Origin of the sequence: Bacteroides sp. AF39-11AC, assembly GCF_003474285.1 — a bacterium.
Taxonomy (GTDB): Bacteria; Bacteroidota; Bacteroidia; order Bacteroidales; family Bacteroidaceae; genus Bacteroides.
In genome coordinates this window covers 1-57,671 of sequence record NZ_QROH01000005.1, presented here as the reverse complement: position 1 = coordinate 57,671, position 57,671 = coordinate 1, and the positions used below count along the sequence as shown (strand labels likewise).

Below are 57,671 nucleotides of genomic sequence, written 5' to 3'. Positions count from 1 at the left end.
TGGAACCATAAGCCGTATAACCAGCAAAATTCTCTAAGCCAGCAATAGATCCCATATTAATGATACACCCCTTCTTCTCCTTCAACATTATCCGAGAAACCAGTTGAGTTATTAAAACATGAGAGAAAAAATTAATTTGAAACACCTCTCTTAATTGTTTCATAGAGGTCATCTGCAAAAAAGCACCAGTCGCAATCCCGGCATTATTCACCAGAATATCAATCTTAACTTTTTTCTGTACCAAACTTTTCATTGCAGCCTTTATTTCTTCTTCATTCGAAATATCAAAAACCAACAATTCAATACTAACAGCATACTTCAGAGACAGTTCTGAAATGAAAGAGATAAAATCGGGAGTTTCCTTTCTTACACAAGCAATAATTGATGCTCCCTCACTTACGAAAAGAGATAATATCTCCTTTCCAATTCCTCGATTACAACCTGTGATTAAGGCTGTTTTTCTTTCTAAAGAATTAGAATTGCACATTATATTTTGTCTCTAATATATTTTTCCCTTTCTCATAAGAGGAGAAATCAATTATATCATCTGTCTCCATCATAATATCAAATGCTTCTTCAATATTAGCCACTAATGACATATGACCAACTGAATCCCAAAGCTCCGTTCCCTGATAAGCTAAACCAGTCAATTGGTCTTCACTAATTTCTAACGACTCACAAAACACCTCATTGTACTTTTTCAAATTATCCATATTCATTTTATTTTAATGTCAAACCTCCATCAATAATTAAATTCGTACCAGTTATCCAGCTAGACGCATCGGATAACAGGTAAATTATAGCAAATGCAACATCACAAGGATCCCCATAACGCCCAAGAGGATAGTTTTTTATATCTTCTTCCAACTGTTCTTTTGTTACAATCTCAGAATTAAGTATTTCCGTACTAATCATAGCCGGGCAAACAGCATTAACCCGAATTTTTTTAACAGACAAATCCAACGCAGCATTCTTTACAAATGCACTAATAGCACCTTTCGTAGCAGCATACATCGAATTGCCCACAGAAACGGTTCCCAAACCTGCTAAAGAACTAGTAAATACAACAGAAGAATGAGTCCTTAATTTCTTTTGCTTCAATAGTTTTTGTAAAAGCATAATCGGGGCTATCGTATTAACTTGCATGATTGATTTTAGAGTATCCTCCTTTACAAATTGCAAAGGGAGTAACTTTGTAAAACCAGCATTATTAATTAGGCCTTGTATTTCAGATATGCGAGAAACCATATCACCAATTGCATCAGAATCAGATAAGTCACAGAAATACATTTCATGACCATTACCCTCAAGAGAGTCAAAAGTCTTCTGTAAACGTTCTCTATTACGAGCTGTAATTATCACTTTCGCACCAAGTTTAGAACACTCTATAGCAGTTGCGCGACCAATACCTGAAGAAGCTCCAGTTATCAGTATCGTCTTATTCTCTAATGAAAAGGGATTATACATCTATTAATGCTCTATTAATTCTGGACAAATAATACAGTTCGTTTCAAAATGTACGCTCCCCCAAGCTAAACCTACGCCAAAGGCACAAGCTATATTATTTAGCTTACGCGTACTAAAAGCTTCCTGACATTGTGTCACTATAGTAAGAGGAATAGAAGCACCAGACGTATTACCAAAGTTTTTCAAACTATAAGGTACTTTTGAAAGATCAATCTTCAATTTTTTGCGGATCTTTTCATTCATATATTGATTCGCTTGATGAAAAAAATAATAATCTATACTCTCCCTATCTATATCATAATATTCGCACAACGATTGTACGCTTTTAGGAGCAACAGACAATCCAAAGCTGAATACATTCATGCCATCCATTCTACAGTCAATACCACGTCGTATTTGGTTAGAACCATATTCTACAAATTTCAAAGCCTCTTCTGTTACTGGATTGCGTAATCCTCCATAAGGCGTCATGATTGCCTGAAAGTCTTTTCCTCTTGTTCCCTGTTGAAATTGTAGTACAGGCGCATCCACTGCATATTCAATCGCAGTAGCTGTTCCTGCATCACCAAAGAGAGGGCGTGTTTCTTTATCTATAGGAGAATTAAGAAGTGTAGAAACATCTCCACACAGAATTACAGCACGCTTCAAATTTCCTAATGAAATCATAGAAGATACAGTACTCAATCCCACAACCCATCCAGGGCATCCTTGACGAATATCAAAAGCAATACATTCTTCAGAAAGATCCAATAATCCTTGTAATACATTAGCTGTGGGAGGTGTAATATAATCAGCTGAAGAAGAAACTAAAACCAAGACATCTATACTTTCTCTCTCCCAATTAAGTTTGTCAATCAAACAATTAAAGGCTTCTTTACAAAGATCTGATATAGTTGTTCCATTCTCAACTGTTCGTTTTCTTTCAATCCCAGTCTGGTTTATCACACGGACAGCTTCACCTTCTTTAAATACCGGAAGATTGAGATTCTCCTCAATATTTTTAGGCACACAAGCTGCAATTCCTCTTATAGCAACATTAGGAATAGATAAAAAAGCCATCTTATATCCTTGATTTTACTTTAGTATACAAATCTTCTATTGTTTCACTTTCTCGAATATCATTTCCATTTATCATGACATCATATTCCTCATCTATCATTGCTATAATGGAAAGTGAAGATAAGGAAGACCACTCTTCCAAACAGCGAAACTTTGTATTAGGTGCAAATTCAGCAACATCAGTATCGTCAAACTGTTCTGCAAACTTTTCAATAAAATCTTTTAATTCCATAACTTATTATTTAAATAAAAATTAGACAATCACATCATCAATACTCTACAACAGTTGCAGGAACCCCCATATAAGTTTTGTTATCTTTTGTTGCACGAATAACAATACTTCCAGCACCTATTATCGTATTATTTCCAACTTTCTTTTTTTGAAGTAAAACAGAAGACACTCCAAAATAATTTTCATTACCAATATGGGTGTCTCCTGCTATCCTAACTCCAGTCATAAAAGAGTTAAAGTCATCAATAACAGCATCGTGCCCCACCGTTACCCAGCCATTAAAAACATTAAAATTCCCAATGTTTACATGACAACTTATAGTGCAATTCCAAGAAAGAATATTTCCTATACCTATTTTCATATTTTCTTTATCAACAAGGCGAACATCTGGCGCTATAATATTAGGAAACTCTATATTTGCATTACGTATTTTTTTTACAATTCCAGCAACGCCACGAGGATTCCCGATAGCTATAATAACAGAAAGGGCCGAAGGGTAACTATTCAAGAAATCAATGCCTCCTAATACCGTTCCGTATTCATTAGTGGCACCAACCTCTTTCACATCATCAATAAACCCTATAAAATTCCATATAGGATTATCGCCATTTATTGTATTTAACAAACAAGCGACTTCACGACCAAGACCACCAGCACCATAAATTGCAATATTTTTCATTTTTCTCATTTTACTAATTATTCCCTATAAAGACATCCATTGTAATTGAAGAACTCGAATTAATCCCTTCTCTAATAAAAACTTTTTTCATCGTCAAGACAAGGATTCTCAAATCAAGTAAGAAAGAACAATGATCTACATACCACACATCCAATTCAAACTTCCTCGTCCATGATATTGCATTTCGCCCATTCACTTGTGCCCATCCCGTTATTCCCGGACGAACTTCATGCCTACGCATTTGTTCCTTACTATATAAAGCCAAATATTGGGGTAACAATGGGCGGGGACCAATCAAAGCCATATCCCCTTTCAAAACATTGACTAATTGAGGTAATTCATCAATAGAGGTGGAACGAATAAACTGACCAACCTTAGTTAGTCTTTTCTCATCCGGCAAAAGATTCCCTTTTGTATCTCGTTCGTCTGTCATTGTTTTAAACTTGATTACTTTGAATATTTTTCCATTTTTACCCGGACGTGCCTGAAAGAAAAAAGCTCCTGCACCTTTGTTGGCAAAGTGAAGCCAAAGAGTAATAAGCAACAATAGTGGCCAAATAACGAGCAAAGCAACAGAAACGACTACTACGTCCATCAAACGCTTAATAAGGCTACGATACATACTGTTTCGCATTTCTATAGGTATAACTTAACGAAGCTTTCAGTGAACTATCAGAATAGCTTTTCCAAAGATTATGATTAGCCTTTAGTTCTCTCACAAAATGCGACATTTCAATGACTTTCTCTTTTGTAAAACATTTCCCGCAACCATGTTCCTCTACCAATCGGGCCAATTCTGATTCTTCGGGTGCTATACATAACAAAGGACTGCCTACCGCAAGTAAATTATAGGTTTTGCTCGGTACACTTGCCAAAGCTGTTTCATCAGTCAAAGTTATAATCGATACATCAGCCGCACTCAAAGAGTATTTCAATTCCTCTGAAGGTTGCCATGACAAGAAACTGCAATTCTCCAGTCCTTTCTCTTTAACCCACAACATTAGTTCAGCCTTTTTCAATCCTTCCCCAATGATGAGAAAAACAATATCATCATCTTCTCTAAAGGTTTCTGCTATTTCAATAATAGATGCTACATTATGTGTAAATCCTATATTTCCAGAATACATTACAACAAATTTATGTAGTAGGTCATGTTTTAAGATAAAAGGATTTTCCATTTTTTCAATCCGAGGCAAAGAGTCCATTCCCATCCAATTGGGTATTACTAATATCTTATCTCTACCACAATACGCTAACAACAAAGTAGCCATACCTTCACTTAGTGTATATACCCTATCGGCATTTCTATATATCCGCTTATTAATTTTTGCCCAAGCCTTGTATATCAAAGAGCTTTCGTGTATTCCAATATTATTCAATGCATCTGGGTATACATCATAAACGACAACAGAATACTTACGCTTAAGAATCAATGATGGAAAATAAGACATAGGTGGATTAGTTACATAAACAATTTTATAGTGCCTATATTTCCAAAGCAACAAGAAAAAAATTTGTAGAGTGGCTATTAACCATGTTAACGTACGCATAAAGAATGAAGTACGAATATAGGTAGCTATCTTATGTACTTTAACAGACTTGTCCAACTCTCTTGCCAATATATTACAACTGCCTGCTAACAAAATAACATCAGGATATTTCCGGGCATAAGCATTCACTATATCAACCATTAAATATCCAGTTGACTGGTTTATCAGAATCACTCTATCCTGAGCACTTTTTTGTTTTACTTTTTTCTCCATAATAAAGCACGACGTCCTATTTGTATCAAGAAATACAAACGATACCACAATTTTACACATAGAGAAGCACTGCTTTTTTCAGAAGTAGGCGAAGCATTTCCTCCATGTCTTCTATACAACAATAAAACATCATCTACAGCAATCGACCTATAAAAAACCTCTGCGCATAGGCCAATCCAAATGTCATGCATCGCAATCTTTTTAGGAAATGGCAGAACCGTATCTAATACTTCTTTCTTAAAAGCCATGCAACATCCTAAATAATGATTATCATAGAGATTATTAATAAATCCCTTCCTATCACTTCCAGAGAAAAAGAATTTTTCTTTAATCACATTGAGCTCTTGATCCACAATAGAACAATTGCTAACTACCACATCATATTCCTTAAAATAAGAAGTCATTACTTTAACTTTGTTAGGTAACCAAACATCATCTTGATCTGATAGAAAAATAATATCACCCGTTGCATGCTTCAGTGCATTTTCAAAGTTTCTGATAGGAGATGCATATCTAATGCCTGACAATATTTTAATTCTTGAGTCATTAAATGATCTAATTATTTCCAACGTTCTATCTGTAGAGCAATCGTCCGAGACTATCAACTCATCATTTTCAGAAAGCTGAGCAAGGATCGATTTTATTTGTTGCTCTATAAATTGTTGTCCATTATAAGATGCAAGGCAAACTGATGTTTTCATTTACTCTTTTTTACGTAATAAATACAGAGCAATACAGTTGAGTAACACACAAGCCGGATGCATTAAAAGAGGATTACCCACTGAAGGAAATAGATACCCCATACAGCCTAATGAAAGGGATGAATTGAAAACATTCTTTCTATGATAAACATTCCGACAAGCCTTAAACAACACATAAACCCAATTTAAGAAAAGTACACAGGAAAAAATTCCAAACTTATGAATAAGATTTATATAAGTTAACTCAAAACCATATTCAGCTTCATCATTTCGAGAAAAATTAGGTATCACTGCACCAAGTCCTTTTCCCCACCAACTGACATCCTCAACAATGTATGCCAATTGCAAATACCGTATTTCATTTGAATCATCTTCCGTGTCAAAAATATTCATAACAATATTGACATAATCAGAAGTCACCAGCACCAATACAATTAACACAAACAGAGCCACAAAAAAAAAGACATTATTTGACATCTTTCCGGATGTCATTTTTTTACCATATAAAAGAATTGGAGTTAAAAAGATGTAGAAAACTCCGGCAAGCATAAATCCTTTTGAAGCCGTAACGAAATATAGAACAAAAGTTGTTAACAATAAGAATAAAATATAACTTCTATGCTTTATGCCTTGCAACAAAAATATGTGCTTCTCCATTCTTCCTATCAACAAGTATACAAATGAAATGAACCATAACGAGAACCCAACCGATAGGTCAGTAAAATAGACTCTCAATTGCCCTGTACTTGAACCTTGATTAATTCCACCCAGAAAACTATACAAAAATGCAGCGTTGATGTCAAAAAGACCTAAAGTGTAATATATAATTGCAATTATTGAGGTAGAGATTGTTGTGATTTTCAGTACATTTACTAATTTAGCAACAGAAACATCCAATATAATTAATACATAATATAAAAGATAGCAGAACATCCCCGCAAAATTAGCAACTATGTATGATACTTTATTACCATTATAATACCCCATAAAAAGGCCATAAACCCATATAAGAAAAAAGCTCATAGGAATAAAATCAATTCCCCGTTTATATTTTATTTTTATATGTGTTGCCAGTAGATAAAAAAGAGCTGATATAAGAATCAAAATCAGCAATGCATAACAATAACCTGAAGGTAAATTTAATCCTAAAACAAGAAACAAGACAAATAAAAAGCTCTTTCTCATCTTATTCCAAGTCTTTTACACAACAATATACACTCACAAACAATTAATTGCCATACCAATATCACTGAAATTTTCAAATTGAATTTCGGAATTAGTTTTTTTAAAGTATTAATCCAGTTTGAATACTGGTATATAGCCGATTTAGTTCCCCATATGCCACCCGAATTAATTCTATAACATGCCATAACATCTGGCAAAAAAGCAATTTTTCCATATTCGGATAACAATAGCCATAAAACATAATCAGCAGTAATGCATTGGGATAGCAACTCCAACCTTAACTTACTACTTTGATTTCGAAAGACAACGGAAGGAGTATTTATATAGTTTGTTCGTGCAATATCACATTGAGTCATAGAATATTTTCGCGGAATTCTGGATAACTCTATTTTTTCTCCTGTAACTAATTTAACTCGATGATAGCAGATAGAATATTCTGCATGCTGTTCCAAAAAAGAAACTTGCTTCTCTAATTTCAAAGGATCTATCCAATAGTCATCTCCTTCACATATCGCAATATATTTGCCTCTGGCAACAGAAGCAAATATATATTCCCAAATATTCTTGCCTTGCGAATACCAATTCTCTTTTCTGTATATATTACGAAACAATGAAGGATATTTTGCTTCATATTCCTTCACTATATCAGGAGTTGCATCTGAGGAAGCATCATCATGAACTATTATTTCAAAAGGAAAAGAAGTCTTTTGCATTATAAAACCGTCCAAGGCATCCCTTATATAATCTTGATGATTATATGCGGTACAAACAACGCTAACCAAAGGTTGACTATTCATAATATCATCTATTTTCTATTATTGACAAGATTCGCTCCACATCACTGTCCAATAAATTAGGATGCATCGGCAAACAAATAATCTCTCCCGCTTTTCGAGTAGCAACAGGAAGGTTCGCTGAAGCCGCAGAAGGCAATCCTCTATAAGTAGAAAAAGTACTTATCAAAGGGTAAAAGTACCTTCTTCCTAAAACACCTTTCTCTTTCATTTTAAAATAAAGCTCATCGCGAGTCATACCATATTCTCCCGCATCAATAAAAATTGGGAAATAAGAATAGTTATGCCGTACCCCCTGAACATCACTAATGAAAGAAATACCTTTTTCTCCAATTAATCTATCACGGTAACAAGTCGCAATCTGGTGGCGTCTATCAATGGCTTCATCAACATGTTTTAAGCCTAATAGCCCATACGCTGAACGAATTTCATCCATCTTACCATTTATGCCAGGAGCAACTATAGTGGTCTCACCTGCAAAACCAAAGTTCTTCAGATAATCAATACGTTTTTTCGTTTGCTCGTCATGACAAACTAAAGCTCCCCCTTCAATCGTATTATAAACTTTCGTAGCATGAAAACTTAATGTTGACATATCGCCTGCCTTTAAGACTGACTCTCCTTGAATTTCTACTCCAAAAGCATGGGCTGCGTCATAAATGACTTTCAGTCCATACTTGTCTGCTATTTCTTGTATACGTAGCGTATCACAAGGAGTTCCATATACGTGCACCGGCATAATAGCAGTCGTCTGGGGGGTAATAGCTGCTTCTATTTTGTCGGGATCAAGATTACATGTTAAAGGATCAATGTCTACAAAAACAGGTTTTATTCCATTCCACCACAAAGAGTGTGTAGTAGCAACAAAGCTATAAGGAGTAGTAATAACCTCGCCTGTAATGCGCAAAGCCTGTAAAGCTACCATCAAAGGCAAAGTACCATTAGTAAATAAACTTATATAAGGAACCTTTAAATATTCGCATAAAGCATTTTCTAATTCTTCATGATAATTTCCGTTATTGGTAAGCCATTTACGCTCCCAAATATCTTTCAGATAAGGAATAAACTCTTCTAAAGGAGGAAGAAGAGGAGAAGTTACTGTTATATTTTTATTCTCCATTTAAATATCACATTTTTTTTTGAATAAACGTTTAAATAATGGCTTTTCCAAGTATTTAATTCTCAACACATCAATAAAAGTACATATTGAATAGATGGCCACTACAGACAAACACATATGTAACCACAAATAAGAAGATGTAAAATAGTCTGTATTTCTTAGAAAATCTTTCCAAAGCCATTGACGCATGACATCTGAGTTCGCATGAATAATAAGTACTCCTAATGAGGAAGCAGCCACTATATTAATCAACCTATTATAACCTATATGCATATTTTTAAAATATAGAAACAAGAAAACAGCCATTGCAAAAACAGGAAGTTTATTAGCATCCGAAAGCATATATGTCCAACCTTCAAAGTGATATTTGACACCTACATAATCTACGACTAATATGCTTAGCCAAATAGTCAAAAGAGAAATTAAAGCAAAAAGGCTCCATGGAAGTTTAATTTTATCTATATTATACATTCTGATATACGCACCTACACAATAGCATGTAAATGCCCATCCAAAATAATTCCACGTATGCTGCAAAAAAAATGTATCAGCTATTACAAAATATAGAAGCAATATTAAGAGCAAAAAAGTAAATTCTGTACGCGATAATGATTTCAAACATTTATTTATAATCGGGGAAAGCAAATACACAAGCAGATAACTAGCAATGAAATCCACAGGAAGAGTGAATACAAAAGGAATAATTTGAAGAATTTGCTTCAAACTAAAATAGTAACCTCCCCAATAATATAAAAGAAAAGAAATTATAAGACTATAAAATAGTACTTGAAATATTAATTTGTATATTTTTTCATATTTCCGTTCACCTTCTATCATGAAATAGCCGGAAATAAGCAAAAACACATTTACACCAACTTTTCCACCAAATGCCATAAATTGTATTAATAATGTATTCCCTGTGATATTTTTCATATCTATTACCTCAGTGAAGCCAGAGTTTACACAATAATGATGCAATACAATCAATAACATAGAAACAATTCTAAGCAACTCTATATTTGAACTTCTCTGTATATTTGCCATCTTCTTATTTTATTTCTTAAGAATAGTTAAAAACAGTTGCTTCATCTCCATATACTCTTTTAATCTACATTTTTCATTAATAAAAATCAGTAATATAAAGCCTGTTACACACTGAATAAAAAATGTAAAATAGATAGACAAATTCAAAAAAGAAAGGCACCAAATAGTACCTGCTACGAATGAAGCTATAAGAAATGTCGGAAAAATATCTTTGATTTGATTCATCGTTGAATAATTCACCAAATGCCCCGAATAATAGCTATTCAAAAAGAAGGAAATAACAGAAGTACATACAGCTCCCCACAGCATAAACTTTATACCTAGAGTAATTCCTAAAACAATCGGGAGTATAGCTACTATTTTTTTTATAACTTCTAACTTTAAAAACAAATCAGAACGCCCCTTTACTTGTAAAATATTCAAATTAATCGCATGTAAGGGATACAACATTTCGGCAAAACACAAAATCTGTAAATATGGAACTGCAAATAGCCATTTCTCCCCTATAAGAATCAGAACTAACGGTTTTGCTAATGCAGCAAGCACTAACATACAGACAAACGTTATCAACATTGTCGCTTTTATAATCTTTCGATAAGCTTCTTGTAAGCGAATAGCATCTTCTTGAATAGTGCTCAAAACTGGATAACTAACTCGTTGAATTACAGAAGTCAAGTTACTGGAAAATATAGAAGTAAACTGTTCTGCACGAGTATATTGCCCCAACTGATCCGCAGTATAAAATCGCCCTATTACAATATAGTAAATATTTTTATAAATAGTATCAATAAGCCCGGATAGTAGCAATTTAGAACCAAAGCCAAACAAATTTTTAAAACTATTATACGAAAACTCCCATAAAGGTTTCCACTTGCCGTATATCCACAAAAAGAGCGAATTCAGCACTTGTCGAGACAGTTGCTGTCCTACCAAGCTCCAAACGCCACAATGATAAATAGCCATACCGACACCAATAACACCACTCAGCATAGAAGAAATCAGTGAAATTTTTGTTTGCGTCTTAAAATCAACAGCTTTTACTAATATAGTACGTTGAATAATAGAACAAGCATTCACAATAAGTACAAGCCCCAAAACTCGAGTCACCGGTATCAATAAAGGTTCTGAAAAAAAATTACTAATGAAAGGAGCACATACATAAAGAACAAGATACAAAACACCAGAAACAACTAAATTAAAGTAGAAAGTAGTATTATAATCAAGCTCCACAACATCGTTTTTACGAATCAAAGCATTAGAAAAGCCACTGTCTACGATAGAATTAGAAATGGCAATAAAAATCGTCAACATGGCCATAATGCCATACTCCTCAGGAGATAATATACGTGCTAAAACAAGACTTACAAGAAAGGAAATACCTGAACTTGATATGTTATCAATAAAGCTCCACCCTACTCCTTTTGCAGTCTTATTTTTTAGTGTTGTTTCTGACAAAATATTCCTATCCTTTGTACATCATTTCATAATACTTCTCATACTCTCTGCTCGTAATAGAGTCCATCCACTCTCGAATATTCAGATACCATTCTTAAAACCGAATGGCGAGAACTTTTCTCCGAAAAAATAGTTTCTTCTCTCTCAGTTTTTTCCAAGTAATTCCTAAAGTAAAATCATTCCAGGCAATAGCACCTTCACATAAGGGCGTATATAGATTATCACACTTATATTGAAAAATAACGTCTTCACTTTATACAGAAAAGCCATGAGTAAGACCACGATATCGACCATTTATCGACTTTTCATTCATTAACATATTCCCACGAATAAGGATTATCAACCACATTCTGAAACTCAACAATAGCTTCTCGCTGTTCAGGAGTGAGCGATACAGAATCCCAAGAAGCAATGATAGCACGTCCCTCGTCAGCCAAAGGCGCGTCGAACACTTCACCATAACAGGCAATAAGTAGACGAAGCTTCAGCAATGAAGCAGGAAGAGCATCAAGTATATCCCAACAACGATCCAGAACTTCCTGAACGTGTTTCTGTTTTTCGCCATGATCTACGAATGAGGCGCTGTAACCCATTAGGAGAGCAAGACAGACATTCGCCTGTTCCTCAACTGCGGAACCTTTAGCACCGAAGTTATACAAAGCCGTGGTTAAGCGGTAAACTTCACCATTACGACGAGAAAGGTCATCGCTGTAGATAGGACTCCCGTCCATACCTAAATACATCAGATCGTGCGCTGCACGCTGAAGAGTGATTGCTTCTTCGGAAAGAGACATGATTAATTAAAAATTAAGAATTAAAAATTAAAGATTAGCCGATTACTTCTATAAGGTTAGGATGGATGGTAGCCATGGCAACAGCGATGACTCCTTGTATCTCGATGACCACACGGCGGTCACGCGCACCTTTCACTTTCAGGAAAATACCCTCCTGACCCTCGAAGTCACCACCGATAATGCGAACTTTGGTACCTTTCGACAAATTCAATTCATCAGGCTGGAAGTATAGAAGATGATCGTTGTAGGTTCCGGCTACGGCAATGAAACGTTGCATCTCACTGTCAGGGATGATTATCTTTTGACCGCTACGGGTATCGGTGATATATTGCAAGTAAGTAACTTTTGACTTGACACGCTTCACCTCGGAAGGACAGGCATGGACAAAAAGCAGATTGTGAACGACGGGAACCAGAACACGGACTTTCTTCCCTTTCTTCATGCTGATCTTGTATTGCATAGGGATGAAACAGCCCAACTTTTCTTTTTCAAGCAGACGCATGGCATCAGGTTCTCTGCGATAGGTAGCACGCATAGCATACCATACTTCGGTTTCTTTATCCGTTTCCATTCGGTGGTTTTCTTTAAAAAGGGTGTTTTCTCGGGGCTTTGAAGCCCTTGTATACACTTGAACTTCAATCACTTGCGAACGCTTTATGTAGAATACGGCAAGCTTTGCGCCCCTCTTGCCTATTGATTTTCCATAGCTGTGCATTACCTTAAGTTTCTTACAGGTAAAAAGCTATAGACGAACAGATTAAAGAGAAATATTGTCTTTTAATCGTTCGTTTAAAAGATGGCATTTTAGCCTGTATCCGACCTAAGATTCTTTCGGCAAAAAGACAAGTGTAAAATCACAATTTTATTTCAAGGGTAACTATTTATAGATTAGTAATATATGACACATACAAAAGACCTAATCGATTTTATTTATCAGAATATTTTGTTGTTTCATTTCAAGGCATTATCTTTGTGCACATTAAACGAACGATTAAAAAACACCCTACATTTACTACAATTATTTTTGAAACACAAGTTTTCATTTCGTTTCATTTATCTATTTCAATTATTGCAGCCTTATCCCAATAACTTCCTAATATCGCATTTTTCTTTTATAATAATGTACGTGTGCATACATACGCACAGGCGCGTATTTCCCTATTTTTTCTTTAAACCTTGTTACACACACTTTATATCAATAGGTAGGTGGGGCTACCACCTATTACATCATTTTGTGTATCACACATAGAACAAAAAAGTTTCATTTTTCTATACCAGCATGAGCGATTTTACGAGAATAACCGTTAATTTTGCTTTCGAATGCAAATTTAAAATAAATTACTAACATCTAAAATTGTGGTTTTATGACTAAAAAAACACAATCTTGAGCATTGAGCTCATGAGTAAAGACGCCTGTGGCATCGAGATCGAGAGAAAAGGAAACAGGATCGACATCCTGTTGGTTGAAAATGAACCGGTTGACCAGCAGGTCGTAGTCAGGGCGGAAGAAAGAATAGAGTTTCTCATTCCCTGGATAAACATGCTTATCCATCATAAAAAAGAGGCGGGACTCAAAGGGACAAAGCAACTGGCAAGGAAGCTGTACCGCATGGCAAGGTTCGAGAAAGGAAAGCATGAGGAAGGATTTCTGACGATGGAAAGCATTAATACCGAAATCATTAGCTTAAGGAAAAAAATCAGGGAAGAGAAAGCGGGAATGGAAAAGAAGAAGAAAAAGAAGTAGGAATTCAAAATTGTGCAAAAACGCCTTTTCGGTGAAAAAAGGCGTTTTTGCCATTCCGAATATTATACCCTACTTCGCGCTGCCAACAAGGCAGACTAAAACAACTAACAAAGAGATGGAAAATATTCCGGTTACCGCATACAGCGGATTCAGCAACGTTCGGGGAGAGATAACCCTGAGAAAAGTAATTGAAAACATCACAAAGGGAATACACGCTAAACTTGTATTCAAAATAAGACTGCTCGTCAGCCAGGGAAAGACGGAAGAGGCAAACAATGTGAAGAAGCAATTGCCATTCTACACCATCACGGCAGGATACAGCGAAAAAAGACAAGCTTACAGCATCACAAGGTACACGCACGTTATCCTGTTGGATATTGACGACCAGCCCGAAGAGAAGCTGGAAGACTTGAGGGAGAAAATCAACAAGGATCCTAACACGCTGGGCAGCTTCCTCACTCCAAAAGCACATGGATTCAAGATATTCGTGTTCCTGCAGACGGAAGATGCCACCACTCTCAGGGAGACATTCTCTAATGGAGAAAAGGATTTCTCAGCGTTGGAAAAATATCACAGGATGATGTATGATGCCTGCAAGGAATACTATGAAAAGTTACTGGATGTGGAAGTGGACGGAAGTGGGAAAGATATTTCAAGGGGATTCTTCACTTCTTTCGATGAAAAGGCATACCTGAATGAAGAACTTATGAAAGAGGTCGATGAGATGCTGACCGGTATTGTGCCGCCTGAAAGACCGCAGATGGGGAAAAAGAAGAGTGGTAAGGTGGTAAGTGATAAGGTGATGAGTGGGAGTAATAAGGTGGTAAGTGATAAGGCGGAAGCCGAGCCGTGGGAAAGGATGGAATTCAACAAGGCGGTGCTTGCAGTAAAGAGGATTGCCAAATTCGAACCGGGAAACAGGGACAGCTTCATATTCGCTCTGGGAAACAAGTGTTATGCAAAGGCATTGGAAGAAGAGGTGGCAATTCGGTTGGCTCAGGAAAATTTCGGCAGTGAAGGGTTCGATGTGGCTGTGCCCATACACAACGCGTACGTCTATACCGACAAGACGGAGGAAGCAGCCATCCATCATAAGGAAGAGAAGCCGGATATCATCAACCAAGTACTCGACTTCCTGAAGGCACATTATGATATCCGAAGGAATGTAATACTGGACAGGCTGGAATACCTAAACTTCGATGAGAAAGAAGAGGGATGGAAAGGCAGGTTCCGACCTATGAGGGCAAGAAGCTACAACTCCATATTCCTGGCCTTGCAACTGGCAGGAATCAAGTGTTTCAGGAATTATCTGCAGGCGGTCATTGACTCCACCTATGCAAGGGATTTCAACCAGTTCACAGACTACGTAGAGAAACTGGAACCCTGGGATGGGGAGACTGATTATATCGGCCGGCTGGCGGATACGGTACAGGCGGAAGACCAGGAGTTCTGGAAGGAAAGTTTCCGAAGGTGGTTCGTGGGAATGCTGGCATGTGCACTGCAAGATGAGCAGGTCAACCATCTTGTGATCATCCTGTACTCCGAACAGGGAAAAGGGAAAAGTACTTGGATACGCAGGCTGTTACCTCCCCAGTGGAGGGAGTATTACCGGAACGGAATGGTGAACCCGGACAACAAGGACCACCAGTTGCTGCTCAGCACGCACCTCATCATCAATATGGAAGAATTTGAAGGGGCCAGGATAGGCGATCTGGCAGGGTTGAAACGGGTCATCACGCAGGAAAGCGTGACGGAACGGAAAGCATACGACATGCAGGCATACAATTTCATACGGCATGCATCCTTCATTGCCAGTACGAATAATCGACAGTGTCTGCAGGACATAGGCGGGAACCGGCGTTTCCTCCCCTCCTCCATCATTACACTGGATTATCGCACACCGGTCAATTATGAGGGGATATATGCGCAGGCCTACGCGTTGATAAAGGAAGGATACCGGTACTGGTATGAAGGAGAGGAAATAAACGAACTGAACAGACACAATGAGCTGCACCGTATGAAAGATCCCGTGGAGGAAAACCTGCTCGTATACTTCCGCAAGCCGCAACCGCAGGATTACTGCATAAAGTGGATGCCGGCGGCAGCCATACTCAGCAAGATAGCCATTTACGGAAAGATACAGGTGAACAGGCAGACCATACAGACATTGGTAATGTCACTGGAAAAATACGGATTCCGGACAAGAAGGAATGGACAGGGAAGCACGGAATATGAAGTGGTGGATATCCAAAACGATGAAGTGGACAAGGGATTCAAATAAATGGAACCGGGTACTGTCAGACATAAGTGCATCGCCCGGTGCAGATAAGTGAGAAGGCCATCGCAGATATCAGCGTTGGCCGATACAGATAAGTGCGCAAGCCAACGCAGATATAAGCGTTCGGCTTGCGCACTTTCATACACCAATTGTCAATTATCAATCGCCAATTGTTCAGGGTCTTCCCAGATACCTGAATATCAATTCCACTTGCATGGAAGTAAATATCTGCTGGCGCTTCTTATAGCCTGTCTGAAGCAAGGCTTCGCTTAGTTGCAGGTTATACTTGAACCATTGCGCCAAGCGGTTCAAAGCGGACACGGGAGAGATATTCGGGGCATAAGCCTCGGCAAGCTCACGTTTGGAGTAAGGACGTACGGGCCAGACTTCTTCAGGGTCCCTTTCATTTTCATTACTTGTTTTCATAAGAGTTATTTTATTGATTATCATAGCATAAAGATAAGCATTTTATATTACATATAACTCACCTTAGGCAAATACTTTTCACTCTTTATCATGCAGTTTCATGAAGGAATAAGCCCTTTCATTATTCGCCCCTCAGCACATCCTACCTTTGTTTCGTTCACCACGGGAAGCACAGTATTCCACTGAACTTACACGGGTGAAATTCATCTTTCATTTTTTAATTTTTAATTCTTAATTCACAACTATGGCATTGAATTACAGTATTGCAATGATGGGCAATCCAATGAATCTGGAAGAGGCCAAAAAAGCGTATGCGAAAGCGCAGGTTTCGCAAGAGTTATCACTAAAAGCACTCGCCAAGAGAGTATCATCGCAGACCACCGCCAGCAGGGCGGACGTGACTGCTGTTATCATCGCTACCGTCGAGAATATGATTGACGGCCTGCGGGCAGGAGAACAGGTAGACTTCGGAGACCTGGGGAAATTCCGATTACAAATAACCAGCCGGGGGGCTGAAACGGCGGAGAAATTCTCGGCTGCCAATATTACCGGAGTCAATATTCAGTTTATCCCCGGAGAAGATTTGAAAAACATCTTCGCCGGTATGGAGTTCTCACCGGTCCCTACCCGTGCTGCCACACGCGCTGTGCTCAAAGCACAGAAGGCAGGACAGACCACCGTGGATATTTCCAAAACACCCACACCGGGAGGAGGCGATGGCGGAAACACCGGTGGCGGTGGAAATTCAGGAGGCGACGGAGGCATAGAGGATGATCCGCTGGGATAGCGTCCAAAGGCGCAGCCTTTAGAAATTAATAATGAAAGGCTGCGCTATTGCTAATCACTAATCACTAATCACTAATCACTAAATTACTGTCACATGGAGAAAAAATCAAGTTCAACCTGGAGTGTGATCATCAAAGTTGTAATTGCCGTGGCATCTGCCCTGGCAGGCGTATTCGGACTAAATTCTTGCATGAAATAGACTATGAGAGCAGGAAGTTTTTATCAGAACTATCGGGAGGTAAAACTCCTGGTAGTTCATTGTTCAGCAACACGCTGTGACAAGAATTTCTCCGTAGAAGCTCTTCGAAGATGTCATTTGGCAAGGGGCTTTGCGGGCATCGGGTATCATTTCTACATCACACGTGACGGTGAAATACACATCTGTCGTCCGGTTCACCAGATCGGAGCACATGCTACAGGATGGAATGACAAGAGCATCGGCATCTGCTACGAAGGCGGACTGGATGAACGCGGCCGACCGGCAGATACAAGGACGTATGCCCAGAAATGTTCCCTACTCGATTTGCTGCGGCAACTGAAAACAGATTATCCGCAAGCTAGCATATTGGGACATTATCAGCTCAGTAATTCCATACACAAGGCATGTCCGTGCTTCGATGCAAAAGGGCAGTATCGGGGGCTTTAAGCTCCTGATACTATCAGTTCAACTTTATTCAAGTACCAATATTATGAATTATAAATATCAAAAAAATAGATATTTTTCTATTTGGATAGATTAATTAAAAAAGCTTTCTTTGTATAATGAAGTAAGTTTCTTACATCAAATCTTAATAAAAAATAGATTTATGGCAAACATGAAAACTCCCGGTGTATACATCGTTGAAAAAAATGCCTTTCCGAATTCAGTAGTAGAGGTTCCCACTTCAATTCCTGTTTTTATAGGCATCACTGAAAAGGCTTCAAATGGAAAGGAAGACTTAAAAGGTAAACCATGGAGAATTTCCTCTATGGCGGAATATATAAACTATTTCGGCCAAGGCCCCGAAGAAAAGTTTATCCTAAGTATTAAAAAGTCGAATAGCACTATTGCAAACAGCCTGTTTACGTACGAGGAAGAGTATACCGAAACTGACGCGACAACCACAAAGTATGTATTTACAGCTCAGAGAAAGAAACACTTCACTCTCTACTATCAGATGTTGATGTTCTTTGCTAATGGAGGCGGTACTTGCTATGTTCTTTCAGCAGGAAACTATAAAGACAACCAACTGCTGAACAAGAATATGATGAGCAATGCGATCAACGCTCTTGAAAAAGAGCGGGAAATAACAATGGTTGTGATCCCCGAAGCAGTGTATTCTTCGGATTGTGCAAATATTCAAATGATGGTTCTGAATCATTGCAGTAAAATGCAGAATCGTTTTGCTATTCTTGATGTTCAAGCCAAAAGTTCGGAGAATCAGACTATGATGGAGCAAGTAGAAGAGTTCCAGACCAATATCGGCAACAATGGCCTGTCATATGGAGCAGCCTACTATCCATGGCTTGAGACAACAATACTGGGAGATAAAGATATTACAGCCGATATGTTTTCTTGGTCTGCTGACAGTGAGCTTGATTTCAAGGCATTCTTTCCCAAAGATTCCGACATTTTGAATTATGCAAATGCAACAATTGATGAAATCATAAAGAGCCAAGAAACGCCGGATAATAAAAAGAATGAATTTCATCAAGTTTTATTGCAAAACTGGAGCATATATCAGTCAATGATAAAGACTGTGAAAGCATCCCTGAATTTACTGCCACCTTCCGCAGCCATGGCAGGTATCTACACCATGGTAGATAATACGCGCGGTGTATGGAAAGCACCTGCAAATGTTTCAGTCAATTACGTTAACAGACCGGAGGTAAACATCAATAACAGGGAACAAGAGGATCTAAATGTACCTGCAAATGGCAAGGCAATTAATGCAATACGTTCCTTTATCGGCGAAGGCATAAAAGTCTGGGGCGCCCGTACATTGGATAGCAATTCACTGGATTGGAGATATATCAACGTGCGTCGTACCATGATTTTCCTGGAAGAATCCGTCAAAAATGCAGCTCATGCCTATGTATTCGAACCTAATGATGCAAATACCTGGTTGAATATTAAATATATGATTGAGAACTTCCTGCGTGGAGTATGGAAAAGAGGCGGTCTGGCAGGAGCCACTCCCGAAGATGCATTCAGTGTACATGTCGGATTGGGTGACACGATGACACCGGAAGATGTATTGGAAGGTATAATGCGTGTTACAGTATTAGTAGCAATCTCCCGCCCTGCAGAATTTATTGAAATAACATTCCAGCAACAAATGCAGAAGAGCTAGCTAAATTTAGTTAAGGCACTGTCCACTATTTACATGGAATTGTGGGCAGTGCCTATAAAAACGCTCCTTCAAGCCTTCTTTTACTTGTTCTGGTGCTTCACTATTATGTAATTAAAGGATCAGGTGTTGAGTAAGTCTTTCCTTCTGAACTATTGACCAATTCACTCATTGTTTTCTCCCTTTATCATAGTTAATAACATCTTGAAACGTTCAACTGCATGTAATGCGTGGGGGACATTAGCCGGCATAATGATTATCTCACCTGCCTTCAGCCTGTGAGGGATACCTCCGACATGTATTTCAACTTCCCCATCAAGAATTTGTACCAGAGCATCAAAAGGTGCAGTATGTTCACTTAACCCCTGTTCTTTATCAAAAGAGAATAGAGTTACATTTCCTGCCTGATTTTTAATAATCTGTTTACTAACTATTCCACCACTGGCATAGTCTACCTCTCCAGCGATATTAAATACTGTTGCATACGCAAATGTTGTATTAGTTTTCATATCTCATTTATTTTTTAAACTGACTGATACAAAATTAGTGCTATTCTAAGATAGGATTTGTTACAAATGTTACAAAGCATCATAAATATCCTTATCTTTTAATATAGATAACTATTATATTGCAAAAACAAAAACAACAGATACATGGTTCATTGATTTACTGAATGCATAAAAGTGATATTTACAGAATATTTTTAATAAGAGGCAACTAATTTGTGTAAAATCAGTTGCCTCTATTATTTGTTGTATCTTGGAAATCAGCTTTGAAATATTAAACAAACTCAAATGGGAGTTCTCCTCCTGGGGTGTCTCCTGTAGATATAAAAAACCAATAGACCTCAGCTTCAATTGAAGGCCCTGCTTCTTCAGTTACATAAATCTTTAAAGTTTGCCCTTTTGCTACCGGTATAGTAAGTTCTCCAGGTAAAATAAGGCGATGCGCTTTTCCGTCTGATGATAATATATCATCATTTACCGACTGGGCACTAAAACAAAGAAATTGTTGCGGATTATTTTCATATATACTACCGTACATTGTACAAAAACCGCCCTTTGCTAACCCTAACCATCCGTAAGCTATTCCATCTGTCTTGAATCGGACTTTTATACCTTCTTTTGGTACATGTTGAAGCAAATTGATATGTCCTCTTCTCACGGAAAATATAGCATCCTTAGCTGTAAATGACTTATTTACCAATAATTCATTACATACTATAGATGGATTTTCTACTTGAATTGAGAGAACCTTATAAACAACTTGTTCTCCACTACCTAATTGTTCTTTTCCATCCTTTTGATTATTTCCCCAAGTTCCTTTTAGGATAAAAACCTGTCCTGACATTAGTCCTTCTTTAAAAGTAAACCTGCAATCAGTTCCTGAATACAAAGGTTCTTCATCATTTCCTCTATATAGCTTATATATGCCACCATAACTCTCCCATGAAAAGTTTATTTCTTCCTTCTGTTTGAATACCATGCAAGGAGTTCTTTCTTCTCCGATTCTATTGGCTGTAAAATTACGGATAAAGGGTTCCCCAGCTTCTTTTCGGAAATAGAATTTTTTCTTTTCACTATATGATTTTTCTCCGGTTTCATCTGTATAGGTTATTGTTATTTGAACTTTGGGTAGTCCTGCCTGGTTGTTAATTTCTCCTTCTATCCAGAAGCAAAGAGGTTCAAGCAGGGATGAACCACCGGGATCGGCATACTCCAAAGTGAATTCTTGGATGCCATTCCCTTTATCTGCTTGCGAAGTATTGACCGGTGTCCAGCCTTCCGTTTCTGACTTCAATGTAACATTTCCATCAGCAGAAAACAAGTCACTTTTATCTATTCCTCGGTTGAATGAAATTGTTACCGTTTGACAGTAAAACTCCTCATAAACATTAAGGGCTATTCCTCCTGTTATCTTTTGGGTCTGTCCTAGATCCAACAACACCCCTTTGTTCCCTTGAAAGATGGTTTCAAAATGAACATCACTTTTTTCTCTTTCCATTTTTTTCTTCTACATTTTTATTAGATTCTACATAATATTTTAGTTTGCCTTCTCGTATTGTTATTTCATCCGTAAAATCTCCGGCAATAGCAGGTTGTACCAATGGGTATTCTTTAATTCCGCCATCATCTTCCTCGATCCAACTGAACTCGCCTTGTTGATCCTGAAACCGAGGAAAGGATATACCTTTTTCGTCAAGCACACGGGTTAGCAACGGACCGATCCGAAATTCTGTTTCCATTGTTCGCAAAACTTCACGTACATATTCTTCCGGAATGTTTAACTCTTTCACAGGGAAAAGGCCACTGTAACAGCGTACACATCCATAAGGATTCATTAAAGCAATGAAAGTTTTTCTCTTTTCTGTTCCGAATCCCACATGAAGATAAGTACCGTCAGTACTACCTACCGGACCGATCATGGTTAAAACTTCCGTAGGTTTGGAAGGTCTGGCTGTTGAGTAGAAGTGTTTCAAATCGTCAGCCAAGTAATATCCTGCCAGACCATCTTTACTCATTGATAAATCGCCTAATCTAACAGGCAGTTCCAATTCATCATAAATGTCAGTATCATTCATTCCTGTGTCAGAGAAGTCTATATTTACTCTCGGATCTCCCTCTGTTGCGATCCAAGCTTCCCCATGAACCAAGGCTAAAGGACGTCCCATCAAAGTAGCTGTTTCCGATGTGGTTTTACCGGATAATCCCATGCTCCAAAGAGATTTGTCCAATACATCAAGAAAGTCTTCAAACTCTTTTTCCGTCAATGCAGTCTGCCCTTCAATAAAAGCTTCCAGTTTCTCGTTTGTAGTTTCCGGATGTTCCATGTTTTTTGTGGCCGGAATAAAATGTGGCGCCCGTTTACCTTCCATATCGACACGTATAGCCATCTCACCTATATAATGTCCTTCAGGATTGCAAATGCCCAGGCTATGATTAAACCTGTTTATAAGAATGAAACCCACTATCGGAGTAGACAATATTTCTTCCTTATGTTCAGGTTCTGTCCAACGTACTTCCAGTCTTGCAGGTTGAAGAAGGCGTGGGCACAGCAAGAAATTATTAGTCCCTTTCTGAAGCATTCGTTCAGATACCATTAGAGGAAAATTCTTATCAAAAAGTAACCCTTTGAATGCACAGGAAAGAATGAGACTTAATGTACGCCCAAATGCATCGTAAAGAATCAAATCCTTTATATGACAGCTTCCTGCCTGAGTTAGATGGAATGGTGGCATATCTTCACCTTCTGCCAATGGTGCACAAACAATACTATTTCCCGTCGCATTTAAAAAATCTTTATCCGAGTCATCAAACCCGAGTATTTGATCCAAGTTCCTGAGCTCATCAGTAATTTTTTCTCCATACGGTCTACGAAATGTTCTATAATCCAGTTGCGCAATCTGATCTGTGAGATTAACAGCCTCCTGCCCTAACAATTTCCATGACGATATATCCAGGGATTTCAATGTTCTGAACATATCAGTATCCGTCTTCTCTATCTGGGAAGACAATGTTTCCTGAAATAATAGTTTCGAATGTTCATCCAGCAAAGAAATGCCTCCGTATTTCCAGCCGTTTTCAACATTTTCCTTCCCTTTCAGACGATAATCTGTTCCATCAAACCACCACTGCTCTCTTCCCTCGAAAGGTACGGGATAATAGGAAATACTCCACTCTGCAAACATCGGACGCCACGGTTGAACCCATTTTTTCAGATTTTCATGCTTTTCAATAAACATTTTGGATTCCTCATATAAAAGGGCGGCATTCATCGGAATTTGTTTCAACCAAGCTTGTGATAACTTTATTCCTTCTGATGATGGGGCTCTTCGTAGAGATGCCGTACCATCCGGATCCAGTTGGGCATCGGCGGGTGATTCTACACCTGCAATCAGCAAAGACGGATTTCTTGTTTTCCAAAAACGTGGTGCCGGTACTTCTTTTAAGATTTTTCCTGATTCTACACCGTGCGCTTCCCCATACTGGCGGCATGCCTCCGGATTACCGTTTTCAGGCATATCCGCATACAAGCGTTTAACCAGTTCATACTGTTCTATAGTACGATACAGTAGAGTTCCCTGTTTGTACTCAAGAGCTCTTTTGCAAATGGATTTCTTTCGTTCTATATCGGATGAACTCGCTGCCATGCTTTCCAGATGGTTCAGCTTCCACCATATACTGAACAAGCGGAACCTCAGACCTTTTAATGACGATACTTCATTAGCGAAATTATTCAGCCTTTTCAGCAGACTTTTCTCAACTTCCGTCAAAGAACAAGCTTCGTCTTTTTCATTCACAATCAAATAGCGATTTCCGCCTGTAACAGCCTCAAATGCACCATCATGGATACTGTGATGAAGTTTTTGTAAACCTCCCTGTTCGTTTTGATAATTCGGCTGGTGATAAAATAAAGCAGCTAATGCATCACTGATTCGGTTCAGTTCCTTCATAGCTATCTTTTTGGGAAAATGTTTTGTTATATAGGTACGGAAAACGTCTTCACGGCTTTCTCCCACTGCTACATGCAATTGTCGGCTTTTATTTATTTCTTGCAGTTCGTCTTTATAGCTGCCTTGAGGGACACCTGCTCTTAGCCAAGGTATTCCGGTGACCTGACCGGAAAAATATTCATCCTTACTTTGGTCAGAATACCATCCTACAATCCAATAATGCAGTTCTCCTTCCTCAATGCCGTCCAAGCTATCGTAAAAAGATAAGATATTGCCATTTACCGGCGTATAGGCCGAAAAGTAAGGATTTCCAGGAGCACAAGCAGTCAGGAATAAAGGCATGTCAGATGCTCTTTCCATCCATCTGTCTGCACAAAATGCAGCTCCCAATTTCACTTGGTATGCATCACCAACAATTCGCTTCCCAGAAGGGCTGTTACGATAGGCATCGGTTCCGCTTTTCCATATATCATAAACAGTTTTTGGGACAAGATTGAAACAAGACTGACTTATCATATTATCATATACTTGTTTCTCCTCTCTTTCCAGCACTCTCGATAAAGGGCAATCGCTCTCTAATATCCAAGAAGTATATGTGAGGCCATTGCCTTTTTCAAGTCCTCGGGTAATCAACCAACGATTGGGAATTGGTAGAAAACTTCCATCTTCTTGCTGTTCTCTTAATCGTCTGGGAAGTATCCAACGAAGATGGATACCGGTTTTTGTACTTGTTTGTTCATTTTGGAATGCCTGGGGTTCGGGAGAACAAAATTTTTCGAGAGAAGAATAACTGTAATTCCATCTCCTAAAGCTGTTTCCCTTCACAATATTATCCACCATTAAGGCTTCCACGTTCATGGTTTCATATTTACTATTTTCCATAATTTATTCTCCTTTCCCTTTAAATGTAGCACAATCTCCTGCAGACATAAGTTTCAATGCTAATTCTGAAGACGTTTTTACTTTGGATGCATTTAAATTCATCTTTCCGTCTGTCGACACACTACATCGTGTTTTATCGATTTCCATCTGAATACATTCTTTCGGCTCTATACACCGTATGGTTTCAGCTACTCCGTCAAAAAGAATGATCATAATATCCTCAGAGAGTAATTCCATCCGTAGGATAGCTAAACTTTGCTTTTGAGCATTAAAAGCGGATATGGATAATGTTGGCCAATAGGTGACCAGACTACTTCTTATCAATAATCCGCTACGTGTATCCGATTTAGATTGTGGTGCTATCTCTCCATACAAAGATGCACGTATATTCAGCATTTCTTTATGGGTCAATCGTAGTAAAAGTTTCCGTATCATCCGGTTAAAACAACTTTGGCGACTAGAGTCCATACCTAAGCTCACTGCTCCTTCATAGGCTGCTTCCAACCAACTTTCGTCTATAAAGAAAAATCTAATGCTTTCAGGAGGTAGAAGATTTTTATGGGGAACCAGCGTGTCAAAGGATATTGGATATAACAGCCACAACTTTGCAAGCCACCTGGCGGTATTCTGAGCTTCACTATCCAAAAGGGAGCTTATTAATTCAGCTTTTCTTAGCATCAGTACCCTGCACAGATGTTCCATTTCTTCCAGCACATCTGCTGTCAATGTACTTCCTTCGGGGGTAATAACATTATCCAGGCTAGGGATGACTGTCAGCATATCCAACTGTTCATTTGTAAAAGCAGAAAAGAACTGCTCACCGCCATTCATCGGAATCAACCAGCTCTTTATTTCCTCATCCGACACTTTTTCCAGTTCTTTCTGCCAACCGTCCACCAATCCTTTTTCATCAGGAGAACGCATACGATTAATCATCCCTGCCATGATTCGGTCGGTTAATTCTTGTCCCCGAACGCGCAAATGCATCAAATTTTGAGTAAATGATGGTTCCTGAAGTGCTACTATTCGTCCTGCCTCCCATGCCACAGCCTTCGATACATCGAATACTCCAGTTACTTTGTCATAGCATAAAGCGCTGTCTGAAGACTCAAATGGAGATTCTTTAACCCTTTGCAGAACGGGTAGCGGAGTTAAAGGAGAACGGTACCATCCCATTCCCTCATCTCCTGTGCGCAGGTGATATAATAGAGGTACATATCCTTCAGATAGACGTTTGGCGGCTATTCCGGTTGTTCCTGCTTGTGACAATGCAAGCATTGGGGGCTCCAACGCTTCAGATATACTCTTTTGACAGAACAACCTAAAACTGTTTTTAGCCGTACCATTCACACTGAATGAATAGGTATCCAGTACAATTACGTCAATAAATTCAAGTTTTGTTTCAGTTGCTTTTCCACCTAACACTTCCTCCATCCCTTCTATTGAAACTAAACAAGCTATATAATCCGCATTGCCCATGCCTTCTTGATATTGAGGGACCCGCAAAGAAAGAATAACAGCAAAAAGCCCGTCAGGATCTAAATTCAGTTCTGCTTTGTCACCGATATATACCTGACGGCAATGAGCCAATAATGATAGCTCCTCTTTCGTGGGACATACTTTATCAAACAGCTTGGTAGTGATCCGCATATAGCGGCAATGTTCCTGAAGACTCTGTGCACTCAGATTATGGTATTTAGGTGTATATATGTTATCTTTCTTCTTCTTACAAAACTCTTCCATTGTAGCTTCGTAGAATTCTATATTCTGTTCCTGTTCCTTTCTGGTAAACAACAACAAAGCTACACATGGTGTATTCCTGTTTCCACCTATGGGTGTACGCCAAGGTAATCTTGCATCTTTCAGAATTACGTGAGGAACGGTGGTAGTATAAGCTCCCTCAGAATTTGGAAGTGGGAAGCGATTGACTATTGTTCCTTGCGATAATCCAGTAAGTGTATAATCAATTATTATTTTTTGGGAAGCGCTGATATCTTCGCCCTTGTTTACTATATCGCCTTTTGCATCAGTAATTTTCTGTTGCGTCTCAAGAGTCCATATACCAGCCAGTAATGCGGGCTCTACTTTATTATACAAACAAACGTGTTCTTTATCCATTAGATTCCTCCTTCTGTTATTTGTGGTGCATCCGTAAAATTGATGACCAAATCTTCCTTTAATTTTGAATATGTTCCTTCAGGACCCTGGTAAAATGCAGCCAGTTGCAGGCAAAGCTCAATCCTTGCTTTCCGTACATCCTCATTTTCCAGTTTTTTTATCTCTTCCAGAGAGTTTTTCGTTGCTTTTGGAATAAAAGCAAAGCTCTCCTGTCTTTTCAGAGCGTCAGTTAGCGGATTACTTGTATCAAAGTTCCTTATCAATGTATCCGATATTATCTCCCCACTCGCCTCAAAGGGCCTTTGAGTGATTCGATATCCTGAAATCACATCAACGGTCATCGGAGCTTTAATAACGGATTCTTTTGGATTACCCCATAAGGCTTTCGGGAAACGTCCCTTAACCTCTTCTGATACCAGACCGACATCATCCAATGATTTTACGTTGCCGCTTTCATCTTTCAGAATAATGTTGTAAATAGAATTTATGTTCGTCAATCCCATAGGACGGATGTTAATAGTACCTTGAGGAATGACAGTTTCAGTTAATATACAAAGACTGGCCCCACGAACTACCCATGGCTGGACACCTTCTACAGGCTCAAAGCCACTTTGGGCCAAAATTTGATTTTTCTTCCCGGCAGGAAGAACATCAGAGAAACCTTTCCATGTTAAAGGTTCACTTTCACGTTTATCTGCGCCAAAACCAATTGTAAAGCTGATAATACTTAAATGAATCTTTGCTTTGCCACCAATGGACGGTCCCCACAGTTGAAGGTCCGCTCCTAAAGAGAGGGTTATTGTTTTATGGCAAAACAATAAATTTAATCTTACTGCTACACCAATTTCCACACCTATTCGCACATCGAACCAGAAAGGATGCCATTGTATCAACAAATCGGCATAAGCAATAAACCATGCTTTCACTATGCCGCTTGCATACAAGAATTCCAGTCTTCCACCAGCCATAATACAAGACGGAGTAAGTGCCATATATGCTTCGCCTTTGATGCTTACCGAGTTGCTCTCAGACCATTGAAAACCTACGCGCTCAACGCTTGGATAGTGTTCCGGATACTTGAAGTCAGGATGATAACCGCCTACTGTCAACACAAAATCTCCTGCATGAGGATGGGAGCCAAACCACATATAGAAGGCAGCTCCACCCTGAATCCGGCATTTTTTACTAAGCAGGAAAGATTGTTGGGAAAGCGCTGCATCAATGGTTAGTGTACCTTCTTCAGGCTTTAATACAGCAATCAGCAATATTTTTAGATATGCATACGCTTCATTTGCCTTTTTCCCTTTCGGAAGTGTAACCTCGGCCGTGCCGAGAAGTGAGATGCTTATATCTTTTTCTAATAATATGGCAAGAAGCATCTTTCCGTATACCAGTCCGAAAGATGTAAATTCTATTCCAACAGCTGCCCAGTAATTACCTTTGGATGGCTTCAGCCAAGGATCATTGCCTTCCTCTAACTTGGATAATACCGCTTGGCCTGTACCTAACTGCATATTGAGTAATGGGAATTTCTCTACCTCTTCCACCTTAGGCAGTTTCAGGCTCTTGTTAATGCCAAGACCGCCCATTAATCCTTGAATTTGAAATGCCGGGACACCTCCTAAAGGTGCCATGAAACGAACAAACAAGAAAAAACTGCATGTTCCATCCTGAAGTAATGAATAGGAACCGATACCGGCTATCTGCCATTTGGCTGTCTGTACAAGGATACTTCCTCCATACGCCAACCGAAGATTTTCTGTTTCAGGAGTCATTTTATACAAACTACCTCCTAAAGAGAATACTGAAGAGTGACAGGTAATGCCTAGACCTTCTAAACCTCCTTTTACACAACTATGTGCAAAATCATAACCGGCCCATAACCCCAATAACTCTACCTTTAGAGGACCTATTGAAACAGAACCTACTATTTCAACTCCCGCTATAGATCCGTCCAATCTGATACCAGCCTTGTTCAAATAAGCCGGTCCTAACTGACGGTTGATTTCCAGCCAATGAATCTTATCATTATCTCCTTGTTCTGAAACCTGAACTTTATTTGGACTATTTTCTGCTGTTGATGCTTGGACAATTGGCATATTTGTTTGTTGCAACTTAGTAGTCTCTTGCTTCACTTCCGTTTCTTTTTTCAACGGATATTCGATTCGCAGGCTTCCTTCGGTTACAATCCCGTTCTCATAAGATAAAACCAGTCCGTTGTCCTCATAGTCTATTTTTTTCGGTAACACTTGAGTGAGGAAGGGAATTTCACCTACATTTATAGGTACCGGCAGGGAAAGCTTACCACATATTTCATAGAGTAACTTCTTTTGCCGCAAATGATATTCCAGATTGAGGTATTCCATACTGATACAGGCCAGAAAGTCAGGAAGGGGTGGAAAATCGGGAATGTTGCGTAAGAGTTCCAACAATTCTTTTAAAGTAATATTTTCTTCTCCGCTGATATTGCCCGTCAAAATCCATTCTTCAATTTTATGGTCATAACGTGCTCCTAATGATAAGTGCTTATCTTTGCTTACCCCAATAATTCCTCCTAAATTCATGCTCGTACCTTTTTCGTCTATATCTACCGATAGTTCCACGAGCTTTAACGTAAAAGGTCCGAAAGACAGATCACCGTCTAAAGTACAGAGTGCAGAATAGGTCTTTTTCTTCAGATTAATAGCCAAACTGCAACTGCCCAGACCGAAATCACTGAATATTTCCATTCCTTTCTCTACCCCACTGATGCTTTTCACAAGCCCGGCTATCGTTATTTTCTGATCTTCTTTCAGTTGACATATCAATTGCCTGGAAGGGTAGTTAAAGGAACATTCGAATTTTATTTCCCAAAGAGTAATTAATCCCTTGGTCAAGAAACTCTCTACTTTTCCGGTGTCTGTATTGACTGTGATGGATGCTGAAACCAAAGCTGCATCCAAAACAGCTTTATCACCATTAGATAGCCAACCGAAGGTTTGGGTGATATTTAACTCTTTCACCACCCACGATAGAAAATCCATCAGACTTGGGAAGGATTCTTCAGTAGAAGCAATCCCTACAGTCACTTCACTTCCTATACCCAATTCCACATAGGCCTGCATATTTATCTTACCGATGTTGAATGTTCCCATTATTCCGGCTGTATAGGCCGTATGTAATCTGGCAATATGCAGGATGATTCTTTCCAATTCCAGGATTCCGGGGATAATAGTTATTTTCTTCTCAGCACTTTCGTCTATTCCCGGATAGGCTAACACAATACGTTCCGTACACGATATCCTGCCGTCCACCCATGTACTGCTAAGACAACATTCCACATTCTTCAAAGCCTCCTTGGATATTTCTAACATGGAAGGTAATGTGATAGTCTCCTCTTCATCAATATTGAAGAAGCTTTCCAGAAAATCTCCAGCAGATTGCTGACATAATATGCTCAATCCGGACTCTTCTGAAATTTGGCAATTGATATGTTCTTCTCCTTCAAGAATAATCGTATCATTCTTCCATTTGAAAGTTAAGAATGTACCTTCCGGCTTTCCTAACCACTTGGGTATAGAATAATCAGTACCATCCATTAAAAGGGTATCAACTTCCTTATGGATAAATGAAAATAATTTAGTAGGTTCCATTTTGTGACTAATTTAAACTTAAAAATTGACGGTTTGGATATCAATACTTAGCATTCTGTTTTCTTCTATTAATTTATCCCTACGTTCTTTCAGTATCTGCTCGCAACGTTTTTGATCAATATTGTCCCATTCACATTCCTCCGGCTTCTTTCCTTTCCACAAGCTTTTATCATCCTGACTTAGCATGACAGCAGACCCCATTCCTTTTTCTCCTGCTTTATCGCAATATATAAATAATTTTTTTGCAACAATTCTTCTGCAAGGTATTTGGGGAATAACCATCCAAGGATACTTATATCCAGCTGCTACTAAAATATGAATTTGACATTCATTCTTTCTTATAAAAAATGCAGAATACCTAAAATCTAAGCAGGTTGATAATCCTATGTTAAGAATTTGACTTTCATGCATGATTGTAAAACACGGTGAAAGGCGATTTTTTAGATTTTGATTAAATCTCATGCTGAGATCGCTTAATGATATTGATCCGCTGGCGAAGGATATTCCTTCTTGTTCACTATTAATCATAGCTTTAGGATGTTGATGCAACGACTTTCCTACATCAATATTTGAGCAATTCTGTTTATCCCAAGCAAAAATACATTTGTTTTGGTGAAACACGGGAATCGTATTATACAGAACATATTTTGAATCTTGAGTAGGATAATGTTTCCATACAATAGTTCCTGGAACGACTAATATATTGTAATAACATGGCATAAAACGACTCTGAATATTTTTCAGCTTTCTTAGTTTAGGAATAGTAGGTCTGCGTTGAAGGTTATCAGGGAGAGTTCCAGACAAAAAACAACTAATTACACTTTTCCTATAAAGGGCAAAAGAATCTCCGATTTGTTTTGGATATGAATATATAAACTCCGGAAATGTAACAACAACTAATGAAGTTGCAGAAGTATCTGGTGATAAGCTTGCAATTTCTTCAAATACTATTTCCTCAAAGAAATCGTCTAGCCAAGCTAACCAGTATTTTTGCAAAGGAGTTTCAATAACCGGTATAACTTTTCTTCTAATATCCTTCTTGGCATTCTCACTAATATTATCTAAAAAGTCAGCCATATCATATCCAATTTCATCTCTTATTAGTCTTTCTGCCTTTTCCGCTTTTTCTGCTGTCATATTTTCAAAAGCAGCTTTCAAACTTGGCCACATGGTTTCAGTAGTCTCATTAATTCCTAAAATATCTTTCCACTTCTGTTCATCTACAACAGGAATTTTACGTATATTCCAAGTACTTAATATGCCATTTAAGAATGCTTTATCCGACTGGGCAAGATTATAATTATTTCTTATATAATTAGCCGTCAGAACTAATGGAATGAAGTAAGGGTGTTTAGTAAGAAATATAACTTTTTCTATAAATAGCTGCTCTTCAAATTTACGGTTATGCTGTAATGCAATATGTATAATTCTCATATTCGTTTATTTATATATTAAATTTCCGTTGCTTGTTCAATAGCCATACTCATGCTTTCATAAACCAGCATCATAGTCTTTATAGCTACAGTGTTTTCTGAATCATTAAACCCTCCTGAAGTAAGTGTCGCAGGAAAGGAATTAATCAATTTCCAGGTTAATATAAGCTCTTTTTTTCATTTAATAAGTCAATAGTGACTGTGTGTTTTATGATATCTCTGATGTTACACTATGTCAAAATTCTCTTATCGTAAGCACATACTCTTTCATTTAGAATGATACTTCCATACTCTTTTTCCAGGCATTTTCATATTCGCATAATCGTTACTAATTCCGCACTTGATTGCCTGGTCGAAACCACGAAGCTCTTCGAAAATAAAATCTCCCACATTGGCAATACTTACCTTAAACGAAAATTTAAGTGACTGTATTGTACTTTTTTGTTTTTCTTCTACCATGATTATTTTTTTAATATTCTATTATTTTATATAAGCTCAAGTGAATGGGAACAAAAATAGCAGGAAATAAGGGGATATAAATTCTAAAATCAGTAAACTAAAAAAAAATATCATATAATATTGATAATTAACATATTAAGCTAAACACTATATTCTTAATTTTACGATTTCGAACTTTTTTTGATGATATGAAGTGTGTTGAACGTTAGTTCCATATTTTCAGTTGGACTAAGCACTATATATAAGTCATTACCATGAGCTGTTCTTAGTCCTACCTTGATTCATAGTTTTATCACCATTGACAAGACTGAAAGTAACCTTACTGAACATGTAGATAAACTGATGTCTTTAAAAGCAAAAAAATCAGATAGAAATCTTGCGATAACTATCTGATTTTCAAAAGAGCGGCAAGCGAGGTTCGAACTCGTGACCCTCAGCTTGGGAAGCTGATGCTCTACCAACTGAGCTACTGCCGCATTGCTTTCTTTAAAAGACGATGCAAAGGTAAAAGAAGTTTTTTTATATTCAAAAATAAAAATGTACTTTTACAGCCACAAAAGTGAAAAATCCATGAAACGAATCATACTTATCACCGGAGGAGCACGTTCCGGTAAAAGCAGCCATGCGGAAAAATTGGCACTAAGCCTCTCTCCTAACCCCGTTTACCTTGCTACTGCACGCATCTGGGATGAAGAATTCCGGCAACGCGTCATCCGCCATCAGCAAAGACGTGGACCAGAATGGACAAATATCGAAGAAGAAAAACAGCTAAGCCGTCATCAATTATCCGGGCGAACTGTACTGATAGACTGCGTAACCCTATGGTGTACAAACTTCTTTTTTGATGTAAATGCAGATACTGACAGTGCCCTGGCAGCTGCCAAGGAAGAATTCGACCGCTTTACAAAGCAAGATGCCACCTTTATCTTTGTCACCAATGAAATTGGTATGGGAGCTACTTCGGATAATGAAATCCAGCGTAAATTTACAGATATGCAGGGATGGATGAACCAATATATTGCCGAACATGCGGATGAAGTATGGCTGATGGTATCAGGGATAGAGGTGAAGGTAAAATGAGAGAGCAATAGAGTAGTAAAGTGATAGAGTGATAAAACGATAAACAGATGAAAACATTTAAAATAGTACGACCGGACGAGAATATCCGCCCGGCATTGATTGATAAAATCAATAATTTAACAAAACCGAAAGGTTCATTGGGCACTCTTGAAAAGTTGGCTTTGCAGATAGGCTGGATACAACAAACCCTGTCTCCCACCCTGCAACATCCGCAAAATATTATTTTTGCTGCCGATCATGGCATAGTAGAAGAAAAGGTCAGCCTTTCCCCAAAAGAAATTACCTGGCAACAGATCAGTAATTTCCTACATGGAGGTGCAGGAGTGAACTTCCTATGCCGCCAACATGGATTTACCCTGAAAATAGTAGATGCCGGTGTAGATTATGATTTACCATACGACAAGGGTATTATCAATATGAAAGTACGGAAAAGTACGCGAAACTATCTGCATGAGGCAGCCATGACGGAAGAAGAAATGGAGCTTTGCCTGGAACGCGGTGCAGAAGTGGTACTCCGCTGCCATGAAGAAGGAAGTAATGTGCTCAGTTTTGGAGAAATGGGTATAGGGAATACCTCTTCTTCGTCCATGTGGATGACCTGTTTCACCGGAATACCTTTAGAACAATGTGTAGGAGCAGGTAGCGGACTGGATAATGCCGGCATTCGCCATAAATACGAAGTGCTGAAACAATCGCTGGATCATTACAAAGGAGACGGATCACCGCGTGATATCATCCGTTACTTCGGTGGACTGGAAATGGTTATGGCAGTAGGTGCCATGCTACAGGCAGCCGAATTAGGCATGATCATCCTGGTAGATGGTTTCATCATGACGAACTGCATTCTGGCTGCTGCCAAACTGTATCCCGAGGTTATGAATTACGCCATCTTTGGTCATTGTGGAGACGAAACCGGACATAAATTGTTGCTCGACAACATGGAAGTAAAACCGTTGCTGAATCTTGGATTGCGTCTGGGCGAAGGAACAGGTGCTATTTGCGCCTATCCTATTGTAGAATCCGCCATCCGGATGATTAATGAAATGGATAACTTTGCACATGCATCCATAACAAAGTATTTTTAACGATATGAAAATCCTCGCAGCACTCATATTTTTCACACGCCTTCCTTTCTGGAGGATCAAAGAAGTCCCGGCAAAGTATTTCAAGCGTATCGTTCCCTACTGGCCATTAGCCGGATGGTTGACGGGCGGTATCATGGTCGGTGTTCTATGGGTGACTGCTCAGGTGCTGCCCGTATCTATCGCATGGCTGCTTGCTATCCTATCTCGTCTGCTCATCACAGGTTGCCTGCACGAAGATGGATTGGCCGACTTTTTCGACGGCTTCGGTGGAGGAACAACCAAAGAGCGCACACTTGCCATCATGAAAGACTCTCAGATAGGAAGCTATGGAGTCATAGGATTGATAGGTTATTTCCTATTATTGTTTCTACTCTTGGAAAATCTACCGTTAAAGTTAATCTGTGCCCTTGTCATTTGCGGCGATTGCTGGTCTAAATTCTGTGCATCTCAAATTATCAACTATTTGCCTTATGCACGAAAAGAGGAAGACAGCAAGGCGAAAGTAGTGTACGACCGTATGACCTGGCAAGAATTACTGACAGGATTCATCTGTGGACTTTTGCCAATCGTATTATTCCTGCCGATAGATTTCTGGCCTGTTACAATTTGCCCGATTCTTACATTTATCATTCTGTACCGATTGATGAAACGTCGTCTTCAAGGTTATACGGGAGACTGCTGCGGAGCTGCATTCCTGCTTTGTGAACTATCATTCTATCTGGGTGCCGCTATCTTGCTATATGTCCATATCAGGTACGGTAATCCTGACTTTATCAATGCTTATTTAAAATAATCATCCTATGGAAGTTACATTTATCAGGCACACTTCAGTCGACATCCCTCCCGGAGTATGTTACGGACAATCAGATGTCCCCTTGCGTGACAGTTTTGAGCAGGAAGCAGCTATTACCTCGGAGAATCTGAAAACTTACCGTCGGCAAGGCAGGGATTTCGATCATGTATACACCAGTCCCTTATCCCGTTGTGTACGCCTCGCGACCTATTGTGGATACCCCGATGCCGAACGTGACAAACGAATTATGGAGATAAACTTCGGAGATTGGGAAATGCAGAAGTTTGATGAAATAAGTGATCCGAGACTGAAAGAGTGGTATGCCGATTATATGAATGTACCTGCAACAAACGGAGAATCATTCGCCATGCAATATCAACGTGTTGCCAGTTTCCTGGACGAGCTGAAAGAAAAAGAGTACGCACAAGTTGCCATCTTCGCACATGGTGGCGTGCTGATTTGTGCACAACTCTATGCAGGAACCATCAAACCGGAAGAGGCATTCAGCGCCCTGACACCTTATGGAGGAATCATTCAACTGAAAATCTAATTACCCCTTTTCGGCCATGTGAAGATGACCAGCGGTCCTTCATGTGTATCCGACTGTACCTTGTAAATACCTCCGAAAGCATGGATAAAATGCGCATTGATTTCATGACGAATCAAAGTCGTTTTATTTTCAAAGCGTGACTTGGCAAGAGGTGTGCCGATTATTTTAAAGGTTACGATACCTTTTTCTTTATCATAACGGATACGAACAACAATGTTATAAGAGTTTTTATCGTTCTCTGCAGGCACCAGCAGACTGGAAAGCAATGTAGAGAACCAGTTTTCATCCGTACATATCATCTGACTCTGGATATTCGTATCTAATCGGATAGCCAGACGTCCGTTCCCTACCTGTCTGGCAAAATCAACTCCGTTGCGACACAGTGACATGACTTCACATTCTTCACGTTTATATTTTGTTTTACCAGATTCCAAACGGGAAAGTTCCAGAATGCTATTGACATACTCCAAAAGATTTTCTGCATTCTCCTGTATCATCTTGCCATATTCCACTTTAGCTCCGGGAGCCAGTTCTTTTGACTCTGTTAATAGCTCGGCAAAACCTACCACTACATTCAGCGGGGTACGTATATCATGGCTAATCTCAGATTGCAGACGATCTTTAGTGACATTGTCCGCTTCTGCCTGCATCGCCGCATCTGCGGTTACTTTCTCCGCTACGGCTATTTTCCGGGACAGATAGCGTGTATATAGATAAAACAGAAGCATCAAAGCCAATAGAGTCATCAAGAATAAAAAGCCTCGTTTATAATTGGTATCTTTTATTTTCTGCTTCTCCAGCAAAAGATCATCAATATGATAAATCTCCTTCACCTGTTGCAGCTGGTTGGCTGAGAAAGCATTGTCCAGTGAATCTTGTGCTGCAATCAGATAACGGCGTGTTTCAATAGCTCCGTCGATATCACCTTTGCTAACCTGAGCAGATGCTTTATAATTAATGAGTGTGGCAAATGTAGATACATAATGATTTAACACTATAGGTGTTACTTCATCAATCAAAGCAATACTCTTATCATAGTCTTTCGCACGGGAATAATATTGTAATTGCACAAGCTGGACATTCAACCAGAATACCGGGTCCACATGATCTTCCAATAATGCTTTTGCTTTGTCTATATGTTCTTGCGCCTCGGCCATCTTTCCACGATTCATAAAGTGAAGCACATATTTTACTTCGCAATCAATTTTCAAATTGCTCCAATTCTTACGCGTTTCGGGTTCGCGGGAAACAACGTCCTGCAAAGCTTCATCCATCTGTGCCAAATAAGGAAGCTTTAAACTATCCTGACCAGCATTACCATATACCTGGGCAATGCGTGAAAGAATATCGATGCGTAAGAAAGGTTTAGTTTGAGGTGTAAAATTCTGATAGGCTTTCAAAAGAACCGTCAGAGCTTCATCGCTTCTACTGGATACATTATAAGCACATCCCAGACTATTATAAGCTGCAATTTCCCCATTATTGGAATGATGTTCCAAGGATTCCTTCAAGGTTTCTTTAGCTACGTATACAGCCTTTTCCACCTGCCTTTTCGAAGCTAATGCGCGGCTAATAGCGGCTTTCTGTTCCAAGTAATAATCATAAGTACCTACCTCGGGAGCATAGTTTTTCAGTTTATCCACCCAGTATACCAGACTATCCGGTTCATGCAATTTATCGTAACAGGCGGCAAGGTAATAAGCTCCCAAATTCTCATAAAACACATTTTTCTGTGCACAGGCTTCTTTATACAAAACAGTGGAAAAAGTCTTGTTATAAGGTGCATACTGATGTCTATAAACTATATCACGCAGATATTCAAGCTTGTCGGGCGTACTTGGTATAGCCTGTGCCACTTTCAGAATACTATCCTGATACTGCTGTGCATTGGCATCTTCTGCCTGCAACGTGTAAGCATGTCCACACAAAAAACAAAACAATATGATTATAGTATGTTTCATAAAGCGGTATCCTCCATTTTAGATTGAAACTTCAACGGATGTGTAAAGCAGAAACGTGCACCTTGTGTATAGTTAGAGTCTACCCATAACCGCCCCTTCATGTAAGTAACAATCAGTTTGCAAATAGAAAGTCCCAAGCCGCTTCCCTGTGCAAAGTCATTCAATTTTTCAAAACGCTCAAAAATCAGATCCTGCTTTTCAAGCGGGACACCACATCCCGTATCGGTGACGGAAAAGAAAGCAGTATTATGATCAGACATTTCCAGCTTCAGAACAATGGAACCTTCCTTAGTAAATTTAGTAGCATTCACCAATAAGTTAATCAAAACCTGACGAAGCCGGGCATCATCCGTATCCATTACTAAGTCGGAAAGTTCAGTATCAAAGCGTAACTCCACTTCAAGCTTGCGGGAAGCAGATACTGTTTCCACCACTTCTTTACATAACTTCACTGCATCATACGGACGTATGTTGAATGTGATATTATCATTTTCAAAATCAGAAAAATCAAGGATGTCATTAATCAATTTCAATAACTGGAAAGAATTGACTTTAATGATTTCACAGAATTCTTTGCGGGAATCTTCATCAAATGAATCATCGTCTGATGATAATACAGCGGAGAATCCCACTATGGCATTGAGCGGCGTACGCACTTCATGGCTCATATTGGAAAGGAACATATTTTTCTTTTTTATAGCTCGCTCTGCCTTCTGTATCATACATTCCTGTGAACGTTTCGACTCCTTCAAGCGGAATATATTTTTCCAACTGAAATAAAGGAAAAGGAACAAAGCAAGCGTACAGATAATAATGCCACCCAGATAAAAGCGATATGAAAACAACCGGTCTTGCTCATTCTGATAAGTCAACTGGTCTGCCTGGAAGTGGGTAGTCAACTGGTCGATTTCCTTAGGATAGTTTTTTTCGAAAGATGATTTTATGTACGAAAAGACTGCACCATACTGAGTGTAGGCTTCTTCTTTCCGTCCCATCTTTACAAGCAGATTCGCCTTATTCATCATAGTTTCTTTATACAGACTGCTGTTTATTTTAGCATAATCCGCATGGAAGAATGTATCATAAGCTTTCAGAGCTTTCTCATATTCACCTTTTTTCTCCCAATACAAAGCATCTGCTATCAAAAGATGTTGCAGGATGCCGGGAACCAGTTCTTCACGTAGCGGTTCCACTTCATCCAGATGTTGACGGGCTATCTTTACTGAGCCGTTCAGTAGTTGGCAATAAGCATTGAAGATATGACGGACAGCTTGTTCCTGTACAGATAGTCTCTCTGCCGGATAACGATTCAGGCGGGTCATGAAACGAGCAGCCTGAGCATAATTCCGGATACGTAAATTGTATTCTACTAATTCGACCAACAACATACGGATGTGTATATCTTCACCATGTAACCGGTCGAACAGTTCCAAAGCTTGTGCATAAGTGTCACCGGCTTCTTTTATACGTCCTGTATAGGAATAAACTTCCCCCATAGCATTCAGGGCAAGAGCCATCCCCAGATGATCGGACCATACACTTGCCTTAGAATACATCTGTTCACTTTGTGCAATAGCAAAACGGATTTCTCCCCGAAAGAGAAATGATTTAATAATAACACGCTCTAACTCAAAATAAGTTTTGTATTGTTTGCTTGCTTCCAGATAGTCGAGTATACTGTCTGTAGGAATCATATCACTCTCTTCTTTGGTGAGATAATCGAATCCCATACTGGTATGAAAGGAGTATATTATTTTATCCTGTATATTGTATTTATCCTCGTGAGGTGCATTCTCTCCTGCAGATAGAGAAAAAAAGCCCCCAAAGCATACGATATGAAGAAGCAGATATTTCAGTAAGTTTCTCATGAAGTTTGTTTGTTTCGTGCTGTGTGGTGTTTGTGTTGTCATTCACCGCATACGTTGGCAAATATATTCAATATTTTCCGAAAAGCAAAAAATTGTGAATACCTAAATGAAAAAAGAGACCAAAGTAATCGTTATTATCAGGATTATTATCATTATTCCTTCTGCACGACGATTGACACTAACTGCAATTTTCATATCTTCTGTAGTCAGGAGGCGACCATTACTTCCAATATAAGGCTTCCATACTTCCTCACCAAAATAATTATGCGGGCCTCCGAAACGGCAATTCAGAATGCCGGCAAGAGCAGCTTCAGGATACCCGGAATTAGGGCTGGCGTGCTGATTACCATACATACCGACAAATTTTAATAGATTCCAGAATCCACCGCGTGGAAAAGCAAGTATCATAAGGAAAGCTGTCAGACGAGCAGGTATGTAATTAGCAACATCATCCAAACGGGCAGCAAAACAACCAAAGTCCCGGTAACGTTCGTTACGATACCCAATCATAGAATCGAGGGTATTCACCATCTTATAGGCAAGCATACCGGGGACACCCAACAGCATATACCAGAATAAAGGCGCGATCACTCCGTCACTCAGATTCTCTGCAAGAGTTTCAAGAGCAGCAGTACGTACTTCTTGGGCAGAAAGTTCCGAAGTATCACGGCCGACAATGCGGGCTACCTGCTTTCTTCCTTCTTCTAACGAACGGTCTACAGCTTCGAATACCATACGGACTTCACGAACAAGTGTAGTGCCCGCCAAACAGAAAAAGATGGCAAGTATCTGCAACGTCAGAAATCCCCCCGGAGAAGATGATGCTACCCAACGAAACAAGTAGGAAGCAACAAAATAGATAGCAAGAACGAGAACGATAGCAGCAAGTGCACCTTTCAATTTTCGGTTCTGTCCTTTATTCAACAGATGTTCAGAAAATGAGATCATCTTTCCGAATGCGATGACGGGATGGGGCAACCAAGCAGGGTCACCAAGCCAGCGATCGAGCAGCCAGGCGGCGAGTAAAGGCAAGCTAAGAGTAAAAACGGTGCCCAGAATGATGAGAATTTCTTCCATATGCATTATATTGTCCTACCACCTCCCCCTACGGGTACTTACCCCTTCTTAACTCCCCCGTTAGTCGGGGGAGGACAACCTCCCGAGAGGAGGAGAATGAGAATGATATTACTGTTATTAATAAGTTTCAAACCACTGTCCTACCGCCTGTACAAGGCGGTCATTCTCCTCCGGTGTCTGAGTAGCAATACGGAAAAAGCGTTCATCCAGACCTTCAAAGTTGGAAGCGTCCCGAATGAGAATACCATGTTCATTAGCAAGATAATCCTTCAATGCGGAAGCTTTACCAAAACGAAGGTGAACCAACATAAAATGAGTTTCCGTAGTCCATATCTCAAGACCACCTGTCTGTTCCAATGCATTGCGTAAACGAGCTGTCTCCTGCAAATAAGCAAATATATTCAATGGATTAGGAACGTCATATTCAAGCAAATAAAGACCGGCTTCAATAGCCAGTTGATTTACCGACCAAGGCATGCGGTGGGTACGCAAACGGCTAAGCAAACCTTCATGAGCAGTTATATAGCCCAGACGCAAACCGGGAACTGCGTAACGCTTTGTCATAGAATGAAGCAACAGGATATTTGAAAAATGGGCAGCTTCAACCGGTGAAAACAGAGGTTGCAGAGTAAAAAACTCATAAGACTGGTCAATTACAAAGCAAACTTGTGGATTATGTTCTATTAATTCTTTCAGATATGCTTTTTCTATTACTGCACCTGTAGGATTGTTAGGATTACAAAGCCAAAACATACGGATGCCAGGTGGCAGGAGATAATTATCTTCAGCCGTAGGAAGTTTATACATAGATATTACCCGATGCCCATGCATACGGCAAGCATCTGCATACTCACTGAATGTAGGTTGAAAAATAGCGGTATTAGTACCCCTAAATGTTTGCGCTATCAGGTAAATGGCTTCCGTGGCACCATTCGTTACACAAACAGAAGCGGAAGGAAGATGGTGTTTCTCTGCCAAGCGACCTTCCAATGTATAAGGCTCCGGTTCGGGATAAGAAGAAATTCCACTGATACGATGGCAAAGATGTGTCTGAAGACCGGACAAATCCACACGGCCATATACATTGGAACTGAAATTAACCTCTATCGGGCGTTGATATTTATATGAATCGTCTCCGTGTCCTTCAATCATGAGTGGTCAGTATTTGGTAGATAAGCGGCAGATTGATGTGACAGCGCACATGATCGGCGAGTTTATCATATTGTTCTTCTTTGAATTGTTGATAATCAAAAGCTGTTCCGGTATCAGCGAGCTTATCTGCAAAAGGTTCGAGAAGGAAGTCTATAAACGCAGGGTTGTCGAGGATGCCATGTATATAGGTTCCCATACAAGTACGGTTGACATAATAACCATCCGTACGACCGTCTTCCAAAAGATTCAGCGGGGAAACCGGAGCATCATGGATAGGAATGGTAGTGCCCATGTGAATTTCATAACCGGTCAATTGACTATTGACAGTTGACAATTGACAATTGGCTGCACTGGGAGTGCTATTATTTGCCAATTGAAACCGGACTTGTCGGGTAACTTTCTCTCCCGTCATATGGGTGCTGACAGGCAGAAGCCCCAGCCCGGGCAGACGCTCTATTTCTCCTTCCACATGATCGGGATCGCAAACTTCCTGGCCCATCAGTTGATAACCACCACAGATACCCATGACAGTAGCACCTTCACGATGTGCCCGGATGACGGCTTGTGCTACGCCGTTACGGCGCAATTCATGCAAATCGGCAAGTGTACTTTTACTGCCTGGCAACAGAATGATGTCAGCTTTAGCTATTTCATCAGTATTATTGGTATAAAAAAGATGAACACGCGGATCGCGTTCGAGGACATTAAAATCAGTGAAGTTACTGAGATGTCGCAAGAGAATGACGGCAATATTGACTTTACCTTGTTCCGCCTGTACAGATTTCGTGGCAAGAGCCAGGGAGTCTTCTTCTTCAATATAAATATCGTGATAGTAAGGTACCACTCCTACCACGGGTATGCCACAAAGTTCTTCGAGCATCTTGATTCCCGGTTCGAAAAGACGAATATCTCCACGGAATTTATTGATAAGGATACCTTTAATACGTTCCCTTTCATGAGGACGAAGCAGCATCAACGAGCCATAGACACTGGCAAAGACTCCGCCTCGATCAATATCTCCGACAAGGATTACATCTGCCCCGGCATGTAGAGCCATAGGCAGATTCACCAAATCTGTATCCCGGAGATTTATTTCTGAAATACTTCCGGCACCTTCCAATACAATAGGATTATAACGAATGGCAAGACGGTCATAGGCAGAGCAGACTTCACGACGGAGTTCTTCGCGCCCTTCAACGCGGAAATAGTCGTAAGCATCCCGATTGCCGATAGGACGTCCATTGAGCACCACTTGTGAGGTATGGTCGGAGGAGGGTTTCAACAACAGCGGGTTCATATCTGTATGGCAGGGTACACCCGCAGCTTCGGCTTGGACAGCCTGTGCACGGCCTATTTCCAACCCCTCAGGAGTAGCATAGGAATTAAGTGCCATATTTTGTGCCTTAAACGGTGCCGGATGATAACCATCCTGATGGAAGATGCGGCAAAAGGCAGCGGCTATAATGCTTTTTCCTACGTCGCTGCCGGTTCCGGCAAACATAACTGGGTTAAGTTTCTTCATATATTTTTTTTTAGCGGAAACAAAATAACTTCTCTTGAATCTATAGCGGCAGATAGCAGTACTCCAACAGTATAGCATATCATATCCGACCAGAGAAAACCATGTCCAAAAATTAATGCTCCAAGCGTAGTACTTCGTACGATGTTTACCCAATCTGCCTGATATAATTGACTGATCTCTATACAATAAGAAAACAACAAAGAGATTACAACAGATTTAACTATAGATATCGACGGGGAAAGAAAACGGATTCCCCAATATACCATAGCCGCCCAAAGCGTATCACCCGAATACTCTGCAATAAACTCAGGCAATACATCACCATATTTTCGGGAAGCAAGCCCTAACACCATAATAGCGAAAGTGACAGCCAGATAAATCCAACGCTCGTTTTTCACACCGCAATATTTTTTAGGATGCAAATTTATAAAATTTAATGGATAGCCGGTACAAATTCCCTATACAGAAATGATTTTTCAGTAAAATGACAGCTAAATTGAACAATAGAAAAAGAAGAGTGTTTGAGATAAACTAACCTAAACCAACAACTTGACGTATGAAACAAATTTTATTAATCGTTCTGTTGGGAGCGAACCTATCTGTGTCGGCACAAACGAGCCTCTCCCTCAGCTACGATGACGCTTTACAAATGTTGCAGAAAGGCAATCAAAGCCTCAAGATTGCCGACAAAGGCATTGAAGCCGCCCGCACAGAACGGGACAAGCTCAATGCTCTGTGGTATCCCAGCCTGCAGGGAGCCGGTACTTACGTCCACATGTCCGAAAAGATAGAAGTAAAACAGCCTCTCTCCCAATTCACTGATCCGGCAAAGGATTTTGTACATAACATCATCCCTGACGATCAGTTCATCAGTGGAATATTGGATCAGATAGGTAGTTATACTCTCGCCTTCCCCCTCGCTCCACGCAACCTTACCACCGTAGGCCTTACAGCCGAATGGATCGTCTTCTCCGGAGGTAAACGTGTACGAGCTGGCAAAATCGGAAACCGGATGATTGACCTCGCCCGTGAAAACCGTGCGCAAACTGACGCCACCCAACGAACCCTGCTTGCCGAAAGTTATTATGGCCTCAGCCTTGCACGCGAAGTCGCAGCAGTACGCCAGGATACCTATAATGGCCTGAGGCAGCATTACGAAAATGCTCTCAAACTGGAAGCTGCCGGAATGATTGATAAAGCCGGACGCCTCTTTGCCCAAGTCAATATGGACGAAGCACAAAGAGCGCTGGAAGCAGCACAGAAAGAAGTCACCGTGGTAGAAAGCGCCCTGTGCACTTTGCTCAATCTGGAAGACAGTTGCAAAATTGAGCCTACCTCCCCTCTGTTCATCAACTCCACGCTTCCACTTAAAGAAGAATTCGTGCAAACCATGCGTGCCGGCAACCCCATGCTGAACCAACTATCCATTCAGCAGAGTATCGCCAAGCAGCAGCTACGGATAGACCAAAGCGGTTATCTGCCGGATATCGCCTTGTTTGGTAAACAGACACTATATGCCCACGGCATACAAAGCAACCTTGTTCCGCGTACAATGGTCGGCGTAGGCTTTACCTGGAATCTTTTCGACGGGCTGGCACGTGAGAAACGCATCCGCCAGTCACGAATTGCCGAACAAACTCTTGCGTTAGGCAAAGATAAAGCACAAGATGATCTTTCAGTAGGTATAGATAAACTATACACCGGATTGCAAAAAGCCCAGGACAACGTACGTGCACTGAATTCGACCATTGCCCTGAGTGAAGAACTTGTACGTATCCGCAAGAAATCCTTTGCAGAAGGTATGGCAACCAGTACCGAGGTAGTGGATGCGGAGACCATGCTCGCTACCGTTAAAGTAGCCCGTCTGGCTGCTTATTACGAATACGATGTAACACTCATGAATCTACTGGCTCTCTGTGGTACACCGGAACAATTCAAGAATTATGCTGTTAAATGATCATAAGACAGATACGCGGACGACACAGACAGAGCGGACAAACGCGGATTTTTATTTTTCATCCGCGTTCGTCTGACTCATCCGCGTCGCCCACGTACCTATTTATAAAATAACCAATCAATAACAATATGGAACTATCAAAAAAAAACATCAGCACCGCATTTGTCATCATATTGGCAATCACCATACTTGTCTCTATCCTGGGAATAGTCCTTATGAGTCATCAGCCCCTCGTTCTTCAGGGACAAATAGAAACAACGGAAATCCGTATCAGTGGTAAATTACCGGGACGAGTAGATTCATTTCTTGTCCGTGAAGGAGACTGGGTAAAGGCAGGCGATACACTTGTCGTCATCAACAGTCCGACGATAGAAGCCAAATACCGGCAAGTAAATGCCCTCGAACAAGTAGCCCAAGAGCAGAACAAAAAAATCGACGCCGGTACACGCCGGCAGATCATTGCTACCGCCCAGCAACTCTGGAACAAAACCAAGAGCGACCTGACCCTGGCACAAACAACTTACGGGCGCATCCTGACACTTTATAAAGACAGTGTCGTCACCTCCCAGCGGAAAGACGAAGTAGAAGCCATGTACCGTGCCGCACAAGCTGCCGAACGCGCAGCTTACGAACAATACCAGATGGCAGTAGATGGAGCACAAAGCGAAGACCGCGCATCAGCACGCAGCATGGTAGATGCTGCACGCAGTACAGTAGATGAAGTATCCGCCCTCCTTGTCGATGCACGTCTGACAGCACCGGAAGCAGGACAGATTTCAACTATATTTCCCAAGCGTGGAGAGCTTGTTGCACCAGGCACACCTATCATGAACCTTGTCGTTATGAATGACGCTCATGTTGTACTCAATGTACGCGAAGACCTGATGCCACAATTCAAGATGGACAGTGTATTCCATGCAGATGTCCCTGCTATCGGTAAAAAGAACGTAGAGTTCCGTATTTATTATATCAGTCCGCTGGGTAGCTTCGCCACTTGGAAATCAACCAAACAGACGGGAAGCTATGATATGCAGACCTTTGAAATACATGCCCGCCCCACACAATCAGTAGAAGGATTGCGTCCGGGAATGTCAGTGCTGCTTACTATTAATGATTAACCGATAATCTGTGTGAATGATGAAAAGTCCGTTATACAATGTACTCCACCGCGAACTTCGCCGTATGACCTCCCGCAGGTTATACCTCGGCATATGCCTCGTACTGCCCCTATTCTGCTTATTCTTCATGGCAACCATTTTCGGTAGCGGACAAATGGAGAACATTCCTATTGGCATTGTCGACCAGGACAATACTGCCACATCCCGGCAAATCGCACGAAATATATCTGCCGTACCTACTTTCAGCGTCACACGGCATTTTACCGACGAAGCCGCCGCCCGGCAAGCCGTGCAACGCAAAGAAATATATGGTTACCTATCTATTCCTACCGGCTTTGAACAGCATGCTACGACAGGAATGGATGCCACGCTTTCTTACTACTACCATTATGCTCTCCTCTCCGTGGGTAGCGAGTTGATGGCAGCTTTCGAAACCGCGCTAGCACCTGTCGCTCTCTCTCCCATTGCCATGGAAGCTATATCTTTAGGGCTCAATCAGGAACAGATAACCACATTCCTCCTACCTGTACAAGCCAGTATGCACCCTCTTTATAATCCCGACTTGGATTATTCTGTTTATCTGAGCCAACCTTTTTTCTATGTCCTGTTCCAGATACTCATCCTGTTGATGACAGTATATGCCATTGGCAGCGAAATCAAGTTCAATACAGCACAGGAATGGCTGACCACAGCACGAGGAAATATTCTGACTGCCGTCATCGGAAAACTATTGCCTTATACATTCATCTTCTCAGTAATCGGTATATTGGCAAACTATATCCTTTATGGAGTAGTACACATTCCTTTCCACGGTAGCCTGCTGATGATGAATCTCATGACACTGATCTTTATCATCGCCACGCAAGCACTCGCAGTGTTTATATTTTCCATCTTCCCACGGATAGCATACATTATCAGTATCGTATCCATGATCGGTTCATTAGGTGCTACTCTTTCAGGTGTCACCTTTCCCGTAACAAGTATGTATCCTCCGGTACACGCAGCATCCTATCTGTTTCCCGTCCGACACTTCACTGAAATTTCACAGTCGATGATCTATTTTGATTCAGGTTTCGGGTATTACTGGCAATCAGCAGCTATACTTTTGCTTTTTCCACTACTGGCATTATTGATACTGCCGAGATTGAGGCACTGGATTTTGAAAGATACAGTAGAAGAAGATTCAGCCCCTATCCACAGTATTGCATATTCCCCCTCAATAGCCACTATCATTTTCAGGGAATGGCGTGCCATCAGCACCAATGCAGCAATCCTCTTGGTACTAATAGGTGGAATCTTTGCTTACGGTCTTCTCTATAACCTGATGTATGCTCCCAACCTTGTACGGAAAACCCCGGTTGCAGTTGTCGACAATTCTCATTCGGCTCTCAGCCGCGAATATATCCGGTTACTCAATGCCACTCCACAGGCCTCAGTCTACGCGCTGACACCCAATTATCTTGAAGCAAAAGAGTGGCTGAAACAGAGCAAAGTAGACGGTATCCTATATCTTCCTGCCGATTTCGACGCTCGTGTCGGCCGTGGGGAACAATCGGTCTTTAGTGTTTACGCCGCAACGGATGCTTTCCTGAATTTCAAGAATCTGCAAGAGGCTTCTTCCCGCGTGATGCTTGCCGTAAACGATGCACACCGTGCAGAGGGTGCCGTATTCTTGCCACCACAGGGATTACTGGCAGTAGCCTCATCCGCACCTGTCAATGTAGCGGGCACAGCCCTGTATAATTATACGGAAGGATATGGTTCATATCTTATTCCGGCAGTTATGATTATCATTATCTTTCAGACTTTATTGATGGTGATAGGAATGGTGACCGGAGAAGAGGCAGAACGAAAGCGTTTACCTACCACCTCCTACGGGTACTTACCCCCTCTTAACTCCCCCGTTAGTCGGGGGAGAACAACCTCCCGGGAGGAGGAGAACTCAGATAGTTCTACTTGGCGCCAAGCATTATATAATATTTCCGGAAGAACCTTCGTTTACGTTATGCTTTATTTCATCTTTGCCTTATTCTTATTAGGCTTACTCCCCCATTTTTTCAGTATCCCTAATATTGGAAACGGCAGAGACATTATCACAATGATGATTCCCTTCCTGATAGGAACGAGTTTCTTCGGACTGGCTGCATCACGTTACTTCACGGACTCAGAAGCACCTCTGCTGATGATTGCCTTCTTCTCCGTAGGCTATATCTTCCTGTCCGGCGTCTCTTATCCGCTCGAACTGATGCCATGGTATTGGCAGGCAGCACACTACGTAGTTCCGGCAGCACCTGCCGTGCTTGCTTTCGTCAAACTGAATTCAATGGGAGGAAATATGGCAGATATCCGTCCGGAAATGATAACCCTGTGGGTACAAGTGGTAGTGTACTTCTTGCTGAGTTTATGGGTATTCAAGCATAAGCATTATCGTTTTCGTTTATAAGCAAATGATTGCCACCGTTCCTCATCCCATCCCTGGCGTTGCATTTCCATACGTGCCATGACAAAGAACAAGTCGGAAAGTCGATTGATAAAACGCAATATATCTTCCGGTACAGTATCTTCCCGATTCAGCGCCCAAAGTCTGCGTTCGGCACGGCGGGCTACGGCACGGGCAAACTGTAATTGAGCCGACACCTGCGTTCCACCCGGTAGCAGGAAATAGCCGTTGTCTTCAAGCTGAAGCATCATTGCGTCCATAGCCTGTTCGCACCGTACTGTCATTTCCACAGCATGAAGTTCGTTGGGATTGCCACTACCCGGTCTCTCCGGATCTGCAACCCGTAAGCCGGAAGGGGTTGCAACATGGCTCATCACCACCATCAACTCACGTTGTATATCATGGAGTAATTCCTGCCATGCATCTTTCACCGGAAGCAATGACCTGACAATTCCTATCACCGTATTCAGTTCATCAATGCAACCATTGGCTTCAATGCGGATATCATCTTTCGGAACACGCTCTCCACCGTGGATGCCTGTCATTCCTTTATCTCCTGTTTTAGTATAAATTCTTCTCATAAATTGCAGGTATATCTTACAATATTTCACTCTCCCGGAACTTGTTCGAATAATGACCAAATTCCCGTTTCTCCCCAATACAAATGCGTATAGCTCGCTATCAGGTTTTTATAACGAAACACGGCTGTATTCACAGGGTGTCCTTTAGCATTATAAACTTGCACAGCCGAAGCAAGCTTCTCATCCAGCTCAATGATCCGTGAATAATGAAACTCATGTCCACGCAGTTTCACCCCACGAAAATCAAAGCTTCTATACCCCATTGCCAAACGCATATCATCCTTGCAAGCGGAAACTTTCATAGGTAGTGCATCTACCATTTTGAAAGCTGTATAGGGATCTTTGCACATCACCAGTTTCGAAGCCAAATACATCATGCCACCACATTCAGCAATTGTTTTTCCTCCCCGCTCAATATGAGCCTTGACTGAATCTATTACACGGGGGGCTGCACTCAATTGAAGCGCACGATTTTCCGGATAACCTCCGGGCAGATAGAGCAAATCCACATCATCCGGTACTACCGCACTGTTGTCTTCCGGATCGAAGAAAGTAACCGTACCAAACTGATTCAGGTAATCAAGATGTTCAGCATAGATAAAGGAGAAACTTTCCTTATTGCGTGCCACCCATATATTTCCGGATAGAGAGACATTCTTTTTGACTTCTGTGGTGACATCCACCTCCCGGCGTGTGATCTGCAACAATAGATCAAGATTCAATTGTGCATCTAGCTGCTTCAGCAGGGTCTCAGTGATACCATCTTCATCTTTACGACTGAAATCCAGCCCCAAGTGCCTGCTTTCCTCTTTCAAAGCATCGAATTTCCGCAAGCAACCCAAACAAGGCACATTCAGATCATCGCAAATCTCACTCAACATTTCCTCATGGCGGTCGCTCCCTACCTGATTGAAAATAACGCCTGCGACTTCCACTTGCGGATCAAAATCCAAATAACCTTTAATCATAGCTGCCAGTGAATAAGCGGCCGACTTAGCATTTACCACCAACACAACAGGAAGATTCAAAATCTTTGCAATCTCTGCCGATGAACCTTTACTACGATCATATCCGTCGAACATGCCCATCATACCTTCTACGATACAGACATCCGCATCTTTGGCATGTGAAGCATACACTTCACGCATATGTTGTCCGGAAGCCATAAAAAGGTCCAGATTGTAAGACGGAATTCCGCAAGCTTTTTCATGATACTTCGTGTCGATATAATCCGGTCCGCACTTATAGGGCTGCACACGTAGTTTTTTCTGCGTCAATAACGTCATCAGCAATCGGCTGACAGTGGTTTTTCCAGTGCCCGAAGTAGGCGCCGCTATCAGAAATTGGGGAATATTTCTTATCATACCGCACAGATTTATTTCCCGCAAAGGTAGTATATATTCCCTAAAACTCTTACCTTAGCTGCCCAAATAAAAGTAAATTACTATGATTACTGAAGAACTCAAGAAATTATATTGTACGTATACCGGACACGAACCGGAAGCTATTGAAGAACTTCCTTCATCCGGCTCCAACCGTCGTTACTTCCGCCTTACAGGTACCCCTACCCTTATCGGTGTCAGCGGGACTTCCCTCGAAGAGAATCAGGCTTTCCTCTATATGGCAGACCATTTCCGCAAGAAAGGACTGCCCGTGCCACAAGTAGTAGCAAAGAGTGATAACGATGCATTTTATCTGCAGGAAGACCTGGGAGACACTCTCCTGTTCAATGCCATCGAAAAAGGGCGCAAGACCAGTGTCTTTGACGAAGAAGAAAAGCAGCTTCTGCGCAAAACAATGCGCCTGTTGCCTGCCGTACAGTTCTCCGGTGCAGACGGAATGGATTTCTCATACTGTTACCCACAGTCGGAATTCAACAGCCGCAGTATCTTATGGGACTTGAATTACTTCAAATACTGTTTTCTGAAAGCTACCGGAATGGAGTTTCAGGAAGACCGTCTGGAAGATGATTTCCAGAAGATGGCGGACGTATTGATGCGCAGTAGTTCGGCTACATTCATGTATCGTGATTTCCAGAGCCGGAACGTTATGATTAAAGAAGGTGAACCATGGCTCATCGACTTCCAGGGCGGACGCAAGGGGCCTGTTTATTATGATGTGGCTTCCTTCCTGTGGCAAGCTAAAGCCAATTATCCTGAGAGCCTTCGCAAAGAGCTTTTAAAGGAATATCTGGACTCCCTGTGTAAATACCAGCCTGTGGACGAGAAATATTTCTATGCTCAATTACGTCATTTCGTATTGTTCCGTACCATGCAAGTATTGGGTGCTTATGGCTTCCGTGGCTATTTCGAAAAGAAACCCCATTTCATCCAAAGCGTCCCCTTCGCTATTGAAAACCTGCGACAGCTATTGCAGGAACCCTATCCTGAATATCCGTATCTCTGCCATGTACTGAAAGAACTTACTGAGCTGAAACAATTTACTGACGACCTCCAAAAGCGCCGTCTTGTAGTAAAGGTTACCAGTTTTGCATACAAGAAAGGTATCCCTGAAGATTCCAGTGGCAATGGTGGCGGCTTTGTATTCGACTGCCGTGCTGTAAACAACCCCGGTAAGTACGACCGTTATAAACCCTTCACCGGACTGGATGAACCTGTTATCCGCTTTCTGGAAGACGATGGAGAAATAACCACGTTCCTCGAACATGTATACGGTCTGGTAGATGCTTCCGTGAAACGATATATAGAACGTGGATTTACGAACCTTTCAATTTGTTTCGGATGCACAGGCGGGCAACACCGTTCGGTTTATTCAGCACAACACCTGGCAGAACATCTGAACCAGAAATTCGGAGTACAGGTAAATCTGATGCACAGGGAACAGAATATTGAACAGACTTTTAAAGCGAAAAACTAAAGAATAGTAGTCTATTTTTCCTCATTCCTACTGTTCCGTTCCCTGTCAAGTCCGTACCAGCTCCGTATCTATACAGACGGACTTGGTACGGCCCAGACAGGGACTTGATACGGAGCAGATAGGTAGAGGGTAAGAATATTGGTCTAAACTTCCGATAATTCAAGAAATAAAAAGAATGAAAGCAATGATATTTGCCGCAGGCCTCGGCACCCGCCTGCGCCCACTGACAGACAATATGCCCAAGGCACTTGTCTCCGTAGCAGGCAAAACGATGCTGGAGCGTGTCATCTTAAAGCTAAAAGATGCCGGGTTCCATGATATCACCATAAACATCCACCATTTTGGAAGTCAGATTATAGACTTCCTCCGTACAAACCAGAACTTCGGTGTGGATATTCATATCAGTGACGAACGGGGTGAACTGCTGGATACCGGTGGTGGTATTAAAAAAGCCCGTCCTCTGCTGGAGAGCAACGAGCCTTTTCTTATACATAATGCCGATATCCTGACAGACCTGGATCTCAATGCTTTCTACCACCACCATCTGGAAAGTGATGCAGATGCCACTCTGCTCACTAATCACCGGAAAACATCCCGTTATCTATTGATGAATCAGGACAATCGTCTTTGTGGTTGGACGAATATTTCTACAAGCGAAGTACTCCCCAAAGAACTCGATTATCCCAGCGATCATTATCAGTTGCAAGCCTTTGGTTGCGTCCATGTTCTTTCTCCCTCTATTTTCCGCTATATGGAAGATGAGCGCTGGACAGGGAAATTTTCCATTATTCCGTTTTATGTGGACATCTGCCCGAAAGCACGCATTCAAGGATTTCCTATAGACAGCGAAAACTGGTTTGATGTGGGCAAGCCCGAAACACTTGCAAAGGCAGAAGCCTATTATGCGTCTTTATAAAACAGGTTTCATCTTCACCAACTGCCCTTGGGCATCAAATAAGTATTCGTAGTTGAAGGAACCGTAAATACGATACTTCCAGCGGGCACTTTTCTCAAAACGGCGACTGTCATCCAGGATGGTCGCCTGATAGTCGGTCTCCAGTTCATGAATGAACTCTTTAGATTCCGGGTCCGGATATCTATAAGTGGGGACAATAATACGTATATCGGGATATTGCTCTCTCAGATTTTTGATTTCTGTACGGACAGCATCTTTTTCATTGGGCTTCAGAAAAAAGAGTAAACACACGGGATGTCCCTGTCCTGCAATGTCCGAAAAGAGCAAACTGTCTTTCTCTGCATACTCCACTTGTTTGAAGTCAATAAAATGATCTCCCGGCTTCAGGCTACGGGTAGCATCCAGCATCCGTTTCAGTCCTATCAATACAGATGTACTGTCGCGCATTTGTGAAGGAGTTTTCTGATACAATGTCTCCAGTTCATCCGGATAGATCGCTGCCCAACGATCAAACACCATCCATCCTATTGCATTCCGGGCATTATCGAATACAAATTGCCGCGTAGCTTCCAGCGGAAAATCATCTTCATGCCAAAGTTTCCAAAGACGTACGTTCTGTGAATAGGGATTGGTACTCTTGTCCGGTACAGGATTTGTCAACGTCAGTTCCCCTCTTTCGGGATAAAAGAAATTCATACTGCCGGAATGCTCCATTCCATAGATATGCAACGTATCTTCTTTTCCGGAAAATGAAACTTCTCCGTTTCTGATAATAGCGAAGTCCAAGGGAGCTTTCCCATAATCACGGTCACTCGTCATACGGTCGGCACCATATCGCCACAGGTAGACCGTATCTCCTTCGTAAGCGTCCAGTCCGGAGCAGTGCACGGTAAAAGTCTGTTCTTGTGATTGACAACTGATGAGTCCCAGAAACAAACAGTAAAATATCCATTGATTGATTTTCATAAAACACAGATAGATTGAGTAAACAAACACATTGTACAAAAGAACAATCTTTTCAGTAAAGATGCAAGCAAAAAAGACAATATATAAAAGCAATTGTTAATGAAATATCCATATATTTGTGACATAACATTAAAAAGACTGACTATGAAACGACTGAGATTAGGACTATGGGCATGTTTCTGCCTTTGTGCAGCCACCACCCTTATGGGACAAAACAAGGTGAAAACAACTGCCGAAAAGGTAATGCTGTTCATTGACGGTGCCCAAGTGACGCGTACCAAACAAGTAGATATTCCGGCGGGAAATTCAACACTCATCTTTACCGGATTATCCCCCTATATGGATGCACAAAGTATGCAGGTCAGCGCAAAGGGAAAACTCACTGTTACAGCAGTCAACCGGCAATATAACTATATAGACAGCCTCACCGTCAGCGAACAACAACAAAGCCTGCAAAAGGAACTTAAGAAAATAGAGAAACAGCAGAAAGAACAGAATGCCGAGCTTGGACTTATCAATGCCGAATATGAAATGCTGAAAACAAACTGTTCCGTCAGCAATAAGAATACCGCTACTTCTCTGGCCACTATCAAAGAAGTGAATCAATATTACTCCGGACAGTTGAAAACCCTGAAAACAAAAGAACTGGCTATCAATGAACAGATAGCCGAACTTACCATCAAACAGGGACAACTTAACTCTGAACTGGCACAACTAAGCGGTAAATCTCTAACCCCGATGAGTGAAATTATGGTCAATGTAAATGCACCAGCAGCTTGTAAAGCTACATTCACTCTGAACTATTATGTAAAAAATGCCGGTTGGTTCCCCTCCTATGATGTTCGTTCCGGTAGCCTGGCCGAACCTATCTCCATCATTTACAAAGCCAACATCTTTCAGAATACCAGGGAAGAGTGGAAGAACGTAGAATTATCCCTTTCCTCCTCTAATCCTTCCACCGGAAGCGTAGCCCCCACTCTGTCTACTTACTGGTTGGATTACGGACTTGCAGCACCACGCTACAATTTGAATCTCAATGGAAACACTGTTTCAGGGGTCGTTCTTGATAATGAACGTACGCCCGTAATAGGTGCTATCGTTACCATCCCGGGGACTACGATAGGAACCATAACCGACATAAGCGGTAAGTATTCCATAACTATTCCCAATGGACAAAACAAACTTCAGTTTTCATATATTGGCCTTGAGACTCAGACCAGAGATATACAAGGAAATATTATGAATGTTACCCTTCAAGAAGATACACAGACATTGGATGAAGTAGTGGTAGTAGGTTACGGCGCTGAAAGGAAATCTCTTATGGCAGGTGCTGTCTCCGGTCTTAAGGTAAACCATAAAAAAGATATTCAATACGAAGAAGAAGCCAGCATGGCCCTTGACGTTGAACAAAGCCAGGGACAGATGGGCTACGAATTTGAAATAAAAGTCCCCTACACCATTCCTTCTGATAATAAGCCCGTAGTTGCTGAAATCGGTCATTACGAATTACCCGCTTCCTATATTTACCAAAGTACTCCGAAAATAGATAAAGATGCTTTCCTGATTGCCCAGGTAACCGATTGGGAAAAGCTAAACTTACTTGAAGGCGAAGCAAATGTTTACTTTGAGAATACTTTCATTGGCAAGTCCATTATGAATGTCGCCCAACAGAACGACACACTGTCCTTCTCTTTAGGTCGTGACAAACGTATCATGATACAGCGTACGAAAGAGAACGAATATACCTCACGCAAGTTTATGGGTTCCAATCAGACGCAATCCATCGCATGGAAACTTTCTGTCCGCAATACGCGTCCCGAGCCTGTCACCCTTACGCTTTACGACCAGCTACCCGTATCACGCAACAATAACATTACCGTAACAGCAGAAGAAATCAGTGGCGGCAGTCTGGATGAAGCGAAAGGTATCATCACCTGGCAAATGACCTTACAACCCGGCGAACAACGTGATTTAGCTTTACGCTATAAAGTGAAATATCCTAAAGGACGAAACTTAATAATAGAATAACGCTTTTCTTATGACTTTAAGAGAGTCTGGCATTGATCATTGGGGGGGAGACCTCCCAAATGATGTTTCATCATAAAACGCATTTAGGAAAGGAATAACATAACAGCGTATTACTTATAATAAATATTAATTCATATAATAATAATACGGGTCACATGCATCCTTTTCATTGTCTGATTGTTTATTCTAACAAAAAGAATAGAATAAGTTATGAAAAAGATTATCGCATTATTGATGTTGGTTTTCATAGGTGCATCTACAACAATCTATGCACAGGAAAGTAAAAGTGAAAGTCGTCGTGCTGAACGTAAAGCACAACGTGATGCAGAAAAAGCTCGTGAGAAAATAGAAGAAGAACGAGCATACACTGATGCAGTACAAGCCATAAAGGAGAGAAAGTTTGTATTGGAAGCGGATCGTGTGACATTCAAAAGAGGCCGTAGTGCTTTTGTTACATCCAATACCAATTTTATCCTTTTAAATGGTAACCGGGCATCCGTACAGATTGCTTTCAACGGTGCCTTTGCAGGTCCTAATGGAATTGGAGGTGTTACAGTGGATGGCACTGTAGGTGAAGTGAAAACCACCACCGACAAAAAAGGGAATGTAACTTGCAATTTTAGTGTGACAGGTGTAGGAATCTCAGCACAAGTCTCTATCAGGCTCACTCATGGCCGCAACAATGTATCTGCCACAGTAAATCCTAATTTCAACTCGAATAGATTAACGTTGGACGGTAAACTCGTCCCGCTGTCTGAGTCGAATATATTTAAGGGACGGTCGTTCTAATTATTGTAATTGAACACTTGCGGCTGCGAGAGCCTGCGCTTGTACAAGTGAACGTTCACACTTGTACAAGCGCAGGC

At 40.7% G+C, this 57,671-nt stretch carries 52 protein-coding genes and 1 tRNA gene (1 of these 53 running past the window's edge); 17 read left to right on the top strand and 36 right to left on the bottom strand.

The window, feature by feature from the left end:
• The 17 genes from DW036_RS11340 to DW036_RS11260 all read right to left on the bottom strand — a co-directional run.
• Positions 1–487, bottom strand: partial view of an SDR family NAD(P)-dependent oxidoreductase gene (locus tag DW036_RS11340; protein WP_118464409.1) — the 5' portion only. It extends 266 nt beyond the left edge of the window; 487 of the gene's 753 nt are visible here — the first part of the coding sequence; the start codon lies at positions 485–487; its stop codon lies beyond the left edge, outside the window.
• On the bottom strand, positions 474–713 hold the full coding sequence (locus DW036_RS11335; protein WP_118464866.1) for an acyl carrier protein: 240 nt from the start codon (positions 711–713) through the stop codon (positions 474–476). Before DW036_RS11335 ends, DW036_RS11340 begins: the two co-directional genes overlap by 14 nt.
• A gap of 7 nt (positions 714–720) precedes the next feature.
• The gene (locus DW036_RS11330) at positions 721–1,467 is read right to left on the bottom strand and encodes an SDR family NAD(P)-dependent oxidoreductase (protein WP_118464407.1); all 747 of its coding nucleotides are present in this window, start codon (positions 1,465–1,467) and stop codon (positions 721–723) included.
• Positions 1,468–1,470: 3 nt separating this feature from the next.
• On the bottom strand, positions 1,471–2,526 hold the full coding sequence (locus DW036_RS11325; protein ID WP_118464405.1) for a ketoacyl-ACP synthase III: 1,056 nt from the start codon (positions 2,524–2,526) through the stop codon (positions 1,471–1,473).
• A gap of 1 nt (position 2,527) precedes the next feature.
• Positions 2,528–2,758 carry a phosphopantetheine-binding protein gene (locus DW036_RS11320; RefSeq protein WP_118464403.1) on the bottom strand — a complete coding sequence of 77 codons (231 nt, stop codon included), beginning with the start codon at positions 2,756–2,758 and terminating at the stop codon, positions 2,528–2,530.
• Positions 2,759–2,795: 37 nt separating this feature from the next.
• Positions 2,796–3,446: a serine acetyltransferase gene (locus DW036_RS11315; RefSeq protein WP_316242756.1), complete on the bottom strand. Its 651-nt coding sequence runs from the start codon at positions 3,444–3,446 to the stop codon at positions 2,796–2,798.
• Between the two features lie 4 nt (positions 3,447–3,450).
• Positions 3,451–4,059 (bottom strand): sugar transferase, encoded by a 609-nt coding sequence (locus DW036_RS11310; protein ID WP_118464399.1) that lies wholly within the window; start codon positions 4,057–4,059, stop codon positions 3,451–3,453.
• The gene (locus tag DW036_RS11305; RefSeq protein WP_118464397.1) at positions 4,049–5,200 is read right to left on the bottom strand and encodes a glycosyltransferase family 4 protein; all 1,152 of its coding nucleotides are present in this window, start codon (positions 5,198–5,200) and stop codon (positions 4,049–4,051) included. The genes DW036_RS11310 and DW036_RS11305 overlap by 11 nt, the downstream gene beginning before the upstream one ends.
• On the bottom strand, positions 5,185–5,901 hold the full coding sequence (locus DW036_RS11300) for a glycosyltransferase family 2 protein (RefSeq protein ID WP_118464395.1): 717 nt from the start codon (positions 5,899–5,901) through the stop codon (positions 5,185–5,187). Before DW036_RS11300 ends, DW036_RS11305 begins: the two co-directional genes overlap by 16 nt.
• Positions 5,902–7,086 carry a hypothetical protein gene (locus tag DW036_RS11295; protein ID WP_118464393.1) on the bottom strand — a complete coding sequence of 395 codons (1,185 nt, stop codon included), beginning with the start codon at positions 7,084–7,086 and terminating at the stop codon, positions 5,902–5,904.
• Complete coding sequence (locus tag DW036_RS11290; RefSeq protein WP_118464391.1) at positions 7,083–7,883, bottom strand: glycosyltransferase; 801 nt, start codon at positions 7,881–7,883, stop codon at positions 7,083–7,085. The genes DW036_RS11295 and DW036_RS11290 overlap by 4 nt, the downstream gene beginning before the upstream one ends.
• A 4-nt stretch (positions 7,884–7,887) precedes the next feature.
• Complete coding sequence (locus DW036_RS11285) at positions 7,888–9,000, bottom strand: DegT/DnrJ/EryC1/StrS aminotransferase family protein (RefSeq protein WP_118464389.1); 1,113 nt, start codon at positions 8,998–9,000, stop codon at positions 7,888–7,890.
• Positions 9,001–10,044 (bottom strand): acyltransferase, encoded by a 1,044-nt coding sequence (locus tag DW036_RS11280; protein WP_118464387.1) that lies wholly within the window; start codon positions 10,042–10,044, stop codon positions 9,001–9,003.
• A 9-nt stretch (positions 10,045–10,053) separates the two neighbouring features.
• Positions 10,054–11,499 (bottom strand): lipopolysaccharide biosynthesis protein, encoded by a 1,446-nt coding sequence (locus DW036_RS11275; protein WP_118464385.1) that lies wholly within the window; start codon positions 11,497–11,499, stop codon positions 10,054–10,056.
• A gap of 94 nt (positions 11,500–11,593) precedes the next feature.
• On the bottom strand, positions 11,594–11,740 hold the full coding sequence (locus DW036_RS25945) for a dTDP-4-dehydrorhamnose 3,5-epimerase family protein (protein WP_233560430.1): 147 nt from the start codon (positions 11,738–11,740) through the stop codon (positions 11,594–11,596).
• A gap of 64 nt (positions 11,741–11,804) precedes the next feature.
• Positions 11,805–12,293: a UpxZ family transcription anti-terminator antagonist gene (locus DW036_RS11265; RefSeq protein ID WP_118464383.1), complete on the bottom strand. Its 489-nt coding sequence runs from the start codon at positions 12,291–12,293 to the stop codon at positions 11,805–11,807.
• A gap of 34 nt (positions 12,294–12,327) precedes the next feature.
• Positions 12,328–12,864, bottom strand: coding sequence for a UpxY family transcription antiterminator (locus tag DW036_RS11260; RefSeq protein ID WP_118464381.1), 537 nt, complete (start codon positions 12,862–12,864; stop codon positions 12,328–12,330).
• An 813-nt stretch (positions 12,865–13,677) separates the two neighbouring features.
• Here DW036_RS11260 and DW036_RS11255 point away from each other — a divergent pair.
• A complete protein-coding gene (locus tag DW036_RS11255; protein ID WP_118464379.1) occupies positions 13,678–14,037 on the top strand; it encodes a hypothetical protein in 360 nt (119 codons plus the stop codon).
• A 115-nt stretch (positions 14,038–14,152) separates the two neighbouring features.
• On the top strand, positions 14,153–16,318 hold the full coding sequence (locus tag DW036_RS11250) for a VapE domain-containing protein (RefSeq protein ID WP_118464377.1): 2,166 nt from the start codon (positions 14,153–14,155) through the stop codon (positions 16,316–16,318).
• Between the two features lie 171 nt (positions 16,319–16,489).
• Here DW036_RS11250 and DW036_RS11245 read toward each other — a convergent pair whose 3' ends face one another.
• The gene (locus tag DW036_RS11245; RefSeq protein ID WP_118464865.1) at positions 16,490–16,741 is read right to left on the bottom strand and encodes a DUF4248 domain-containing protein; all 252 of its coding nucleotides are present in this window, start codon (positions 16,739–16,741) and stop codon (positions 16,490–16,492) included.
• A gap of 244 nt (positions 16,742–16,985) precedes the next feature.
• Here DW036_RS11245 and DW036_RS11240 point away from each other — a divergent pair, with 244 nt between their 5' ends.
• From DW036_RS11240 to DW036_RS11230, 4 genes are all read left to right on the top strand, one after another.
• Positions 16,986–17,528, top strand: a complete 543-nt coding sequence (locus DW036_RS11240) for an HU family DNA-binding protein (protein ID WP_118464375.1) — start codon at positions 16,986–16,988, stop codon at positions 17,526–17,528.
• A 93-nt stretch (positions 17,529–17,621) separates the two neighbouring features.
• Complete coding sequence (locus tag DW036_RS25525; RefSeq protein ID WP_156148567.1) at positions 17,622–17,726, top strand: smalltalk protein; 105 nt, start codon at positions 17,622–17,624, stop codon at positions 17,724–17,726.
• Positions 17,727–17,729: 3 nt separating this feature from the next.
• Entirely contained in the window at positions 17,730–18,173 is a 444-nt protein-coding gene (locus tag DW036_RS11235) for an N-acetylmuramoyl-L-alanine amidase (protein WP_118464373.1), read from the top strand.
• 160 nt (positions 18,174–18,333) lie between these two features.
• Positions 18,334–19,860 carry a phage tail sheath subtilisin-like domain-containing protein gene (locus DW036_RS11230; protein ID WP_118464371.1) on the top strand — a complete coding sequence of 509 codons (1,527 nt, stop codon included), beginning with the start codon at positions 18,334–18,336 and terminating at the stop codon, positions 19,858–19,860.
• Positions 19,861–20,021: 161 nt separating this feature from the next.
• On the opposite strand, the gene DW036_RS11225 is transcribed toward DW036_RS11230, so the two are convergent.
• From DW036_RS11225 to DW036_RS11185, 9 genes are all read right to left on the bottom strand, one after another.
• Positions 20,022–20,366: a cupin domain-containing protein gene (locus DW036_RS11225; protein WP_007662970.1), complete on the bottom strand. Its 345-nt coding sequence runs from the start codon at positions 20,364–20,366 to the stop codon at positions 20,022–20,024.
• A gap of 271 nt (positions 20,367–20,637) precedes the next feature.
• Positions 20,638–21,861, bottom strand: a complete 1,224-nt coding sequence (locus DW036_RS11220) for a hypothetical protein (RefSeq protein ID WP_118464369.1) — start codon at positions 21,859–21,861, stop codon at positions 20,638–20,640.
• Positions 21,842–25,192 carry a hypothetical protein gene (locus DW036_RS11215; RefSeq protein WP_118464367.1) on the bottom strand — a complete coding sequence of 1,117 codons (3,351 nt, stop codon included), beginning with the start codon at positions 25,190–25,192 and terminating at the stop codon, positions 21,842–21,844. Before DW036_RS11215 ends, DW036_RS11220 begins: the two co-directional genes overlap by 20 nt.
• Positions 25,193–25,195: 3 nt before the next feature.
• A complete protein-coding gene (locus tag DW036_RS11210) occupies positions 25,196–27,310 on the bottom strand; it encodes a hypothetical protein (protein WP_118464365.1) in 2,115 nt (704 codons plus the stop codon).
• Entirely contained in the window at positions 27,310–30,942 is a 3,633-nt protein-coding gene (locus DW036_RS11205; protein ID WP_147401471.1) for a DUF6603 domain-containing protein, read from the bottom strand. Before DW036_RS11205 ends, DW036_RS11210 begins: the two co-directional genes overlap by 1 nt.
• Before the next feature lie 18 nt (positions 30,943–30,960).
• Positions 30,961–32,376: a hypothetical protein gene (locus DW036_RS11200; RefSeq protein ID WP_118464361.1), complete on the bottom strand. Its 1,416-nt coding sequence runs from the start codon at positions 32,374–32,376 to the stop codon at positions 30,961–30,963.
• Positions 32,377–32,393: 17 nt separating this feature from the next.
• A complete protein-coding gene (locus DW036_RS26250) occupies positions 32,394–32,540 on the bottom strand; it encodes a hypothetical protein (RefSeq protein WP_118464359.1) in 147 nt (48 codons plus the stop codon).
• 102 nt (positions 32,541–32,642) lie between these two features.
• Positions 32,643–32,834, bottom strand: coding sequence for a hypothetical protein (locus tag DW036_RS11190; protein ID WP_118464357.1), 192 nt, complete (start codon positions 32,832–32,834; stop codon positions 32,643–32,645).
• Positions 32,835–33,237: 403 nt separating this feature from the next.
• Positions 33,238–33,310, bottom strand: a tRNA-Gly gene (locus tag DW036_RS11185).
• Between the two features lie 94 nt (positions 33,311–33,404).
• Between DW036_RS11185 and cobU the strand changes: the two genes are divergently transcribed.
• From cobU to cobC, 4 genes are read left to right on the top strand one after another with little or no spacing between them, the layout of a single operon-like run.
• The gene (cobU, locus tag DW036_RS11180; RefSeq protein WP_118223924.1) at positions 33,405–33,914 is read left to right on the top strand and encodes a bifunctional adenosylcobinamide kinase/adenosylcobinamide-phosphate guanylyltransferase; all 510 of its coding nucleotides are present in this window, start codon (positions 33,405–33,407) and stop codon (positions 33,912–33,914) included.
• Positions 33,915–33,961: 47 nt separating this feature from the next.
• Entirely contained in the window at positions 33,962–34,999 is a 1,038-nt protein-coding gene (gene cobT / locus DW036_RS11175; protein WP_118464355.1) for a nicotinate-nucleotide--dimethylbenzimidazole phosphoribosyltransferase, read from the top strand.
• Between the two features lie 4 nt (positions 35,000–35,003).
• On the top strand, positions 35,004–35,792 hold the full coding sequence (cobS, locus tag DW036_RS11170; protein ID WP_118464353.1) for an adenosylcobinamide-GDP ribazoletransferase: 789 nt from the start codon (positions 35,004–35,006) through the stop codon (positions 35,790–35,792).
• A 7-nt stretch (positions 35,793–35,799) separates the two neighbouring features.
• Positions 35,800–36,342, top strand: a complete 543-nt coding sequence (gene cobC, locus DW036_RS11165; RefSeq protein WP_118464351.1) for an alpha-ribazole phosphatase — start codon at positions 35,800–35,802, stop codon at positions 36,340–36,342.
• On the opposite strand, the gene DW036_RS11160 is transcribed toward cobC, so the two are convergent.
• The 6 genes from DW036_RS11160 to DW036_RS11135 form a co-directional block, all read right to left on the bottom strand.
• Positions 36,339–38,303 (bottom strand): HAMP domain-containing sensor histidine kinase, encoded by a 1,965-nt coding sequence (locus tag DW036_RS11160; RefSeq protein ID WP_118464349.1) that lies wholly within the window; start codon positions 38,301–38,303, stop codon positions 36,339–36,341. The two genes, cobC and DW036_RS11160, sit on opposite strands and share 4 nt — an antisense overlap.
• Positions 38,300–40,171 carry a tetratricopeptide repeat-containing sensor histidine kinase gene (locus tag DW036_RS11155; protein WP_118464864.1) on the bottom strand — a complete coding sequence of 624 codons (1,872 nt, stop codon included), beginning with the start codon at positions 40,169–40,171 and terminating at the stop codon, positions 38,300–38,302. Before DW036_RS11155 ends, DW036_RS11160 begins: the two co-directional genes overlap by 4 nt.
• Positions 40,172–40,273: 102 nt before the next feature.
• Positions 40,274–41,248 (bottom strand): adenosylcobinamide-phosphate synthase CbiB, encoded by a 975-nt coding sequence (gene cbiB / locus DW036_RS11150; protein ID WP_022393848.1) that lies wholly within the window; start codon positions 41,246–41,248, stop codon positions 40,274–40,276.
• A 117-nt stretch (positions 41,249–41,365) separates the two neighbouring features.
• Positions 41,366–42,400, bottom strand: a complete 1,035-nt coding sequence (locus DW036_RS11145; RefSeq protein ID WP_118464347.1) for a threonine-phosphate decarboxylase — start codon at positions 42,398–42,400, stop codon at positions 41,366–41,368.
• The gene (locus DW036_RS11140) at positions 42,393–43,922 is read right to left on the bottom strand and encodes a cobyric acid synthase (RefSeq protein ID WP_118464345.1); all 1,530 of its coding nucleotides are present in this window, start codon (positions 43,920–43,922) and stop codon (positions 42,393–42,395) included. The genes DW036_RS11145 and DW036_RS11140 overlap by 8 nt, the downstream gene beginning before the upstream one ends.
• Complete coding sequence (locus tag DW036_RS11135; protein WP_118464343.1) at positions 43,919–44,320, bottom strand: DUF2809 domain-containing protein; 402 nt, start codon at positions 44,318–44,320, stop codon at positions 43,919–43,921. The genes DW036_RS11140 and DW036_RS11135 overlap by 4 nt, the downstream gene beginning before the upstream one ends.
• Before the next feature lie 158 nt (positions 44,321–44,478).
• On the opposite strand from DW036_RS11135, the gene DW036_RS11130 reads away from it, so the two are divergent.
• The 3 genes from DW036_RS11130 to DW036_RS11120 all read left to right on the top strand — a co-directional run bounded on the left by DW036_RS11130 (position 44,479) and on the right by DW036_RS11120 (position 49,440).
• Positions 44,479–45,879, top strand: a complete 1,401-nt coding sequence (locus tag DW036_RS11130) for a TolC family protein (RefSeq protein ID WP_118464341.1) — start codon at positions 44,479–44,481, stop codon at positions 45,877–45,879.
• Positions 45,880–46,007: 128 nt separating this feature from the next.
• Positions 46,008–46,997 carry an HlyD family secretion protein gene (locus tag DW036_RS11125; RefSeq protein WP_118464339.1) on the top strand — a complete coding sequence of 330 codons (990 nt, stop codon included), beginning with the start codon at positions 46,008–46,010 and terminating at the stop codon, positions 46,995–46,997.
• A gap of 19 nt (positions 46,998–47,016) precedes the next feature.
• The gene (locus DW036_RS11120; RefSeq protein ID WP_118464337.1) at positions 47,017–49,440 is read left to right on the top strand and encodes an ABC transporter permease; all 2,424 of its coding nucleotides are present in this window, start codon (positions 47,017–47,019) and stop codon (positions 49,438–49,440) included.
• On the opposite strand, the gene DW036_RS11115 is transcribed toward DW036_RS11120, so the two are convergent.
• Together DW036_RS11115 and DW036_RS11110 are read right to left on the bottom strand one after the other, a co-directional pair.
• The gene (locus DW036_RS11115; protein ID WP_118464335.1) at positions 49,422–50,018 is read right to left on the bottom strand and encodes a cob(I)yrinic acid a,c-diamide adenosyltransferase; all 597 of its coding nucleotides are present in this window, start codon (positions 50,016–50,018) and stop codon (positions 49,422–49,424) included. The two genes, DW036_RS11120 and DW036_RS11115, sit on opposite strands and share 19 nt — an antisense overlap.
• 26 nt (positions 50,019–50,044) lie before the next feature.
• Entirely contained in the window at positions 50,045–51,382 is a 1,338-nt protein-coding gene (locus DW036_RS11110) for a cobyrinate a,c-diamide synthase (protein WP_118464333.1), read from the bottom strand.
• 82 nt (positions 51,383–51,464) lie between these two features.
• Here DW036_RS11110 and DW036_RS11105 point away from each other — a divergent pair, with 82 nt between their 5' ends.
• Together DW036_RS11105 and DW036_RS11100 are read left to right on the top strand one after the other, a co-directional pair.
• Positions 51,465–52,895, top strand: coding sequence for an RNase adapter RapZ (locus DW036_RS11105; protein WP_118464331.1), 1,431 nt, complete (start codon positions 51,465–51,467; stop codon positions 52,893–52,895).
• A 175-nt stretch (positions 52,896–53,070) separates the two neighbouring features.
• Positions 53,071–53,811: a nucleotidyltransferase family protein gene (locus tag DW036_RS11100; RefSeq protein WP_118464329.1), complete on the top strand. Its 741-nt coding sequence runs from the start codon at positions 53,071–53,073 to the stop codon at positions 53,809–53,811.
• Here the strand turns inward: DW036_RS11100 and DW036_RS11095 are convergent.
• Positions 53,806–54,777 carry a DUF4369 domain-containing protein gene (locus DW036_RS11095; RefSeq protein ID WP_118464863.1) on the bottom strand — a complete coding sequence of 324 codons (972 nt, stop codon included), beginning with the start codon at positions 54,775–54,777 and terminating at the stop codon, positions 53,806–53,808. The genes DW036_RS11100 and DW036_RS11095 overlap by 6 nt on opposite strands.
• Before the next feature lie 144 nt (positions 54,778–54,921).
• Here DW036_RS11095 and DW036_RS11090 point away from each other — a divergent pair, with 144 nt between their 5' ends.
• Together DW036_RS11090 and DW036_RS11085 are read left to right on the top strand one after the other, a co-directional pair.
• Positions 54,922–56,805 carry a mucoidy inhibitor MuiA family protein gene (locus DW036_RS11090; RefSeq protein WP_369906364.1) on the top strand — a complete coding sequence of 628 codons (1,884 nt, stop codon included), beginning with the start codon at positions 54,922–54,924 and terminating at the stop codon, positions 56,803–56,805.
• Between the two features lie 210 nt (positions 56,806–57,015).
• Complete coding sequence (locus DW036_RS11085; RefSeq protein ID WP_118464325.1) at positions 57,016–57,594, top strand: DUF4251 domain-containing protein; 579 nt, start codon at positions 57,016–57,018, stop codon at positions 57,592–57,594.
• Positions 57,595–57,671: the final 77 nt, after the last annotated feature.

Bases quoted from the DNA above. Each gene is read 5' to 3' on its own strand.
- DW036_RS11335 (WP_118464866.1), bottom strand. From the start codon at position 713: ATGGATAATTTGAAAAAGTACAATGAGGTGTTTTGTGAGTCGTTAGAA.
- DW036_RS11330 (WP_118464407.1), bottom strand. From the start codon at position 1,467: ATGTATAATCCCTTTTCATTAGAGAATAAGACGATACTGATAACTGGA.
- DW036_RS11325 (WP_118464405.1), bottom strand. From the start codon at position 2,526: ATGGCTTTTTTATCTATTCCTAATGTTGCTATAAGAGGAATTGCAGCT.
- DW036_RS11320 (WP_118464403.1), bottom strand. From the start codon at position 2,758: ATGGAATTAAAAGATTTTATTGAAAAGTTTGCAGAACAGTTTGACGAT.
- DW036_RS11315 (WP_316242756.1), bottom strand. From the start codon at position 3,446: ATGAGAAAAATGAAAAATATTGCAATTTATGGTGCTGGTGGTCTTGGT.
- DW036_RS11310 (WP_118464399.1), bottom strand. From the start codon at position 4,059: ATGTATCGTAGCCTTATTAAGCGTTTGATGGACGTAGTAGTCGTTTCT.
- DW036_RS11305 (WP_118464397.1), bottom strand. From the start codon at position 5,200: ATGGAGAAAAAAGTAAAACAAAAAAGTGCTCAGGATAGAGTGATTCTG.
- DW036_RS11300 (WP_118464395.1), bottom strand. From the start codon at position 5,901: ATGAAAACATCAGTTTGCCTTGCATCTTATAATGGACAACAATTTATA.
- DW036_RS11295 (WP_118464393.1), bottom strand. From the start codon at position 7,086: ATGAGAAAGAGCTTTTTATTTGTCTTGTTTCTTGTTTTAGGATTAAAT.
- DW036_RS11290 (WP_118464391.1), bottom strand. From the start codon at position 7,883: ATGAATAGTCAACCTTTGGTTAGCGTTGTTTGTACCGCATATAATCAT.
- DW036_RS11285 (WP_118464389.1), bottom strand. From the start codon at position 9,000: ATGGAGAATAAAAATATAACAGTAACTTCTCCTCTTCTTCCTCCTTTA.
- DW036_RS11280 (WP_118464387.1), bottom strand. From the start codon at position 10,044: ATGGCAAATATACAGAGAAGTTCAAATATAGAGTTGCTTAGAATTGTT.
- DW036_RS11265 (WP_118464383.1), bottom strand. From the start codon at position 12,293: ATGTCTCTTTCCGAAGAAGCAATCACTCTTCAGCGTGCAGCGCACGAT.
- DW036_RS11260 (WP_118464381.1), bottom strand. From the start codon at position 12,864: ATGGAAACGGATAAAGAAACCGAAGTATGGTATGCTATGCGTGCTACC.
- DW036_RS11250 (WP_118464377.1), top strand. From the start codon at position 14,153: ATGGAAAATATTCCGGTTACCGCATACAGCGGATTCAGCAACGTTCGG.
- DW036_RS11245 (WP_118464865.1), bottom strand. From the start codon at position 16,741: ATGAAAACAAGTAATGAAAATGAAAGGGACCCTGAAGAAGTCTGGCCC.
- DW036_RS11240 (WP_118464375.1), top strand. From the start codon at position 16,986: ATGGCATTGAATTACAGTATTGCAATGATGGGCAATCCAATGAATCTG.
- DW036_RS25525 (WP_156148567.1), top strand. From the start codon at position 17,622: ATGGAGAAAAAATCAAGTTCAACCTGGAGTGTGATCATCAAAGTTGTA.
- DW036_RS11235 (WP_118464373.1), top strand. From the start codon at position 17,730: ATGAGAGCAGGAAGTTTTTATCAGAACTATCGGGAGGTAAAACTCCTG.
- DW036_RS11230 (WP_118464371.1), top strand. From the start codon at position 18,334: ATGGCAAACATGAAAACTCCCGGTGTATACATCGTTGAAAAAAATGCC.
- DW036_RS11225 (WP_007662970.1), bottom strand. From the start codon at position 20,366: ATGAAAACTAATACAACATTTGCGTATGCAACAGTATTTAATATCGCT.
- DW036_RS11220 (WP_118464369.1), bottom strand. From the start codon at position 21,861: ATGGAAAGAGAAAAAAGTGATGTTCATTTTGAAACCATCTTTCAAGGG.
- DW036_RS11215 (WP_118464367.1), bottom strand. From the start codon at position 25,192: ATGGAAAATAGTAAATATGAAACCATGAACGTGGAAGCCTTAATGGTG.
- DW036_RS11210 (WP_118464365.1), bottom strand. From the start codon at position 27,310: ATGGATAAAGAACACGTTTGTTTGTATAATAAAGTAGAGCCCGCATTA.
- DW036_RS11205 (WP_147401471.1), bottom strand. From the start codon at position 30,942: ATGGAACCTACTAAATTATTTTCATTTATCCATAAGGAAGTTGATACC.
- DW036_RS11200 (WP_118464361.1), bottom strand. From the start codon at position 32,376: ATGAGAATTATACATATTGCATTACAGCATAACCGTAAATTTGAAGAG.
- DW036_RS11190 (WP_118464357.1), bottom strand. From the start codon at position 32,834: ATGGTAGAAGAAAAACAAAAAAGTACAATACAGTCACTTAAATTTTCG.
- cobU (WP_118223924.1), top strand. From the start codon at position 33,405: ATGAAACGAATCATACTTATCACCGGAGGAGCACGTTCCGGTAAAAGC.
- cobT (WP_118464355.1), top strand. From the start codon at position 33,962: ATGAAAACATTTAAAATAGTACGACCGGACGAGAATATCCGCCCGGCA.
- cobS (WP_118464353.1), top strand. From the start codon at position 35,004: ATGAAAATCCTCGCAGCACTCATATTTTTCACACGCCTTCCTTTCTGG.
- cobC (WP_118464351.1), top strand. From the start codon at position 35,800: ATGGAAGTTACATTTATCAGGCACACTTCAGTCGACATCCCTCCCGGA.
- DW036_RS11160 (WP_118464349.1), bottom strand. From the start codon at position 38,303: ATGAAACATACTATAATCATATTGTTTTGTTTTTTGTGTGGACATGCT.
- DW036_RS11155 (WP_118464864.1), bottom strand. From the start codon at position 40,171: ATGAGAAACTTACTGAAATATCTGCTTCTTCATATCGTATGCTTTGGG.
- cbiB (WP_022393848.1), bottom strand. From the start codon at position 41,248: ATGGAAGAAATTCTCATCATTCTGGGCACCGTTTTTACTCTTAGCTTG.
- DW036_RS11145 (WP_118464347.1), bottom strand. From the start codon at position 42,400: ATGATTGAAGGACACGGAGACGATTCATATAAATATCAACGCCCGATA.
- DW036_RS11140 (WP_118464345.1), bottom strand. From the start codon at position 43,922: ATGAAGAAACTTAACCCAGTTATGTTTGCCGGAACCGGCAGCGACGTA.
- DW036_RS11130 (WP_118464341.1), top strand. From the start codon at position 44,479: ATGAAACAAATTTTATTAATCGTTCTGTTGGGAGCGAACCTATCTGTG.
- DW036_RS11125 (WP_118464339.1), top strand. From the start codon at position 46,008: ATGGAACTATCAAAAAAAAACATCAGCACCGCATTTGTCATCATATTG.
- DW036_RS11120 (WP_118464337.1), top strand. From the start codon at position 47,017: ATGAAAAGTCCGTTATACAATGTACTCCACCGCGAACTTCGCCGTATG.
- DW036_RS11115 (WP_118464335.1), bottom strand. From the start codon at position 50,018: ATGAGAAGAATTTATACTAAAACAGGAGATAAAGGAATGACAGGCATC.
- DW036_RS11110 (WP_118464333.1), bottom strand. From the start codon at position 51,382: ATGATAAGAAATATTCCCCAATTTCTGATAGCGGCGCCTACTTCGGGC.
- DW036_RS11105 (WP_118464331.1), top strand. From the start codon at position 51,465: ATGATTACTGAAGAACTCAAGAAATTATATTGTACGTATACCGGACAC.
- DW036_RS11100 (WP_118464329.1), top strand. From the start codon at position 53,071: ATGAAAGCAATGATATTTGCCGCAGGCCTCGGCACCCGCCTGCGCCCA.
- DW036_RS11095 (WP_118464863.1), bottom strand. From the start codon at position 54,777: ATGAAAATCAATCAATGGATATTTTACTGTTTGTTTCTGGGACTCATC.
- DW036_RS11090 (WP_369906364.1), top strand. From the start codon at position 54,922: ATGAAACGACTGAGATTAGGACTATGGGCATGTTTCTGCCTTTGTGCA.
- DW036_RS11085 (WP_118464325.1), top strand. From the start codon at position 57,016: ATGAAAAAGATTATCGCATTATTGATGTTGGTTTTCATAGGTGCATCT.